Origin of the sequence: Pseudomonas sp. Irchel s3h9 (genome assembly GCF_900187475.1) — a bacterium.
In the GTDB taxonomy this organism is placed as follows: Bacteria; Pseudomonadota; Gammaproteobacteria; order Pseudomonadales; family Pseudomonadaceae; genus Aquipseudomonas; species Aquipseudomonas neuropathica.
The window spans coordinates 115,343-173,013 of record NZ_FYDH01000015.1; the positions used below are offsets into that span (position 1 = coordinate 115,343).

46 protein-coding genes, 1 tRNA gene and 1 pseudogene are annotated in these 57,671 nt (G+C 59.5%); 16 read left to right on the forward strand and 32 right to left on the reverse strand.

Features of this window, described 5'->3' with window-relative positions; all coding sequences use genetic code 11:
* Nucleotides 1-19: 19 nt before the first annotated feature.
* The 18 genes and pseudogenes from CKW26_RS23115 to rpsU all read right to left on the reverse strand — a co-directional run bounded on the left by CKW26_RS23115 (nt 20) and on the right by rpsU (nt 21,931).
* Nucleotides 20-1,831, reverse strand: coding sequence for a S9 family peptidase (locus tag CKW26_RS23115; protein ID WP_095050300.1), 1,812 nt, complete (start codon nt 1,829-1,831; stop codon nt 20-22).
* Entirely contained in the window at nt 1,797-2,936 is a 1,140-nt protein-coding gene (gene pqqE, locus CKW26_RS23120; protein WP_016983158.1) for a pyrroloquinoline quinone biosynthesis protein PqqE, read from the reverse strand. The genes CKW26_RS23115 and pqqE overlap by 35 nt, the downstream gene beginning before the upstream one ends.
* Nucleotides 2,929-3,204 (reverse strand): pyrroloquinoline quinone biosynthesis peptide chaperone PqqD, encoded by a 276-nt coding sequence (gene pqqD, locus CKW26_RS23125; protein WP_095050301.1) that lies wholly within the window; start codon nt 3,202-3,204, stop codon nt 2,929-2,931. The genes pqqE and pqqD overlap by 8 nt, the downstream gene beginning before the upstream one ends.
* Complete coding sequence (pqqC, locus tag CKW26_RS23130; protein ID WP_095050302.1) at nt 3,201-3,953, reverse strand: pyrroloquinoline-quinone synthase PqqC; 753 nt, start codon at nt 3,951-3,953, stop codon at nt 3,201-3,203. Before pqqC ends, pqqD begins: the two co-directional genes overlap by 4 nt.
* Nucleotides 3,954-4,093: 140 nt before the next feature.
* A complete protein-coding gene (pqqB, locus tag CKW26_RS23135) occupies nt 4,094-5,005 on the reverse strand; it encodes a pyrroloquinoline quinone biosynthesis protein PqqB (RefSeq protein WP_064388219.1) in 912 nt (303 codons plus the stop codon).
* An 81-nt stretch (nt 5,006-5,086) separates the two neighbouring features.
* Nucleotides 5,087-5,161: a pyrroloquinoline quinone precursor peptide PqqA gene (gene pqqA / locus CKW26_RS23140; RefSeq protein ID WP_003422658.1), complete on the reverse strand. Its 75-nt coding sequence runs from the start codon at nt 5,159-5,161 to the stop codon at nt 5,087-5,089.
* A 156-nt stretch (nt 5,162-5,317) separates the two neighbouring features.
* A complete protein-coding gene (gene pqqF, locus CKW26_RS23145) occupies nt 5,318-7,732 on the reverse strand; it encodes a pyrroloquinoline quinone biosynthesis protein PqqF (protein WP_095050303.1) in 2,415 nt (804 codons plus the stop codon).
* A 38-nt stretch (nt 7,733-7,770) separates the two neighbouring features.
* On the reverse strand, nt 7,771-8,565 hold the full coding sequence (locus tag CKW26_RS23150) for a carbon-nitrogen hydrolase family protein (protein ID WP_095050304.1): 795 nt from the start codon (nt 8,563-8,565) through the stop codon (nt 7,771-7,773).
* 12 nt (nt 8,566-8,577) lie between these two features.
* Nucleotides 8,578-10,260, reverse strand: coding sequence for an NAD(P)/FAD-dependent oxidoreductase (locus CKW26_RS23155; protein ID WP_095050305.1), 1,683 nt, complete (start codon nt 10,258-10,260; stop codon nt 8,578-8,580).
* Between the two features lie 223 nt (nt 10,261-10,483).
* A complete protein-coding gene (locus tag CKW26_RS23160) occupies nt 10,484-10,945 on the reverse strand; it encodes an Lrp/AsnC family transcriptional regulator (protein WP_095050336.1) in 462 nt (153 codons plus the stop codon).
* A 147-nt stretch (nt 10,946-11,092) separates the two neighbouring features.
* On the reverse strand, nt 11,093-12,187 hold the full coding sequence (locus tag CKW26_RS23165; RefSeq protein ID WP_095050306.1) for a pyridoxal phosphate-dependent aminotransferase: 1,095 nt from the start codon (nt 12,185-12,187) through the stop codon (nt 11,093-11,095).
* Nucleotides 12,188-12,375: 188 nt separating this feature from the next.
* Nucleotides 12,376-12,600, reverse strand: coding sequence for a hypothetical protein (locus tag CKW26_RS30095; protein WP_176471330.1), 225 nt, complete (start codon nt 12,598-12,600; stop codon nt 12,376-12,378).
* A pseudogene (locus CKW26_RS23175) lies at nt 12,593-13,106 on the reverse strand (PAAR domain-containing protein). Before CKW26_RS23175 ends, CKW26_RS30095 begins: the two are co-directional and overlap by 8 nt.
* 282 nt (nt 13,107-13,388) lie before the next feature.
* Nucleotides 13,389-13,465 (reverse strand) — tRNA-Ile (locus CKW26_RS23180).
* Between the two features lie 15 nt (nt 13,466-13,480).
* Complete coding sequence (locus CKW26_RS23185; protein ID WP_095050307.1) at nt 13,481-17,227, reverse strand: bifunctional diguanylate cyclase/phosphodiesterase; 3,747 nt, start codon at nt 17,225-17,227, stop codon at nt 13,481-13,483.
* 126 nt (nt 17,228-17,353) lie between these two features.
* On the reverse strand, nt 17,354-19,198 hold the full coding sequence (rpoD, locus tag CKW26_RS23190; RefSeq protein WP_093441990.1) for an RNA polymerase sigma factor RpoD: 1,845 nt from the start codon (nt 19,196-19,198) through the stop codon (nt 17,354-17,356).
* Nucleotides 19,199-19,265: 67 nt separating this feature from the next.
* Nucleotides 19,266-21,230: a DNA primase gene (gene dnaG, locus CKW26_RS23200; RefSeq protein ID WP_093441982.1), complete on the reverse strand. Its 1,965-nt coding sequence runs from the start codon at nt 21,228-21,230 to the stop codon at nt 19,266-19,268.
* Between the two features lie 485 nt (nt 21,231-21,715).
* Nucleotides 21,716-21,931: a 30S ribosomal protein S21 gene (rpsU, locus tag CKW26_RS23205; RefSeq protein ID WP_002551877.1), complete on the reverse strand. Its 216-nt coding sequence runs from the start codon at nt 21,929-21,931 to the stop codon at nt 21,716-21,718.
* A 199-nt stretch (nt 21,932-22,130) separates the two neighbouring features.
* Between rpsU and tsaD the strand changes: the two genes are divergently transcribed.
* A complete protein-coding gene (gene tsaD, locus CKW26_RS23210) occupies nt 22,131-23,156 on the forward strand; it encodes a tRNA (adenosine(37)-N6)-threonylcarbamoyltransferase complex transferase subunit TsaD (protein WP_093441977.1) in 1,026 nt (341 codons plus the stop codon).
* A gap of 23 nt (nt 23,157-23,179) precedes the next feature.
* Here tsaD and plsY read toward each other — a convergent pair whose 3' ends face one another.
* Nucleotides 23,180-23,749: a glycerol-3-phosphate 1-O-acyltransferase PlsY gene (gene plsY / locus CKW26_RS23215; RefSeq protein WP_095050308.1), complete on the reverse strand. Its 570-nt coding sequence runs from the start codon at nt 23,747-23,749 to the stop codon at nt 23,180-23,182.
* Nucleotides 23,750-23,823: 74 nt separating this feature from the next.
* On the opposite strand from plsY, the gene folB reads away from it, so the two are divergent.
* A complete protein-coding gene (gene folB / locus CKW26_RS23220) occupies nt 23,824-24,180 on the forward strand; it encodes a dihydroneopterin aldolase (protein WP_064390789.1) in 357 nt (118 codons plus the stop codon).
* Nucleotides 24,171-24,686 (forward strand): 2-amino-4-hydroxy-6-hydroxymethyldihydropteridine diphosphokinase, encoded by a 516-nt coding sequence (folK, locus tag CKW26_RS23225; protein ID WP_095050309.1) that lies wholly within the window; start codon nt 24,171-24,173, stop codon nt 24,684-24,686. Before folB ends, folK begins: the two co-directional genes overlap by 10 nt.
* Nucleotides 24,687-24,777: 91 nt before the next feature.
* Here the strand turns inward: folK and CKW26_RS23230 are convergent, their stop codons facing one another.
* From CKW26_RS23230 to CKW26_RS23280, 11 genes are all read right to left on the reverse strand, one after another.
* Complete coding sequence (locus tag CKW26_RS23230; protein ID WP_095050310.1) at nt 24,778-26,001, reverse strand: multifunctional CCA addition/repair protein; 1,224 nt, start codon at nt 25,999-26,001, stop codon at nt 24,778-24,780.
* A 63-nt stretch (nt 26,002-26,064) separates the two neighbouring features.
* On the reverse strand, nt 26,065-27,627 hold the full coding sequence (locus tag CKW26_RS23235; RefSeq protein ID WP_093441957.1) for a SpoVR family protein: 1,563 nt from the start codon (nt 27,625-27,627) through the stop codon (nt 26,065-26,067).
* Nucleotides 27,624-28,895, reverse strand: coding sequence for a YeaH/YhbH family protein (locus CKW26_RS23240; RefSeq protein ID WP_095050311.1), 1,272 nt, complete (start codon nt 28,893-28,895; stop codon nt 27,624-27,626). Before CKW26_RS23240 ends, CKW26_RS23235 begins: the two co-directional genes overlap by 4 nt.
* Before the next feature lie 121 nt (nt 28,896-29,016).
* Nucleotides 29,017-30,939 (reverse strand): PrkA family serine protein kinase, encoded by a 1,923-nt coding sequence (locus CKW26_RS23245; protein WP_007910115.1) that lies wholly within the window; start codon nt 30,937-30,939, stop codon nt 29,017-29,019.
* Nucleotides 30,940-31,236: 297 nt separating this feature from the next.
* Nucleotides 31,237-31,566 (reverse strand): thiosulfate sulfurtransferase GlpE, encoded by a 330-nt coding sequence (gene glpE / locus CKW26_RS23250; RefSeq protein ID WP_016983139.1) that lies wholly within the window; start codon nt 31,564-31,566, stop codon nt 31,237-31,239.
* 33 nt (nt 31,567-31,599) lie between these two features.
* Complete coding sequence (locus tag CKW26_RS23255; protein WP_095050312.1) at nt 31,600-32,481, reverse strand: symmetrical bis(5'-nucleosyl)-tetraphosphatase; 882 nt, start codon at nt 32,479-32,481, stop codon at nt 31,600-31,602.
* Nucleotides 32,481-32,861, reverse strand: coding sequence for a Co2+/Mg2+ efflux protein ApaG (gene apaG, locus CKW26_RS23260; protein ID WP_095050313.1), 381 nt, complete (start codon nt 32,859-32,861; stop codon nt 32,481-32,483). Before apaG ends, CKW26_RS23255 begins: the two co-directional genes overlap by 1 nt.
* Before the next feature lie 113 nt (nt 32,862-32,974).
* Entirely contained in the window at nt 32,975-33,793 is an 819-nt protein-coding gene (gene rsmA, locus CKW26_RS23265; RefSeq protein ID WP_095050314.1) for a 16S rRNA (adenine(1518)-N(6)/adenine(1519)-N(6))-dimethyltransferase RsmA, read from the reverse strand.
* A complete protein-coding gene (gene pdxA / locus CKW26_RS23270) occupies nt 33,790-34,779 on the reverse strand; it encodes a 4-hydroxythreonine-4-phosphate dehydrogenase PdxA (protein ID WP_095050315.1) in 990 nt (329 codons plus the stop codon). Before pdxA ends, rsmA begins: the two co-directional genes overlap by 4 nt.
* Nucleotides 34,776-36,098, reverse strand: coding sequence for a peptidylprolyl isomerase SurA (surA, locus tag CKW26_RS23275; protein WP_176471329.1), 1,323 nt, complete (start codon nt 36,096-36,098; stop codon nt 34,776-34,778). Before surA ends, pdxA begins: the two co-directional genes overlap by 4 nt.
* Nucleotides 36,073-38,886, reverse strand: coding sequence for an LPS-assembly protein LptD (locus CKW26_RS23280; protein ID WP_095050316.1), 2,814 nt, complete (start codon nt 38,884-38,886; stop codon nt 36,073-36,075). Before CKW26_RS23280 ends, surA begins: the two co-directional genes overlap by 26 nt.
* 130 nt (nt 38,887-39,016) lie before the next feature.
* Between CKW26_RS23280 and CKW26_RS23285 the strand changes: the two genes are divergently transcribed.
* The 3 genes from CKW26_RS23285 to CKW26_RS23295 are packed head-to-tail and all read left to right on the forward strand — an operon-like array spanning nt 39,017 to nt 41,473.
* Complete coding sequence (locus tag CKW26_RS23285; RefSeq protein ID WP_095050317.1) at nt 39,017-40,036, forward strand: aminoglycoside phosphotransferase family protein; 1,020 nt, start codon at nt 39,017-39,019, stop codon at nt 40,034-40,036.
* Nucleotides 40,033-40,704 (forward strand): N-acetylmuramate alpha-1-phosphate uridylyltransferase MurU, encoded by a 672-nt coding sequence (gene murU, locus CKW26_RS23290; RefSeq protein WP_095050318.1) that lies wholly within the window; start codon nt 40,033-40,035, stop codon nt 40,702-40,704. Before CKW26_RS23285 ends, murU begins: the two co-directional genes overlap by 4 nt.
* 1 nt (nt 40,705) lies before the next feature.
* Nucleotides 40,706-41,473 carry a TerB family tellurite resistance protein gene (locus CKW26_RS23295; protein ID WP_093441918.1) on the forward strand — a complete coding sequence of 256 codons (768 nt, stop codon included), beginning with the start codon at nt 40,706-40,708 and terminating at the stop codon, nt 41,471-41,473.
* Nucleotides 41,474-41,596: 123 nt separating this feature from the next.
* On the opposite strand, the gene CKW26_RS23300 is transcribed toward CKW26_RS23295, so the two are convergent.
* Nucleotides 41,597-42,580: an alpha/beta hydrolase family protein gene (locus CKW26_RS23300; RefSeq protein WP_095050319.1), complete on the reverse strand. Its 984-nt coding sequence runs from the start codon at nt 42,578-42,580 to the stop codon at nt 41,597-41,599.
* 73 nt (nt 42,581-42,653) lie between these two features.
* On the opposite strand from CKW26_RS23300, the gene CKW26_RS23305 reads away from it, so the two are divergent.
* The 10 genes from CKW26_RS23305 to trpE all read left to right on the forward strand — a co-directional run bounded on the left by CKW26_RS23305 (nt 42,654) and on the right by trpE (nt 55,314).
* Nucleotides 42,654-45,050, forward strand: a complete 2,397-nt coding sequence (locus CKW26_RS23305) for a PAS domain S-box protein (RefSeq protein ID WP_095050320.1) — start codon at nt 42,654-42,656, stop codon at nt 45,048-45,050.
* Between the two features lie 85 nt (nt 45,051-45,135).
* Entirely contained in the window at nt 45,136-45,765 is a 630-nt protein-coding gene (locus tag CKW26_RS23310) for a response regulator transcription factor (protein WP_093441901.1), read from the forward strand.
* Nucleotides 45,766-46,117: 352 nt separating this feature from the next.
* Nucleotides 46,118-47,242: an ABC transporter ATP-binding protein gene (locus CKW26_RS23315; RefSeq protein ID WP_095050321.1), complete on the forward strand. Its 1,125-nt coding sequence runs from the start codon at nt 46,118-46,120 to the stop codon at nt 47,240-47,242.
* Between the two features lie 48 nt (nt 47,243-47,290).
* The gene (locus CKW26_RS23320) at nt 47,291-48,334 is read left to right on the forward strand and encodes an ABC transporter substrate-binding protein (RefSeq protein WP_038363355.1); all 1,044 of its coding nucleotides are present in this window, start codon (nt 47,291-47,293) and stop codon (nt 48,332-48,334) included.
* A gap of 198 nt (nt 48,335-48,532) precedes the next feature.
* Nucleotides 48,533-49,780 (forward strand): ABC transporter permease, encoded by a 1,248-nt coding sequence (locus tag CKW26_RS23325; protein ID WP_093441896.1) that lies wholly within the window; start codon nt 48,533-48,535, stop codon nt 49,778-49,780.
* A 12-nt stretch (nt 49,781-49,792) separates the two neighbouring features.
* On the forward strand, nt 49,793-50,617 hold the full coding sequence (locus CKW26_RS23330; RefSeq protein WP_008084123.1) for an ABC transporter permease: 825 nt from the start codon (nt 49,793-49,795) through the stop codon (nt 50,615-50,617).
* 391 nt (nt 50,618-51,008) lie between these two features.
* Nucleotides 51,009-52,157, forward strand: a complete 1,149-nt coding sequence (locus CKW26_RS23335; RefSeq protein WP_095050322.1) for an iron-containing alcohol dehydrogenase — start codon at nt 51,009-51,011, stop codon at nt 52,155-52,157.
* A 114-nt stretch (nt 52,158-52,271) separates the two neighbouring features.
* Entirely contained in the window at nt 52,272-52,946 is a 675-nt protein-coding gene (rpe, locus tag CKW26_RS23340; protein ID WP_007918813.1) for a ribulose-phosphate 3-epimerase, read from the forward strand.
* Nucleotides 52,943-53,761 carry a phosphoglycolate phosphatase gene (locus CKW26_RS23345; protein WP_038363360.1) on the forward strand — a complete coding sequence of 273 codons (819 nt, stop codon included), beginning with the start codon at nt 52,943-52,945 and terminating at the stop codon, nt 53,759-53,761. The genes rpe and CKW26_RS23345 overlap by 4 nt, the downstream gene beginning before the upstream one ends.
* Nucleotides 53,762-53,832: 71 nt before the next feature.
* A complete protein-coding gene (gene trpE, locus CKW26_RS23350; protein ID WP_007918809.1) occupies nt 53,833-55,314 on the forward strand; it encodes an anthranilate synthase component I in 1,482 nt (493 codons plus the stop codon).
* Nucleotides 55,315-55,486: 172 nt separating this feature from the next.
* On the opposite strand, the gene estP is transcribed toward trpE, so the two are convergent.
* Nucleotides 55,487-57,394: an esterase EstP gene (gene estP / locus CKW26_RS23355; protein WP_095050323.1), complete on the reverse strand. Its 1,908-nt coding sequence runs from the start codon at nt 57,392-57,394 to the stop codon at nt 55,487-55,489.
* Nucleotides 57,395-57,671: the final 277 nt, after the last annotated feature.

The following is a 57,671-nucleotide window of genomic DNA, read 5'->3' on the forward strand; positions in this document are numbered from 1 at the left end:
TTTGAACAGGGCGCGGTGATCAGTCCGTCAATCCCATTACCTGGCGATAGAACTTCCACTCCTGCTCCAGCGCATGCGCTTGATTGGCCGCGCGGCGGAATCCGTGGCGTTCGTCGGGGTAGTAATGCGCTTCGACCGGGACGCCGTTGTGCTCCAGCGCCGTGACCATGTCGCGGGTCTGTTGTGGCACGACCACGGCGTCCAGTTCACCCTGAAAGAAAATCACCGGTACGCGGATGTTGTTTGCGTGCAACAACGGCGTGCGTGCGGCGTAGCGTTCGGCGTCTTGCTCGGGATCGCCGATCAGCCAGTCCAGATAATCACCTTCAAATTTGTGCGTAGCTCGAGCCAACGCAACCGGGTCGCTGACGCCGTACAAGCTCGCTCCAGCGCGGAAGACTTGCTTGAACGCCAGCGCACATAACGTGGTGTAGCCACCTGCGCTACCGCCACGAATGAATGCGCGATCACCGTCGATCAAACCCTGGCCGGCGAGATGACTCACCACCGCACAAGCATCCTCGACATCCACCTCACCCCAGCTCAGATGCAAGGCCTGCCGATATTCGCGGCCATAACCACTGCTGCCGCGATAGTTGAGATCGGCCACGGCGAAGCCGCGTTGCGTCCAGTATTGAATGCGCGGGTCGAGCATCGGGTAGCAGGCCGATGTCGGGCCGCCGTGGATGAACACCACCAGCGGCGGGTTTGTCTCGCCGCTCATGGCCGGATAAAAGAACCCATGCGCTTCGCCCGAACCGCTTGGGTAACACAGGGTTTGCGGACGGCTGATGCGCTCTGCGGGTAAAGGCGCTACGCCGCCGGCCAGCATGTTCACTTTGCGCGTCGCCCGATCAATGGCGATGACCGCAGAAGGACTGATCGGCGAGGCGGCGATGCAGTAGATAAATTGCGCATCCAAAGCCAAATGCCGGAAACGACTGTAGTCACCGGTGAAGTCGTCATCGCCTAATGTCAGACGGCCGAAACCGCCTTCACTCCAACTGGCTAAAACCGAATTTTCAACAGGCAACCAAGTGCAGCCGCCCAGTTGCCACGGTGCTGGCGCGTGATCGGCTTGCGCAGCAGGTAATGGCTCCAAACCGTTGGAAGTCTCAGCCCACGGCTGCCAGAATCCACCACGATCGGTCAGGCAATAAAGGCGATTGTCGGCATCGAATCGCGGTTGCTGAATGGACTCTTCAACCTCGGTGCCGGCAATGCATTGCGGCGAACCAAATGCACCGTCAGTCGAACGCTCAGCCACCATCAACCGGGTCGACGTCCACGGCTGATGCGGCCGACTCCACTCGATCCAGGCCAAGCGCTGGCCATCCACACTAAGGATTGGCGCCGCATAAAAATCCGCGCCTTCAGCCAATAAATGCCGCCCACCGTCAGCCAGATCGATTGCTACCAGCCGATGCTGATCTTGCTGTTCTTCGACCGCCAGCACTTGGCCGAAAGCAAAATGCAGATCGCCATAACGGCACTCGCCCGAGGTCAATGCTTCCGGCTCGCCACCGAGCTTCTGGCGATACAACTGCTGATCCGCCTCAGCGACGAAAACCACCCCATCCGGCGTCAGACAAAACGCGCCACCGCCATATTCGTACACGCGACTGCGCACGCTAAAACCATTCGGCGTCAGACATTTCGTCACGCCATCGCGCCAATGCCAGATCCGGCACGCGGCATCTTCCGGACGATATTCATTCCAGAACAGCCCGTTGGCGCCGAGCTGAAGTTCGGCGAAGTCCATGCCGGCAGCGACGGCTTGCGAAGCGCTGAATGGCTCAGCCCTTGGCGATGAGGCGCGAGTTTCGTTCATTGCGGAAGGCCAGTTGTTCGATGGTTTGAGTGGCAGTCTCGGCTTCTTCGCGGGCCTTGAGAATCACGCCGTGATGTTCGGACTTGCTGCACACCGGGTCGGCATTGCTCGCATCACCGGTGAGCATGAACGCCTGACAGCGGCAGCCGCCGAAGTCTTTTTCTTTCTCGTCGCACGAGCGGCACGGCTCGGGCATCCAGTCGTAACCACGGAAGCGGTTGAAGCCGAACGAGTCGTACCAGATGTGCTGCATGCTGTGATCGCGCACATTGGGAAATTGCACCGGCAACTGTCGGGCGCCATGACAAGGCAGGGCGGTGCCGTCCGGTGTGACTGTCAGAAAAATACTGCCCCAGCCGTTCATGCAGGCCTTCGGGCGTTCTTCGTAGTAATCCGGGGTGACGAAAATCAGCTTGCACGGATGCCCTTCGGCTTCCAGCTTCGCGCGGTATTCGTTGGTGATGCGCTCGGCGCGCACCAGTTGCTCTTTGGTCGGCAACAGGCCGACACGATTGAGCTGCGCCCAACCGTAAAACTGGCAGGTGGCGAGTTCAACGAAGTCGGCTTCCAGCGCAATGCACAGCTCGATGATGCGGTCGATCTTGTCGATGTTGTGCCGATGGGTGACGAAGTTCAGCACCATCGGATAGCCGTGGGCCTTCACTGCGCGAGCCATTTCCAGCTTTTGCGCGAAAGCCTTTTTCGAGCCGGCCAGCAGGTTGTTCACTTGCTCATCGCTGGCCTGAAAACTGATCTGGATGTGATCGAGCCCGGCCTTCTTGAAGTCGCTGATTTTCTGCTCGGTCAGGCCGATGCCAGAGGTGATCAGGTTGGTGTAGAAACCCAACTGCCGCGCTTCATGAATCAGCTCGGCGAGATCCTGACGCACCAGCGGCTCGCCACCGGAAAAGCCCAGTTGCGCCGCGCCCATCTCCCGCGCTTCGCGGAACACCTTGATCCACTGCTCGGTGCTCAGCTCTTTGCCCTGCTCGGCGAAATCCAGCGGATTGGAGCAGTACGGGCATTGCAGCGGGCAGCGGTAGGTCAGCTCGGCGAGCAGCCACAGCGGCAGGCCGACTTCAGGCTTGGGCGGCAGATCAGGCAAGTTCGATCCAGTGCTGCGCACGGGCAACCTCCATGAATTGCTCGATGTCGTCACCGAGCTCAGGCACGCCCGGGAACTGCTCATCAAGTTTGGCAATGATTGCCGCGACATCGCGTTCGCCGTCGATTAAACCGCCGATCAACGCAGCGGTTTCGTTGAGTTTGATCATGCCTTCGGGGTAGAGCAGCACATGGCCTTTCTGCGCCGGTTCGTACTGGAAGCGGTAGCCGGGACGCCAGGTCGGGACTTTGCTGCGGTCGAAACTCATAAGGTGATTCCTTTGTGCCAGACGCGTTGTTCGGTGACGCTGTGATACGGCGGGCGGTTCAGTTCGTAGGCCATGCTCATGGAATCGAGCATGCTCCAAAGAATGTCCAGTTTGAACTGGAGAATTTCCAGCATGCGCTCCTGGCCTTCACGCGTCTTGTAGTGCTCAAGCGTGATCGCCAGACCGTGCTCGACATCGCGTCGCGCCTGACCGAGACGGGTGCGGAAGTATTCGTAACCGGCCGGGTCGATCCACGGATAATGCTGCGGCCAACTGTCGAGGCGCGACTGGTGGATCTGTGGTGCAAACAGTTCGGTCAACGAGCTGCTGGCGGCTTCCTGCCAACTGGCGCGGCGGGCGAAGTTGACGTAGGCGTCGACGGCGAAACGCACGCCGGGCAGCACCAGTTCCTGGGAGCGCAGTTGATCAGGGTCGAGGCCGACCGCTTGGCCGAGACGCAGCCAGGCTTCGATGCCGCCGTCCTCGCCGGGGGCGCCGTCGTGGTCGAGCAGGCGTTGAATCCACTCGCGGCGGATTTCCCGATCGGGGCAGTTGGCGAGGATCGCCGCGTCCTTCAGGGGGATGTTCACCTGATAGTAGAAGCGGTTGGCGACCCAGCCCTGAATCTGTTCGCGGGTGGCGCGGCCTTCGTACATCGCCACATGGTACGGGTGGTAGATGTGGTAATAGGCGCCTTTGGCGCGCAGGGCCGCTTCGAATTCGGCCGGGGAAAGCGGGGTGTCGGTCATTGCGGTTCTCCGGGGAACAACCCTAGAAATATCTGGTGTCTGTACCGGCCTTATCGCGAGCAGGCTCACTCCTACAAGTGATCGCATTCCAATGTAGGAGTGAGCCTGCTCGCGATAGACCGCGCAGCGGTCTCAAATGCTTACAGCACAATACTCATGCCATCGAACGCCACTTCAACATTACGCCGGGCCAACTCAGCACGCTCCGGCGAATCTTCATCGAGAATCGGATTGGTGTTGTTGATGTGGATAAGCACTTTGCGCTGCTCAGGCAACTGCTCCAGCACTTCGAGCATGCCGCCAGGGCCGTTCTGCGCCAGATGGCCCATCTCGCGACCGGTGCGGGTGCCGACGCCACGGCGCTGCATTTCATCGTCATCCCACATCGTGCCGTCCACCAGCAGGCAATCGCTGCCGGCCATGATCTCCAGCAACGGCGCATCGACCTTGCCCAGGCCCGGCGCATAGAACAATTTGCCGCCGGTCTTCAAGTCTTCAACGATCAAACCGATGTTGTCGCCCGGGTGAGGATCGAAGCGGTGCGGCGAGTACGGCGGCGCGGCGCTACGCAACGGCAGCGGGGTGAAGCGCAGGTTCGGGCATGCGGCCACGGTGAAGCTCTGGTCGAGTTCGATGCGGTTCCAGTCCAGCCCGCCGTTCCAGTGGGTGAGCATCTTGAACAGCGGGAAACCAGTGCTCAGATCTTCATGAACCATGTCCGTGCACCAGACCTGATGCGGGCAGCCTTCGCGCAGGCTGAGCAGGCCGGTGGTGTGGTCGATCTGGCTGTCCATCAGAATGATCGCGCTGATGCCGGTGTCACGCAGGGCGCGGCCCGGTTGCATCGGGGCGAAGCTTTGCAGCTGTGCGCGGATGTCCGGCGAGGCGTTGCACAGTACCCAGTTCACGCCGTCATCGGAAATCGCGATGGACGATTGGGTGCGGGCCTTGGCATTCAGGCTGCCGTCGCGAAAGCCTGCGCAATTGACGCAGTTGCAGTTCCACTGCGGAAAACCGCCACCGGCGGCCGAACCCAGAATCTGGACGAACATGAACGCTCCATCATTTCTACGCGGAAAATAAAACGCCCCGGCGAGCCGAGGCGTTGCACTGCAATTCTACGTAAGCAGAACTCAGCGGCTGGCGAAGTACATGGTGACTTCGAAGCCGATACGCAGGTCGGTGTAAGCCGGTTTTGTCCAGGACATAGGGTGTCTCCTCAGGTTGGGTGGGATAGCGCTGTCCATAGGTATAGTCCACGGCAGCGCAAAGATGTTCCAAATAGTTAGGCGGCTATGTTACTCAAAATTTCACCGGGTTTGCCCGTGAATATTCGAGAAAGCTCCTTGCAGCCTCGGTAATGATCAATTTGTCGTTTGCCATGGGTTACCGGGTGCGGGGTCGCTGGCGAGACAGAGCCAGCCGCCTTCGGCGTTGATCAAGCGCTGTGCTGCGTTAAACAACGCCTGGCGATCCAGTTGGCCAATGGCGGCGAGTAATTGCCCAAGATAATCCGACGAGTGGCCTGCGAGTCTGGCCTGCCAGAGCAGCTCAGCAGCGTCTTTGCTGGATAGATTGGCTGCGTCGAATTGATCCGCGAGGTTATGCCGCTGCTGGTTGAGGCTGGCCTCATCAAACTGTTCGATCAGCGCGGGCATACCTTTGAGGAACTGTTGAATGTGTTTGAGCAACTCCGCAGGTCTGGCGCTCGGGGATTGCACGCCAAACAGCAGGGCGGTTTGGCCATTCATCTGACGAAGCGCACTGAACACCGCATAGCCCAATTGCAATTCGACGCGCAGGCGCTGGTAGAACGGCGTCTGGCACACGTGCGCCAACAGTCGCCACGCGGCGTCCTCGACGATGTCGCGGCTGGTGGCGGGGCAGAACAACAGCACGGCGTGTTCGCTGGAGGCGGTATCGACATGGCGCCAGTGTTTTTGCGCGGTGATTGCCGCCGGCGCTGCCAGTTGGTTGTCCGGGATGCCGGGAACCCGGCTCAGGGCCAGGCCCAAGGCGGACTGGGTCTGTTGGCTCAGTCCCAACGCGAGGCCGTCCCAATGCGAAGTTGTCCACAGCTGTTGGGCGTCGTCGCCGGTTTTAGCTGATTCCAGCGCCTGTTCCGGCAGCGCTTTCAGCAACTGGCGAATGGGGATCAGCGGCGTTTCCGCCTCACTACGCAACGAATCGGCGTCAACTTGCGTCAGACATTTCAGCGCATGCTCCAGGACGCTGGGCATTGGCTCCTGCAGGCCGGTGAGCTTGAGCAACCATTGATGCCCTGTGGTGCTGAAAGACAACTCGACTCCAGCCTCGCGCGCGTCTTGCTGAGTTTCCCGAAGACTGCGTTGCAATCTCGAGTGCAGATCAGGGCTGGCGGCAGACTCAACCTGCCAACGCAGATAAATCGCGCCTTCATTGCCGCTGTCCGGCAAGACCTGGCTGAACTGCATCGGCGAGCGTTCGCGACGGCCGCGCGAGCGATCCTGAGCAAATGTACGAAGGCCACGGTGGGCGCTGGTTTGGCCGCGAATCAGGCCTGCATTGGCGAGCGGTTCGCCGGTGCGCAGGAATGGATTGGCAGCAGGTAATCGCCAGTGAGCGCTGAAGTTATCCACAACACCGATTTCACGGAGCAGATGTTTGAGGGCGCTGATGCCGCTGTCGGACAGACCACTCTCTTGTCGCTCGCTGTCGAGTCGTGCCAGTTGCAGCGCGCCGCTGACTTGTTGCTGGCGCTGAACCAGGGCCGTGTATTCCGCCCGCAGCGGCGTCCAATCCTGTTGCGCGAAGAAGCTCAGCCAATCCTTTGCGCGTTCGCTAATGGCGTTCATCGATTCGGCTGGTGCGATGAATGCCAGATGTAGCAAGGCTTGCCCCGCAAAGCAGTACAGTCGTGCGGCTTTCAGATCATCCGCCAGATTCTGTTCCTGCAGATGCGCCAGCAACCCCCCGGGCTTGGCACTGTTCAGCCAGTGGCAGAGGAATGCCATTGCCTCGGCGGAAGTCTCCGGCAAATCATCGAACGCAAACAGCAGATTGCCGCGTCGCTCAGCGGCCTGTTGATAACTTTTCACCGCCAGCGGCAGGGGCGCCACCTGTGCAACTTTATCCCCAACCGGCAAAGCCGCTGCGAACTGCTCGGCCAGCGCGCGCAGCTCTTCAAGGCTCTGCGGCCCCACCAGGCTCAAGCTCATTTGTCCGGTGCGATAGAACTGCTGGTGGAAATCCTTCAACGCCTGTTGAAACGCTGGCAATTCCACTTTCAGGCTGTCCCGATTCCCCGCATGAAATCCGCGCAACGGATGCTCTGCCGGTAAACCCTCATACAACGCAAACTGCTGCTGAGCCGCAGGATCTTGCGACCAGGCGACAAATTCCGCCTGCAACACTTCCCGTTCCCGCAGTTGATCGTCCAGATTCATACGCGGCTTGGCTAGCATGTCTGACAGACGCTCCAACCCCTTGCTGAACGAGCGCGTCGGCAGCTCAAAGAAAAAGTCAGTGGTGCGTTCGCGAGTGCTGGCATTCACTTGGCCACCGTGGCGCTGCACGTAGGCCATCAACCCTTCGTCCGCCGGAAAACGCTCAGTGCCGAGAAACAGCAAATGCTCGAGGAAATGCGCCAGCCCCGGCCACGCCAATGGCACGTCATGACTACCGGCAGCCACCCGCAGGGCAGCGGCACTGCGCTTGAGGCCTGGCACATGACGCAGGGTCACGCGCAAGCCGTTGGCCAGGGTTTCGGTGTGGGGGCGGGGGTGAGTCGGCGCAGGCATGGGCACTTCCAGAACAGTGGAGTGCCCATGCTAGCGGATTAGCGCTTGTTCAGCGCGCCGTAAAGCTCCGGGCGGCGGTCGCTGAGGTAGCGATTGGCCGCGCGTGAATCGATCATCAACTGCCGATCCAGTTCGCCGACGATCAATGCTTCGTCCAGACCGGCCTGAGCAATACGGCTGCCGTCAGGCGCGGCGATGCTGCTTTGCCCGCAATAGTGGATATCGCCTTCATGGCCGCAGTAGTTGGCGTAGGCCACGTAGCATTGGTTTTCGAAGGCGCGGGAGCGTACGGAGACATCGGCGATAAAATCGAACGGAATCATGTTCGCCGTCGGCACCAGAATCAGCTCGGCGCCGTCGAGGGCCAGGCGTCGGGCGTTTTCCGGGAATTCCAGGTCGTAGCAGATCAGGAAACCGAGTTTCCAGCCGTTCAGTTCAACCAGCGGAAAATCGCCTTCACCGGGGCTGAACATCGAGCGATCAAGGTCACCGAACAGGTGCGTCTTGCGGTAATTGCACAGGTGCTCACCGTTGGCGTCTATCAACTGCACGGCGTTGTAGATCTGCCCGTCCGCCGTGCGCTCGGGGTAACCGTAGAGAATCGCCAAACCGGCCGACTTGGCAATGCGGCCGATCTGCTGCGCCCATTCCCCGTTGTAGACCTCAGCCAGGGTGCTGACCGCTTCGGCGCCAATGTTGTAGCCGGTCATGAACATCTCCGGCAGCACCAGCAGATCGGCGCCTTTGGCCTCCATCGCCACTTGATGCAGGCGTTGCAGGTTGGCGGCAGGGTCCAGAGGCAGCGGTGGACATTGGTAAAGGGCTACACGCATCAGGGATTCCTCTTACTCGGGCAGGGCGATAGGGCCGATGTCTTTGAACACATCACCCGGGCCCGGGTTCGCTTTATGTGTCGAACCGCCGAAATGCTTCATGATCCCCCACACCGCGTTGAGCGACGTCTGCACCGCGCCTTCAACCCATGCCGGTGTCCACGAAACGTCGTCGCCAGCGATGAAGATCCCGCGCTGCTCGGCGGGCATCTCGTCCTGCATGAAGTGCGCGTACATGCGCTGGTTGTAGCGATAGTGGCCGGGCAGGGCGCCCTTGAACGCACCGAGAAAGTAAGGGTCGGCTTCCCACGACACGGTGATCGGATCGCCGATGATGCGCGCGGCGATGTCGACTTTCGGGTAGATCTTTTTCAGCGCGTTCAACGCCAGCTCAACGCGTTTTTCCACCGGGTGCGGAAGCATCTTCAAGGCGTCGCTCATCCACGAGTACGACAGGCAGATCACCCCCGGTTTGTCGTCGCCGTTGTCGAACAGATAAGTGCCGCGGGTCAGGCGATCGGTGAGGGTCATGCTCATCAGGTCGCGGCCGGTTTCCGGGTCTTTGTCTTTCCAGAATGGCCGGTCGACCATCACGAAAGTCTTCGACGATTGCATATAGCGGGTGCGGTCGAGGGCCATCCACATCTTCTGCGAGAACAGGGTTTCGTCGCATTCGATCTGGGTGGTCAGCAGCCAGCTCTGGCAAGTGGTCAGCACTGCGGCGTATTCGCGAGTGTCGCCATTATTGTCGGTGACCGCGAAACGGCCATCGGCCGCGTGAGCGATTTTCTTCACCCCCGAGCGTGGCGCACCACGGTGCAGGGATTTCAGGCTGGTGCCTTCCGGCCAGTGCACGCAACGCTCCGGCACATGCCGCCAGATGCCTTGTGGGACTTGCTCGACGCCACCGACCACCAGGTGCTGGTGATCGTCGCAGTTGGTCATCACCACGCGGAAGATTTCCAGCATCGAGTTGGGGAAGTCGGAATCCCAGCCGCCGGTGCCGAAACCGACCTGCCCGAACACTTCGCGGTGATGGAACGACAGTTTGGCGAAGGCTTCGGAGGTGGCGACGAAGTCGTAGAACGTTCGGTCGTCCCACAACGGCACCAGGGTATTCCAAAGTTCTTTCAGGCGCGGCACATCGCGATCGCGGATGGCTTGCTGGATATCGGCGAACTGCGAGCCGGCTTCCAGTGCGTCCGCCCAGGCGTCAGCCACTTCCTGAAACAGTGCAGGAAGATCCGCCAGCTTTTGTGCGTAATGGGTTTTGCCTTCCAGGTCGATCACGGTGCTGCCGGAGGCCGGCGTCAGCGGGTTCGGGAAAGGTTTGGTTTCCAGGCCGAGCTTGTCGACGTAGTGATAGAACGCGGTGGAGGACACCGGAAAACGCATGCCACCCAGTTCCGCGACGATGCCGTCAGTGCCGTTGAACGCTTGAGAGCGCAGACGCCCGCCGAGCTTCGAAGCCTCGTAGACCACCGGTTTCAGGCCGAGCTTCATCAGCTCGTAAGCCGCTACCAGGCCGGCGATGCCAGCGCCGACGATCGCCACTTCAGCGCCATGATGATGTTCAGGAATAGTGCCGAGACCGGCCGGGTGCTCGATCCAGTCGTCGAACGCGAACGGAAAGTCCGGGCCGAAAATGGTGACTGGTTTCTTACCGTCTGCAGGATGGCGATTGTTCTTGTTCATGGCTGACCTTGCTGGCGACCCGACGCAGGATGCGCGTCTGAGTATAGGAAAAGATGCCAGCCATTCTAGGGAGCGTAGAACACGTTAATAAGACGCAAAATGTCGTCGTTTTGCCAATTAACATATCAATATGACGATCAGAGACTGCACATCGACCAACGTGTAGAAGCGAGCCTGCTCGCGAAGAGGCCCTCTGATCCAGCCGAGAAGCCCGATCAAAACCTCAAACTGGCTGCCCCCGATCAATCTTGCTACTCAGAATGATCGACGTCGTCGTCTTCTCCACCCCGTCCACACTGCCAATCTGATCCAACAACTGATCCAGTTGCTCCGGCGAATCGGTGCGCAACCACGCCACATAATCAAACTCGCCACTCACGGCACACAGCTGCTGCACCTGCGCCATCGCACTCAACCGGCGCAACACCTCTTTGCCTGAGCGCGGCTGCACCTTGATCCCGACATACGCCTGCAACCCGCCATCGACCACTCGCTGGCCGAGACGCACGCCATAACCGGTGATCACTTTGGCTTTTTCCAGCCGCGCCAGACGCGACGTCACAGTGGTGCGCGCGATGTCCAATTGCCGCGCGAGCATGGCTACGCTTTCACGGGCATTGATCTGCAGGGCGGCGATCAGCTGACGGTCGATTTCATCAAGCACGGGCGGGCGGATGTCTGGCAAGGGGGCGGCTCCATTGGCGCGAATCGGTGGCTTGCGCATGTTACAGGCTCAATAGAGCGGACGCTTGCAGGCGATGATCGGGTTTTCATCTGCGTGCCGACGATATTGAACTGCTGAAAACTGACCGTTACTTCACGCCCGTGTTGCTTAGGCCATAACCTCGGCAAACGCCTCCCGGAACCGGTGCATGTCATCGTCCGTGCCGACACTCACCCGAACCCAGGTCGGCCATTCTTTCCAGACGCGACCGACATGCACGCGACGCTCGGCCAAAGCCTTGACTATGTCACTCGCCGGGCGTCTGACGTCTATCATGAAGCAGTTGGCTTGGGACGCCGTGCAGCGAAAACCGCGCGTATTCAGCCACGCGACGGTTTCCTCGCGCAGGCGCGTATTGTTGTGTTTCCTTTGGCTCAACAACGACGCGTCTTCAAGGCTGGCGATTGCTCCCAGCAGGGACGATGCGGCTGGGACGTTGTAGTTGCCGAACACCTCCAGTTGTTCCAGCAACACCGGATTGCCCACCGCGATACCGAGCCTTGCGCCGGCCATGCCGTAAATTTTCGAAAAGGTACGCAGCACCAGCAGGTCGGGGTGTTCCTTGACCAGGGGAATGCACGTCGTGGCCTGCGAGAAATCAATGTAGGCCTCATCGACCAACAGAATCGAGCCTTTGGGTTTGTCCTTCAGGGCACGTTCGATATCGCTGCGAGCCGTGAGAGTGCCAGTCGGATTGTTCGGGTTGCAGATATAGATCAAACCGGGCCGAGGGTCGGCAACCAGCATGCGCGGCAGGTCGTGGGCATGCTCGGCGTTCAGGGGAATCTCGTGGACAGTGACTTTCCTGCCACGAGCCGCCTGGGCGGGATCTTCGTAGGAGGGGGCGGCGACTACCAGACTGCCCTGCTGGGTGAAGGCATGCACGGCATGCTGCAAGGCCTGTTTGGAGCCGCAATACGTCTGGACGAAATCCTCGGGAATGCCTTGCTGGCGGGCAAACAGTGCATTGAGTCGGTACTGGATCTTGTAGGGATAACGTCCCGACAGGGCGATACCTTCCTGCATCGCGTGCCGGGCTGCCGCTGAGGGTCCCCAAGGACTTTCGTTGAAGTTGATCAGCACGTCATCGGAAGTTGCTGCTGTCGAGGCGGTTTCAATGTGAGCCTGTGCCCAGGGGTTGTGGGCCAGTAACGGCAGCGTCGCAGCAAATCCAACGAATGAGCGTCGAGTGACATCAACCATGAAAACTCCCTTTTCGGATCATCAGATGCGCCACGGCTGTGGGGCCTGGATACTGAAGTAACGAACTGGTTAATGGTTGATTTACAGGAGGGTGATCTCATGAGTAGAAAAGCACACGCAAAAAAAACGCCCATCATGGGCGGTTCAGCATGTGCAGCGAGCATCGGTTTTTCTCTGCGCGCAGACCGCTACAAGCGTTCTGCCAGCGAATTTGTAGAGTCCAGATGCGGTTCGTCGCGCAGCAACTTGAGGCTCTTGCCGTCCTTGCTGATGTTCGGCGTAGCGCTGCAGTGACGCATCGCCGAGCAAAGTACTTCCCGGTCCTGCGGGTCGAGTTTGGGTTCCAGGACGCTGACAGGGTTCATCTGACCCTCTGGTTTCATGCCACCTTGGGATACGGACGGTTCAGTCATTGCTTTCACCCTGCACAAGGTCGATATGAAGGGTTTGCGGCGATTTATCCTTGACCCAACGGGTCATACCCTCGGCATCCGTGGTGTCGAAGAAGCTGGTGCCGGAGGAGGACCAGACCTTGACCTTGCGGCCAGCCATGGGCTTGCCGGTTTCCTGGTTGATCAATTGAAAGCGCCCGGAGAATGGCGCGGGTAGAGACGGGATCGGGATGAAGGGCGCGAGAGTGTGCGTGTCGCCGATGATGATCGTGCTCGCGCCCTGAATGACCGGTGCACCGTGGTCGGTGACGCATGCCAAGCATGGCGGCGGGTTGGCCGTTGATGAAAACGGTGGAGGATACTCCTGAAGCAATGTGGCCTCCGCAAGCGGTGGCGTCGTTCAGTCGTGCGGCCTGCAGGCCTTCGAACATTACATCGGGGGAACCCGAAACGATCGGGTTGGTTGCATGTCCGGGCAATGGACAGGCGGTCGGATCTGTAACGCGTGCAGCAGGTTTACCACTCATTTTGCGAATCCTTGCAAAAGGGCGATAGCGGCGCAACGCTCGGCAGGCCTCAAGTCCGGGTGCTGCTGGTGAGCCAGTACCAAGTGTCGCGAAGCAACTGCCGGTGCCGCGCGCTGGTTAAAGGCCTTGACGGTGGGAGTGCGAAAGGTGATGTGTCTGTTGCAGCATCAGTGCACACGAGTGGACAGATTATGGACGGAATAAGCTATTCCGCGATTTTGAGGAGCCGCATTTTTTCGCTTCAGATACGCAAAAGCCGCGCATTTGCGCGGCTTTCAGGTTTGGTGGGCCCACACGGACTTGAACCGTGGACCAAAGGATTATGAGTCCTCTGCTCTAACCAACTGAGCTATAGGCCCTCAGTAGGTCGCGGATTATAGCGACGGTTTCTCGGCTGTGCTATCCGAATAATCCGATACGGTTACACGAAGAAACGTCGCGGCGAACTCTTCTGGTGGTAACGGCAGGCTGACGATGTAGCCCTGGATCTGTTCACAGCCTTCGGCGGCGAGAAATTGTTGTTGTGCCTGGGTTTCCACACCTTCGGCGATAACCGTGAATTGCATGCTCCGGCCCAGCGCAATGATGGCCCGGACAATGGCCGCATCATGGGGATCGTCGGGCAGTCCGCGGACAAACGACTGGTCGATTTTGAGGATGTCCAGCGGCAGCCGTTTGAGGTAACTGAGCGAAGAATATCCGGTGCCGAAGTCATCAATCGCCAATTGAACGCCGAGGTGTTTGAGTTGGTGTAACACCGCCAACGCCTCTTCAGCCTGACTCATGATGAAATTCTCGGTAATTTCCAGTTGCAGTAAATCCGGCTGCAGGCGGTTGTCGTTGAGTAGCTGTTCGATGCGTCCGAGCAGATTTGGCTGACGCAGTTGCGCACCGGCGAGGTTCACCGACAGCGGGCCGAGGCTGTCGTAGACCTGCCCCCATTCGAACATTTGACGGCACGCCGTCTCGAGCACCCAGTCACCAATCTGCAGGATCATGCCGTTCTCTTCGGCCAGCGGAATGAAGTGCTCTGGCGGCACGTCGCCGAAGGTCGGGTGACGCCAGCGGATCAGCGCCTCGGCACCGACCAGGCGATGATCGTCGAGGCTGATTTTCGGTTGGTAGTAGAGGAACAGTTCATCACGTTCAATGGCCCGACGCAGTTCATGCTCCAGCGCGATGCGCTCGCTGGCCTGGGCAGTGAGGTCGCGGGTGTAGCTCTCGACGCGGTTGCGACCCTTGGCCTTGGAGCGGTACATCGCCGCGTCGGCGTTTTTCACCAGTGTGGCGACGTCACAACCGTCCCGTGGGTAGAGGCTGGTGCCAATGCTGGCGCTGATGAAGAACTCATGTTCGCCAGCCTGGAACGGCGCACCAAAGCAGTTGAGCAGTTTGGTGGCGATGTTATCGGCGTCGCTGGCCTGTTGCAGGCCGGGTAGCAGAATGATGAATTCGTCACCGCCCAGACGCGCCACGGTATCGATGTCTCGCAATTGCTCCTTCAGGCGCACGGCGATACCCTTGAGCAGCAGATCGCCGACCGGGTGGCCGAGGCTGTCATTGATGTGTTTGAAGCGGTCGAGATCGAGAAACAGCACGGCGCCCTGACTGCCGTTTTCCTGCTGGCTGTTCAGTGCCATCAGCAAGCGGTTTTCGAACAGCGTGCGGTTCGGCAGGCCGGTAAGCGGGTCGTGATGCGCCTGATAGTCGAGTTTGGCTTGTGCATGTTTGAGGCTGGAGATGTCGGCAAACACGGCAACAAAGTGGGTAATGAACTTGTCGCGATTGCGCACAGCACTGATGGTCAGCCAACTGGGGTACAGCTCGCCGTTCTTGCGTCGGTTGGAGATCTCGCCTTGCCAGTGACCTTCGTCGGTCAACTGGTGCCACATTGCCGCGTAGAATGCGCTGTCGTGCAGACCGGATGCGAGCAGACGCGGGGTATGCCCGAGCGCTTCGCTTTCGCTGTAGCCGGTGATTTCGGTGAAAGCGCGATTGACCGCACTGATGTGTTGTTGGGTGTCGGTGATCAATACGCCTTCAGCGGTACTTTCGAACACGGTGGCGGCCTGCTGCAGTTTTTCCTGCATCAGATGCCGCTCGGTAATGTCGCGGGCGATGGTCAGCATGCAGTCATCTTCGCCAATCGGCAGCGGACGGCTGGATACTTCACAGAGGCGGATCTGCCCGTCACTGCGGCGGATATGGCAGGTGAAGTCACGGACGAAGCCGTCGCGATGCAACAGATCGAGCATCTGTTTGCGTTCGTTGAGGTTGACCCAGATTCCCAGATCCAGTGCCGAGCGATCCACCGACATGGCGCTATTGAAACCGGTGATACGGCTGAATCCTTCGTTGACCTCCAGCAGCAGGCCGTCGCTCTGGCGTGACAATAACAAACCGTCCGGCGAGGCGTGGAAGGCTTTGGCGAACTTCTCTTCGGAGGTTTGCAGTTGCTGTTGGGTTTCCTTGAGCTGGGTGATGTCGCGCACTACGACAACCAGCGCGGGGGTGGTATCGAGGTCGAACGGCTCGGCGGAAATCAGGCCAGTGAACAACTGGCCATTGTTGCGGCGAAACGGCATCTCCAGATTGCGAATGCTGCCCGCCTGCAAGCGCTGCAGCAATCCGGGACCGACGCCGGGTATCCCCCAGATATTCAGGTCAGTTGCGGTTTGCCCCAGCACTTCTTCGGCTTTCAAGCCGATTTGTTCTTCAAACGCTTCGTTGACCTCCAGCAGGCAGCCATCGGACAGCCGTGCAATCACTAGAATGTCCGGGCACTGCTGGAAGACCGAAGCGAACTTTTGTTCCGAAAGCCGCAGCGCTTCTTCAGTGCGCTTGATTTCGCTGATGTCGATCATCAAACCGCGCATCACCGGCTCGTGGCCATGTTCGATCAGGCTGACGATGTCGCGTACCCACAAACAGCGGCCATCAGCGGTGATAACGCGGTAATCGACGATGTGATCGCGACCCTGGCGAAGCGCTTCTTTGCAGTAATTCTGCGTACGGGTCAGGTCGGCCGGGTGAATAATGTTGTGCCAGAACCCGGGAATCAGCCAGTGCGATTGTGGATAGCCAAGCAAGTCTTCGGCGTGGGGCGACACATAGCTGTAGGTGAAGTCGCTCATCCGCGCTTCCCAGGCGATGGCCGACAGGCTCTCGACCAGGCCACGATAGTGGTATTCGCTGCTGCGCAGTTCCTGTTCGAGGTCGATACGTCGGGCGATTTCCGAACTCAGGCGGCGGTTGATGCGGATCACCACGGCGAGAATCGTCACCAACAGCAACAGACCTGGTAAACCGTAGATCAGCAGATCCGACCAGAATGTCCGATGATCAAGGACGTTGCCGACCCAGTGCTCCTGAATGCTGCTGATTTCATCAGAGCTCATGTCAGCAAGGACTTTGTCGAGAATTCCCACCAGTATCTTGTTGTCGCGGGGGACGGCCATTGCCAGTTGGTAGCGATATGGGGTTTCGCCGCTGACGTACAGACCGTCGAGCTTGAGCTGGCGCAGGCTCCAGACGCTGGAGGCGAGGTCGCCGACGACGGCGTCCACTTCGTCGGTCGCCAACGCTTGTAATGCCGAACTGACATTGGGCATGGCCACCAGATTCAGATCGGGGTGGTGGGTGCGCAGCAGTTCGTGGGGCGCGTAGTTTTCCACCACGGCGATCTTCAAGCCGTACAGGTCGTCAAGTTTGCGCGGTTGTGCACCGCCGATGTGCGAGAGGATGACGATAGGGAAGTCGAGATAAGGGCGGGTAAACGACAGGTAAGTCTGGCGCTCCGGTGTGGACATGATGCCGGGCAGGAGGTCGATCTTGCCTGATTTGACCTGTTCGAGCACCACCGTCCAGCTCACCGGTTCGATGGGCGTCAATTTGATTGCAAGGCGTTGGCGAATTACGTCGATATAGTCCGCCGCCAGGCCCTGATAGCGGCTCTGGTCGTCGCGAAACTCAAAGGGCGGCCACGACGCATCGACACCCAGGCGCAAGTCCGGGTGAGCCGCCAGCCAGCTACGTTCTTCATCGGTCAGAGTCAGCGCGTCAGCCGTTGCGGTCCAGATCATCAGTGACAGCAAAAAAAGCACGGACGCCAATCTGGGCATAACGCTCTCGTTATGGCTCGGGGATGATTGTTTCGAGTGTAGACGGGGTATGCGGGGGAGGGGCGTTGCGAAGGACTTAATCTGCCATATAAACAAAACCCCCGGCCTGGGCCGGGGGTTCTGGTATCACTCGTCGAGGAAGGAGCGCAGATGCTCGCTTCGCGTCGGGTGGCGTAGCTTGCGCAGCGCCTTGGCTTCGATCTGACGGATCCGCTCACGCGTTACGTCAAACTGTTTGCCCACTTCTTCGAGTGTGTGGTCGGTGTTCATGTCGATACCGAAACGCATGCGCAGTACTTTGGCTTCACGGGCAGTGAGGCCGGACAGCACTTCGCGAGTCGCTTCTTTTAGGCTCTCAACAGTGGCGACATCGATTGGCGACTGCATGGTCGAGTCTTCGATGAAGTCACCCAGATGGGAGTCTTCGTCATCACCGATCGGGGTTTCCATGGAGATCGGCTCTTTAGCGATCTTCAATACCTTGCGGATCTTGTCCTCAGGCATTTCCATGCGTTCGCCCAGCTCTTCCGGGGTCGGTTCGCGACCCATTTCCTGCAACATCTGCCGGGAAATGCGGTTGAGCTTGTTGATCGTCTCGATCATGTGCACCGGAATACGGATGGTGCGGGCCTGGTCGGCGATCGAGCGAGTGATCGCCTGACGGATCCACCAGGTGGCATAAGTCGAGAACTTGTAACCACGACGGTATTCGAACTTGTCTACCGCTTTCATCAGACCGATGTTGCCTTCCTGGATCAGATCGAGGAATTGCAGGCCACGGTTGGTGTACTTCTTGGCGATCGAGATCACCAGACGCAGGTTGGCTTCAACCATCTCTTTCTTCGCGCGGCGGGCCTTGGCCTCACCGATCGACATGCGACGGTTGATATCCTTGATTTCTGCGATGGTCAGACCGGTTTCGGTTTCCAGCGCGATCAGTTTCTGCTGGCAACGAATGATGTCCGGTTGCACGCGACCAATGGCTTCGGCGTATTTGCTCTTGCCTTTGGCCAGGGCGTCGGACCAGCTTTCGTCGACTTCGTTGCTCGGGAACTGACGCAGGAAATCGGCGCGTGGCATACGTGCATCACGTACGCACAGTTGCATGATCGCGCGCTCTTGCTGACGCAGACGATCCAGGGCACTGCGGACACGCTCGACCAGGCCTTCGAATTGCTTCGGCACCAGTTTGATCGGCATGAACAGCTCGGCCAGTGCGAGCAACTCGGCAATCGCTGCCTTGTTGTTGCGACCGTGCTTTTTCAGGGCCTTGCGGGTGATTTCCATCTGGTCAGCCACGGCGCCGAAACGCTGGGCAGCGATGACCGGATCCGGACCGCTTTCGGCTTCTTCTTCGTCATCGGAAGATTCGGCTTCATCGTCGTCGGTGTCGTCGTCGGCTTTCGCCACTTTGGCTTCGACAGGCGGCGGCACTTCGGCAGGCGGCGCAATGCCGTCGTCCGGGTCGATATAACCGCTCAGAACGTCGGACAGGCGACCACCTTCGGTGGTGACGCGGGTGTACTCGGAGAGAATGTGGTCAACCGTGCCAGGGAAGTGCGCGATTGCGCTCATCACTTCACGGATGCCCTCTTCGATACGCTTGGCGATTTCGATTTCGCCTTCACGAGTCAGAAGCTCGACCGTACCCATTTCACGCATGTACATGCGCACAGGGTCAGTGGTGCGACCGATATCGGTCTCCACCGCTGCCAACGCGGCGGCTGCTTCTTCCGCAGCGGCCTCGTCGGTATCGGCGTCGGCCAACATAAGGGCGTCCGCATCCGGAGCACTCTCGTGTACGGGGATCCCCATGTCGTTAATCATGCGGATGATGTCTTCCACCTGCTCAGGATCTGAAATATCCTCGGGCAGGTGGTCGTTGACCTCGGCGTAAGTCAGATACTTCTGCTCACGACCCAGTTTGATCAACTCAATAATACGAGACTGCTGTTGCGCTTTTCCGGACATAACACCCTATCCACTGAAGGTCTTGGCGGGCAAAAAACAAGCCGAGGATTATACCTGAGCTATGACCTCACGCGCCAGTTGAGGTCGGGTTTGATGCGGAAACATTGCGACTTAGTAGGTCGCGCAGTTGGTTTTTCTCTTCAACGCTCAGTTCGCTTTGACGCGCTTTCCTGAGCAACTGTTCCAGATTTCGCTCGCGTTGGCGGGCTGACAAGCTAGTAATGGTGTCGAAAAACTGTTGTTCAAGGTTATCGCCGTCAATCAGCCACTCCTTTTCTGCCAAAGCCTTGAGCAAGCGTCCCTGTTCAGTGCCGTGCCATCGCGCGATCAACTGAAATGAGTTTAGCTTGGGATTCTTCTGTACAGCTTCGAGCAGGGCCACAAGTAACTGGGCGTTGGTCTGATTCTCGTCCGCAATGTGCCCGGCATCTTCGACGCGCTTGGCCAATTGCGGGTGATGAAGCAGTGTGCGCAGGGCGGTCAGGGTTGGCGACTCGACGCCAATCGGTGTGCGCGGGCGCTGCTGATCGCGATCACCGCCACGTTTGCCGTTCTTGTCCCAGGGCTTTTTGTCCCACTTCTTGCCGCCAGCACCGGGCTTTTTCGGCGTCCACTCCTGCTGCGGCACATACATGTCCTGTGCCTGCGGCTGATGGTAGTCGCTGTAGTCCGGCATCGCATCGTAATCGATGCCCGGATCGTAGGCAGGAGGCGCTTCCTGCGGTGCGCTTTGTGCCAGCTGACTGACGGTTTCGCTGCTCAGGCCGGTAATTTCGGTCAGGCGCTGACGCATCAGAATACGCAGGTTGGCGCCCGGCACTTTGTCGATCAGCGGTGCGGCGAGAGTGGCCATGTGGGCCTTGCCTTCGAGCGAGCGCGGATCGGCTTCTTCGGTCAGTTGCTGGAAGAAGTAATCCGCCAGTGGCTGAGCGTGCTGATTGATCCGGGCCTTGAAGGCGTCAGTGCCTTCGGCGCGCACCAGGGTATCCGGGTCTTCGCCTTCGGGCAGAAACAAAAAGCGCGCCCGGCGGCCGTCTTGCAGGCTTGAAAGCGTTGCTTCCAGGGCGCGCCACGCGGCGTTGCGGCCGGCCTGGTCGCCGTCGAAACAGAACAACACGTTCGGTACGACGCGGAACAGGCGCTTCAAATGTTCTTCGCTGGTCGCGGTGCCCAGCGTCGCGACGGCATTCTTCAGCCCCTGCTGTGCGAGGGCGATGACGTCCATGTAGCCTTCGACGACGATGATTTCGTCGAGGTTGCGGTTGTTCTTGCGTGCTTCATAGAGGCCGTAGAGTTCCTGGCCTTTATGGAATACCGGGGTTTCCGGTGAGTTCAGGTATTTCGGCTTGTCGTCGCCGAGTACGCGGCCACCGAAAGCGATGATCCGCCCGCGGGTGTCGCGAATCGGGAACATTACGCGATCGCGGAAGCGGTCATAGCGTTTGCCGGTTTCGGCGTTCTCGATCAGCAGGCCAGCGTCGATCATGGCCTTCTGCTGCAATGTATCGCTGCTCAAGTGCTTGAACAGATTGTCCCAGCCCGGCGGCGCGAAACCGAGGCCGAAATCCCGGGCGATCTCGCCAGTCAGGCCGCGTCCTTTTAGGTAATCCACCGCAGCTTTGCGTGCTGGATGGCTCTTAAGCGCCTGCCGGTAAAAGTCGGCGGCGGCGGTGAGCAGCGGATACAGCGGCGAATCGGTCGGCTGCCGTGGCTTGCGCTCGCGGCCGCTTTCTTCGCGGGGGATTTCCATACCGGCGGCTTTGGCCAGATCTTCGACAGCCTGGGGGAAATCCAGGTTGTCGTGATCCATGAGAAAGCCGAGGGCATTGCCGCCGGCGCCGCAGCCGAAACAGTAATAGAACTGCTTGTCGGGGCTGACGCTGAAAGACGGGGTTTTCTCTTTGTGAAACGGGCAACAGGCGGTGTAGTTCTTGCCGGCCTTCTTCAATTGCACGCGCGAACTGACCACGTCGACGATGTCGGTGCGGTTCAGCAGGTCGTCAATGAAGCTCTGGGGAATCAGCCCGGCCATGGCGTTCTCGTCGTCTGCGCTGTAATAAGTCCGATGCGAAATGCTGCCGGACGCGGGTCATTGTTTGAAGCACGCAAAATATGCGGCTCGACCGGTGTCGTCTGCGTAATCGCTGTCGGGAAGTGTATCTGCCGAAAATCCACTGACGTTAGTACTCATCAGTCGTCGACTATTTGAAAGTGTTGCGCTGAATCCGCTGACGGCCGGTTCAGGGCCTCGGATCGCTCAATAAAGCGGGCACGCATGCAGGTGCCTTGGGCTGATCGTCGTAAGAGGAATCAGTGGGTGTGCTCGTCAGTAGCCTTGAAAGGCTCGTCAGAAAAGACGTGCACCGCTGGCAAAAGAGCCAGGTCTGACGCGTGAAGCAGATTTGTCTCGGTCGCGTGTGCGGCTTCGACGGTGAAGCATCAAGCGTTTTACGCAAATGCCATTAGCCCGGCTGAGAGCCGGGCTTAGGCAAGAAGCTTGCTACGAACGTCTGTGTATTAGTACAGACGAACGGCGCGGCGCTGTTCGCGCTGAACTTTCTTGGCGTGACGCTTAACAGCGGCTGCTGCTTTGCGCTTACGCTCAGAAGTTGGCTTCTCGTAAAATTCGCGGCTACGAACTTCAGCCAGTACACCGGCTTTTTCGCAGGAGCGCTTGAAACGACGCAGAGCTACGTCGAAGGGTTCGTTCTCTTTAACTTTGACGGCTGGCATCCAGAGCTACCTTCATTCATTACCGGGGTCAACATCCTCGCGGCAAAAGAGCACTTGAAGACGTCGGTTTTTAAGGGTTGCGGATGTTAACCCCTCATCGCTCGGAATGCAAAGCCTCTGATCGAAAACCGCTGGTCGGGGCATCACGCGGCGACTATTATGCGCGCCTTCGAATTCAGCCTAAACAAGGCGCAAACCCATGCTAGTACTGGGATTAGAAACCTCCTGCGACGAAACCGGTGTCGCATTATATGACAGCGAACGCGGCCTGCTGGCCGACGCACTGTTCAGCCAGATCGACCTGCACCGCGCTTATGGCGGTGTGGTACCGGAGCTGGCCTCGCGTGACCACGTCAAGCGCATGCTGCCCTTGATTCGTCAGGTGTTGGCAGAAGCCGACTGCGTGCCGACCGAGATCGATGCGATCGCCTACACCGCGGGTCCTGGCCTGGTTGGCGCGTTGCTGGTCGGCGCTTCCTGCGCTCAGGCGCTGGCGTTTGCCTGGGGCATTCCTGCGCTCGGCGTGCACCACATGGAAGGCCACTTGCTGGCGCCGATGCTGGAGCCGAAACCGCCCGAATTCCCGTTCGTCGCTTTGTTGGTCTCCGGCGGTCATACGCAACTGGTTCAGGTCGATGGCATCGGCCAATACAGTCTGCTCGGCGAGACGCTGGATGATGCCGCTGGTGAGGCATTCGACAAAACCGCGAAGATGATGGGTCTCAATTATCCGGGGGGGCCGGAAATCGCCAAACTGGCCGAGAAGGGCGTCGCAGGACGTTTTACCTTCCCGCGTCCGATGTGTGATCGCCCGGGTCTGCAATTCAGCTTCAGTGGTCTGAAAACCTCTGCGCTCAACGCCTGGCAGCAGTGCGTCAACGCCGGGGACGACAGCGAGCAAGCCCGTTGCGACATCGCGCTGGCGTTCCAGCAGGCCGTGGTGGAGACTTTGACCATCAAGTGCAAGCGTGCCCTGAAGCAGGCCGGTATGAAGCGTCTGGTGATTGCGGGCGGCGTCAGCGCCAATAAGGCGTTACGTGTTTCGCTGGAAAAGATGCTCGGCGACATGAAGGGCGATGTGTTTTATGCGCGCCCGGAGTTCTGTACCGACAATGGCGCGATGATCGCGTTTGCCGGTTGCCAGCGTTTGCAGGCCGGTCAGCAGGAAAGTCTGGCAATCAGCGTGCAGGCGCGCTGGCCGATGGAGCAATTGTCGGCGTTGTGATGAGTGGCGCTCATGGCCGGTATTTAAAAATGCCGTTCGCGCCCGGCAAACAGGTCGCGTAGATTGCCGCGGTGGCGCCAGACGATCAGCAGTGTCAGCGCGCTCATCGGCAGCAGCGCTTCCGGTTCCTGCCAGGCCAGCAAAGGCAAGGTCAGGGGCGTAGCGATAAGGGCCGCCAGCGAGCTGGTGCGGGTCAGGTAGAACGTCAGCAGCCAGGCGCAGATGGCCAGCAGCGCGGCGGGCGGATACAGGCCCAGCAGCATGCCGGCGGCGGTGGCAACACCTTTGCCACCACGGAAGCGGAAATACAGCGGGAACAGGTGACCGATCACGGCGCACACGCCGATCCACGCCTGATCCTGCAGCGAAAGGCCGGCAGTCGAAGCGATCAGCACCGGCACCAGGCCTTTGCACAGATCACCCAGCAAGGTCAGGATCGCCAGTTTGCGACCGGCCAGGCGCAGCATGTTGGTGGCACCGGCATTACCCGAGCCACTCATTCGCGGATCCGGGTTTCCGGTCAGGCGGCTGAGCAAAATGGCGAAGGACAGCGAGCCGAGCAGGTAGGCGAGAGTCGCCAGTAACCAAAACATGCTAACTATTCCGGGCGAGGACGCCCTGATTCTAACGGCGCATTGCGCCCTTGTCGTGCAGCGGAGAGAAGTGCTTGGACAGAGTGTTTATCGAAGGCCTGGAAGTCGACACCGTGATTGGTGCCTACGACTGGGAGCGCGGCATCCGCCAGTGCCTGCGGCTTGATCTGAGCTTCGCCTGGGATAATCGCCCGGCCGCGGCCGGTGATGACCTGACCCTGGCGCTCGACTACGCCAGCGTGTCCACGCGAATTCAGGCGTTTGCCGAGCAAGCGCAGTTTCAACTGGTCGAGACCTTTGCCGAACGTCTGGTTGAAGTGCTGATGAGCGAATTCAAGATCACTTGGGTACGCCTGAAGCTGACCAAGCCCGGCGCCGTTCCGGCTGCCAAGGGCGGCGTGGGTGTGGAGATCGAGCGCGGATGTCGCTGACTCAGGTCTACCTCGGGCTCGGTAGCAATATCGAGCGCGAAACCCATTTGCGCGCAGGGCTTGAAGCGTTGGCGACGTTTCTGGTGGATATCCGCTGTTCGGCGGTGTTCGAGAGCCAACCGGTGGGGATCAAAAGCGGGCCGTTCTTCAACTTCGTGGTGTCGGCGTATACCGATCTGCCGTTGATGGAGCTGGACCGACGCTTGAAATTCATTGAGGCGGATAACGGACGTTACGCGCCGGATCGCAAGGGCTTGCCGCTGGATATCGACGTGCTGTTGTATGGTGATCTGGCGGGGAATTTCGACGGACTGGTTCTACCGCGCGCGGAGATTCTGAAGAATGCTTTTGTGCTGTGGCCGCTGTCGCTGATTGCGCCGGATCGCGTGCATCCGGGTGTGGGAAAGAGCTTCGCGACTTTGTGGGCTGAAGCGCAGATTGATCAGGTGCTGGCGCCAGTGCCGTTCGAATGGCGGGGTGAGCAGTTAACCCCGCCGAATCTTTAAAAGCAAAAGATCGCAGCCTGCGGCAGGTCCTGCAGAGAAACGCATATTCCCGTGTGGGAGCTGCCGCAGGCTGCGATCTTCTGATCTTGCTTCAGGCGTTCTCTTTGTAGGCCTTCAACGCCTTGAGCCGTTCACGCTTTAGCGCTTCGCCAAGCTCCGGCCCTTTGAATCCCTTCTCCAGCAACGACTGCACCGCAACCTCTCGCGCAGCCTTCGCCGCACCGCGCAAATAATCCGCCTGTGGATAACTTCTCTGCTCCAGCCCTTTACGGCCTCGGGCGTCCATTTCGCATGCGGCGATAAACTCTTCAAACCGCTGCGGTCGGCGATACACGTCAAAACTCTGCAGCAGGTCAAGCAGCGTCGAGGCCTTCAACTCCAGCGCCCGGTGGCTGTGGGTGTGGTACTTGCCGACCAACAAGGCCAACTCCTGACAATCCTTTGGTGCCTTAAAGCGTTCGTTGACCGCTTTGATCAGCTTCAACCCCGTGTGCTCATGGGCGATGTGTCGCGGCCACTCTTCTTCCGGGGTCAGACCTTTGCCGAGATCGTGCAGCAGGCAAGCCCAGCGAACCGTCAGCGGTTGTTTGTGCCGCGCCGATTGCTCCAGGACGCTAAGGGTGTGCAGGCCGGTATCGATTTCCGGGTGATGCGCTTCAGGTTGTGGCACACCGAAAAGCGCGTCGACTTCCGGCATCAGTACTTTCAGCGCGCCGCAGTCGCGAAGCACCTGAATGAACACTTGCGGCTGATCTTCCATCAGTGCCCGGGAGATTTCTTTCCAGCTACGTTCGGCGGTCAACGCCTCCAGCTCACCGGACTCGCTGAGCTCATGCATCAATTCCAGCGTCTCCGGTGCGACGGTAAAACCCAGCCCGGCATAGCGCGCTGCGAAACGGGCAACCCGCAATACACGGAGGGGATCTTCGGCGAACGCCGGAGAAACGTGGCGCAGAATCCGGGCTTCCAGATCGCGCTGGCCATGGTAGGGATCGGTCAGATTGTGCTCATTGTCCTCGGCCATGGCGTTGATGGTCAGGTCGCGACGAATCAGGTCTTCTTCAAGCGTCACTTCGGGGCTGGCGTGAAAAGTGAAACCGCCATAACCGCGCCCGCTCTTGCGTTCGGTGCGAGCGAGGGCGTACTCCTCGCCGCTTTTGGGATGAAGAAACACCGGGAAATCCGCGCCGACCGGGCGATAACCCTGGGCGAGCATTTCTTCCGTGGTGGCACCGACTACGACCCAATCGATGTCAGTGACTGGTTTGCCCAGCAAGCGATCACGTACGGCACCGCCAACCTTGAAAATCTGCATAAAAAACCTCCGTTAGCCCGACAGAATAACCCTTGCGTCAGACTTTCGGAGGCCGGAACCGGATCAAAGATGAATGACGGCAAGGTCAAGTCGACCGTAATCCCCTTCGCTGTGTTCACTGCGGGGGGGAACGTGGTGGGTTTTCATGATCTGGTCGCCTTGCAGGGTTTCCAGATGGATATCGAAGCCCCACAGGCGATGCAGATGTTTAAGCACTTCGTCAGTGGAGTCTCCCAGCGGTTTGCGATCGTGCTGTTGGTGACGCAAGGTCAGTGAGCGGTCGCCGCGCCGATCGATGCTGTAGATCTGCACGTTCGGTTCACGATTGCCGAGGTTGTATTGCGCGGCCAGGGTTTCGCGGATGATCCGGTAGCCGGGTTCGTCATGAATCGCAGGCACCAACAAGTCGTCCTTCTGATCGTCATCCATGATGCTGAACAGTTTCAGGTCACGGATCACCTTTGGCGACAGATACTGCAGGATGAAACTTTCATCCTTGAAGCTACTCATGGCGAATTTGATGGTCGACAGCCAGTCGCTCCCGGCAATTTCCGGGAACCAGTGACGATCCTCTTCGGTAGGTTCTTCACACATGCGCCGGATGTCGCGATACATTGCGAAACCCAGCGCGTAGGGGTTGATGCCGTTGTAGTAAGGGCTATCGAAACCTGGCTGGAACACCACACTAGTGTGCGAGGTGAGGAACTCCATCATGAAGCCGTCGGTGACCAGCCCTTCGTCGTACAAGTCGTTCATCAGCGTGTAGTGCCAGAACGTTGCCCAGCCTTCGTTCATCACTTGGGTCTGGCGTTGCGGGTAGAAGTACTGGGCGATCTTGCGCACGATCCGCACGATCTCGCGCTGCCACGGTTCCAGTAACGGCGCGTGTTTTTCGATGAAGTACAGGATGTTTTCCTGCGGCTCGGCGGGGAAGCGGGCGTTATCCTTGTCGCTGTATTTATCCGCGCCTTTGGGAATGGTGCGCCACAGATCGTTGATCTGCTTCTGCATGTGCTCTTCACGATCCTTCTGCCGACGCCGTTCTTCTTCGGCGGAAATCGGATAAGGACGTTTGTAGCGGTCGACGCCGTAGTTCATCAACGCATGGCAGGAGTCGAGCAGGTCTTCTACTGCATCGATGCCGTGACGCTCCTCGCACTGCATGATGTACTGCTTGGCAAATACCAGGTAGTCGATGATCGAGCTGGCGTCGGTCCAGGTGCGGAACAGGTAATTGCCCTTGAAGAAACTGTTATGCCCGTAACAGGCATGGGCCACTACCAGCGCCTGCATGCAGATGGTGTTTTCCTCCATCAGATAGGCGATGCACGGGTCAGAGTTGATCACGATTTCGTAGGCGAGGCCCATCTGCCCACGGCTGTACGACTTTTCCGTGCTGAGGAAGTGTTTGCCGTAGGACCAGTGGTGGTAGCCCAGTGGCATGCCCACCGAGGCATACGCATCCATCATCTGCTCGGCGGTGATCACTTCAATCTGGTTGGGGTAGGTATCCAGCGCATAGCGGGCCGCGATCCGGGCGATTTCGCGGTCATAGGTCTGGATCAGCTCGAACGTCCATTCGGAGCCGGTGGAAATGGGTTGGCGCTTCTGCTCTTTGGCGGTCATGTCACTAACCTGCGCTGGAAGAGTTCACGGAAGACCGGATAGATATCCCCGGCCGAGACCAGTTGCTGCTGGGCAAAAGTGTCAGAAAAGGCTTCGGCGATGCGTTCGTACTCGTACCACAAGGCCTGATGTTCGCGCGGGGTAATCTCCACATAAGTGTAGTACTGCACAAACGGCATGATCTGGTTGATCAGGATGTCGCGGCAGATTGGCGAGTCGTCGTTCCAGTTATCACCATCGGAAGCCTGCGCCGCGTAGATATTCCACTCGTTGCTCGGGTAACGCTCGGCCATGATCTCCTGCATCAGTTTCAGGGCGCTGGAAACGATGGTGCCGCCGGTTTCCCGTGAATAGAAAAACTCTTCTTCGTCGACTTCCCGGGCACTGGTGTGGTGGCGGATGAACACGACCTCGATCTTGTCGTAGTTCCGTTTCAGGAACAGGTACAACAGGATGAAAAAGCGTTTGGCGATGTCCTTGGTCGCCTGGGTCATGGAGCCGGAGACGTCCATCAGGCAGAACATCACGGCTTTCGAGCTGGGGTTGGGCTGTTTGATCAGCAAGTTGTATTTCAAGTCGAAGGTGTCGAGGAACGGCACACGATGGATGCGCGCGCTGAGTTTCTCGATTTCTGCCTCGAGCTCCTGAATATCGCCGAAGTTATCTGGCTCTTCGCGTCTTAGACGTTCAAGTTCTTCTTTCACTTCACGCAGTTTTGCCCTGCTGCTGCCGGACAAGGCAATGCGCCGAGCATGGGCCGAACGCAGCGTGCGGATGATATTTATCCGCGACGGGTTGCCTTCGTTGCTGATCCCGGCCCGCACGGTTTTGAAGGTGTCGGTACCGCTCAGGTTGCGTTTGACCAGGTTTGGCAGTTCGAGGTCTTCGAACATGAATTCGAGGAATTCTTCCTGAGTGATCTGGAAGACGAATTCGTCCATGCCCTCGCCGGAGTTGCCGGCCTTGCCCGGGCCGCGTCCGCCACCGCCTCCCGGCGGGCGGGCGATGTGTTCGCCGGCGGTGAACTCCTTGTTGCCAGGATGCACCACGGTCTGCTTGCCGCCACGGCCGTGGTGAAGCACCGGTTCGTCGATGTCGCGACCGGGAATACTGATCTGTTCGCCGTGCTCCATATCGGTAATGGAGCGCCGGCTGACCGCCTCTTCGACAGCCTTCTTAATGTGGTCACGGTAACGCCGCAGGAAGCGCTGACGGTTTACCGTGCTCTTGTTCTTGCCATTGAGACGTCGGTCGATCACATAACTCATAGGAAGCCCTCCGGGCAGCTTCAAGTTGTGAGCTTCAAGCTGCAAGTAAAAGCAGGTTCCCGGGCATCAGTGGGTTACGCGCTTTGTTCTTGCAGCTCGTAGCTAGAAGCTTGCAGCTGCTTCACTGCGACTTCCGTACCCGTAGGTACCATTCGGAAAGAAGCCGTACCTGTTTGTCGGTGTAGCCGCGTTCGACCATTCGAGTGACGAAGTCGTTGTGCTTTTGCTGATCCTCTTTGCTGGCCTTGGCATTGAAGCTGATGACTGGCAGCAGGTCCTCGGTGTTCGAGAACATTTTCTTCTCGATGACCACCCGCAGTTTCTCGTAGCTGAGCCAGGTCGGGTTCTTGCCGTTGTTGTTGGCCCGTGCGCGCAGTACGAAGTTGACGATCTCGTTGCGGAAATCCTTCGGATTGCTGATGCCGGCCGGTTTTTCGATTTTCTCCAGTTCTTCGTTCAGCGCGACGCGGTTGAGAATCTCGCCGGTTTCCGGATCGCGGTATTCCTGATCCTGAATCCAGAAGTCCGCGTACAGCACGTAGCGGTCGAAGATGTTCTGGCCGTACTCGCTGTAAGACTCGAGGTACGCGGTCTGGATCTCCTTGCCGATGAATTCGATATAACGCGGCGCCAGGTATTCCTTCAGGTAGCGCAGGTAGCGCTCGCGGGTTTCGGCCTGGAATTGCTCCTGTTCGATCTGCTGTTCCAGCACATAGAGCAGATGCACCGGGTTGGCGGCGATTTCATGCGGGTCGAAGTTGAAGACCTTGGAGAGGATCTTGAACGCGAAGCGGGTCGACAGCCCGTTCATGCCCTCGTCGACGCCTGCCGAGTCGCGGTATTCCTGGATCGACTTGGCCTTTGGATCGGTGTCCTTGAGGTTTTCGCCGTCGTAGACGCGCATCTTCGAATAGATGTTGGAGTTTTCCGGCTCCTTGAGGCGCGACAGCACAGTGAACTGTGCGAGCATCTTCAAGGTGTCCGGCGCGCAATGCGCTTTGGCCAGGGAGCTGTTGAACAGCAGTTTGTCGTAGATCTTCACTTCGTCACTGACGCGCAGGCAGTACGGCACTTTGACGATATAGATCCGGTCGATGAACGCTTCGTTGTTCTTGTTGTTGCGGAAGGTGTGCCATTCCGATTCGTTGGAGTGGGCGAGCAGGATCCCGGTGAACGGAATCGCGCCGAGGCCTTCGGTACTGTTGTAGTTGCCTTCCTGCGTCGCGGTCAGCAATGGGTGCAGCACCTTGATGGGTGCCTTGAACATTTCGACGAATTCCATCAGGCCCTGGTTGGCCCGGCACAGCGCACCGGAGTAGCTGTAGGCGTCGGCGTCGTTCTGTGGGTATTCCTCGAGTTTGCGGATGTCGACCTTGCCGACCAGTGCGGAGATGTCCTGGTTGTTCTCGTCCCCCGGTTCGGTCTTGGCCACGGCGATCTGGTTGAGGATCGACGGGTACAGTTTGACCACGCGGAACTGGCTGATGTCACCGCCGAACTCGGCCAGGCGTTTGGTCGCCCATGGCGACATGATGGTGTTCAGGTAGCGCCGTGGAATGCCGAAGTCTTCCTCGAGAATCGCGCCATCTTCGGTGGCGTTGAACAGACCCAGAGGCGATTCGAATACCGGTGAGCCCTTGATCGCATAGAAAGGCACTTTTTCAATCAGTTGTTTCAGCTTCTCGGCCAGGGACGATTTACCGCCACCGACGGGACCGAGCAGATAAAGGATCTGTTTCTTCTCTTCCAGGCCTTGGGCGGCATGGCGGAAATACGAGACGATCTGGTCGATGCATTCTTCCATCCCGTGGAAGTCTTCAAAGGCCGGATAGCGACGGATCACCTTGTTGGAGAAGATGCGTGACAGCCTCGAATTGGTCGAGGTGTCGAGCAGTTCCGGTTCACCGATGGCCAGTAATAGTCGCTCGGCGGCAGAAACGTAGGCGCTACGGTCTTTCTTGCACAGCTCCAGGTACTCTTGCAGCGAGAGTTCTTCCTGGCGTGTGGACTCGAAGCGTTGTTGGAAGTGGCTAAAGATACTCATGACGTCACCTCGCTCGATACGTGGAGCCGACGCCGGATCACTCAGTCGATGCTGGCAAACAACCGTTTTGGCAGCTGTTTGTTTACCCCCCAGAACACTTCCACGATCGACAATCGTGAAAGTCACTCCCGATGACCCGTGCGCCGGTGTACCGGCTCTCCCCTGATTTGGATGGCCTGGGCTTAAGGATAGTTGGGAATTCGGGAGGTAAAGGCGAGATACGTAATTAGTTGTGGCAAGACCGTTCGTCTGCCCGCGCAGGCCCACGGCAGCCGGGGCCTGCGCGTGACAAAAAAATTATTCGGCGGTGCCTTGCGCAGTTTCCGCAGGATAAGTCGTACGCCACAACTCGAAGCCGCCGTCCATGCTGTAGACGTCGGAGAAGCCTTGGCTGATCAGGTAGGCCGCAGCACCCTGGCTGGAGTTGCCGTGGTAGCAGACGACCACGGTCGGTGCATCAAGGTCAGCGCCTTGAATGAAAGCGTGCAGGGAATGATTGTCCAGATGCTTCGAGCCGCTGATGTGCAGGGCGGCGAAAGTCGCCGGGTCGCGTACGTCGACGACGACGGCGCCTTGTTCACGCAGGGCCTGGGCCTGTTCCGGGGGGATTCGTTTGAATTCGCTCATGGCGGGTTCCTGTTGCTCGGCTGAAAGCGCAGTCTAACGCGGTGCGCTGACTGGCGAAGTTTGGGGGATAAGTGGTGCGACAGTTGGCGCGAGTCCACCGTGTTCGTCGCATTTGCACGACAGCCGTTCGCCGCTGTCGACATTCATCAGGGTCAGGCTGCCGCCCCAGACACAACCGGTGTCGAGCGCCGAGATACCTGGCTCATGGATATTGCCTTCGAGTGCCGCCCAGTGGCCGAAGATGATGCGCAGGCCTTTGGTCTTGCGATCCTTGTGCTGAAACCACGGTTTATATCCGGCGGGTGCTGTGTCGAGGCCTTCCTTGCTCTTGAGGTCGAGTTTGCCTTCGGCGGTGCAGAAGCGCATGCGGGTGAAGTAGTTGGTGATGACGCGCAAGCGTGTCACGCCTTTGAGATCGTTGTCCCATTTCGCCGGATCGTTGCCGTACATGCCGTCGAGGTAGGCGAGCAGCATGTTGTCGTCTCGCAGGGCCGTTTCGACTTCGGCGGCGCACTTCAGTGCGCGGCTCAGCGACCATTGCGGTGGAATGCCAGCGTGAACCATGGCGACATCGCGCTGCTCGTCGTAGTGCATGAGCTTTTGTTGGCGTACCCACTCCAGCAGTTCCGCGCTGTCCGGGGCATCGAGAATCTCGCGCAGGGTGTCGGACTTCTTCAAGCGCTCGATATTTCTAGCCGCTGCCAGCAAATGCAGGTCGTGGTTACCGAGCACGCAGACCAGCGATTCACGCATGCGATATAGAAAACGCAGGGTTTCCAGTGATTGCGGGCCACGGTTGACCAGGTCACCGACCAGCCACAGTCGATCAAGCTGTGGGTCGAACGCCACTTGCTTGAGCAGGCATTTCAGCGGTTCGAGGCAGCCCTGCAGGTCGCCGACGGCATACGTCGCCATCAGTGCAAAGACCCGGGCACGGCGAGGCGGAACGGCTTGATGATGGCGTCGAAATGTTTACCGTCGTCGGCGACCATTTGGTAAGTGCCTTGCATGGTGCCGACCTTGGTGGTCATCACTGTGCCGCTGCTGTAGGTGTGGCTTTTGCCGGCATCGATCAACGGTTGCTGGCCGACCACGCCAGCGCCGCGTACTTCCTCTACATGACCATCACCGTCGGTGATCACCCAGTGCCGCGAAAGTAGCTTGGCAGGGATTGCGCCATTGTTCTGCACAGTGATGGTGTAGGCGAAGGCGAAGCGGTCGTGCTCGGGTTGCGATTGGTCTGCCAGATAGCGGGTGACGACGCTGACATCGACCTGGTAACGGGAATCGGACATGCAAGAGGCCTTAAACGAAGCGGAACGCGGGGCGTAGCTGATGGGGATTCAGTCTAGGCAAGTATCGGGCAGTAAACCAGAGTGGCGTCCTGCCCGATAGCGTTCATCGTTTATCAGTCGGCGGCGGGGGAGGCCGGGACTTGTACCGCGAGCTGGTCGGCCAGACGTACGAACGCGGCCAGATCCAGTTGCTCCGGACGCAAGCTGCCATCGACGCCGGCGGCTTCGATCTCGGCATTGCTGAGCAGTTGCTTGAGAGTGTTGCGCAAGGTCTTGCGGCGTTGGTTGAACGCTTCGCGCACAACGCGCTCCAGCAGCTTGTGATCCTTGGCCGGGTGCGGCAGTACGGCGTGCGGCACCAAGCGGACGATGGCCGAGTCGACCTTCGGCGGCGGGTTGAACGCACCCGGACCAACGTCGAACAGGTGTTCCACACGGCAATGGTACTGAACCATGATCGACAGGCGACCCCAGTCACCACCGCCAGGGCCTGCGGCCAGACGCTCAACCACTTCTTTCTGCAGCATGAAGTGCATGTCGCGAATGATGCCGGCATTGTTCAGCAGGTGAAAAATCAGCGGCGTGGAGATGTTGTACGGCAGGTTGCCAACCACACGCAGGCTGTTTGGCGCGGCGTTGAGCGTGTTGAAGTCGAACTTCAGTGCATCGCCCTGATGCAGGTTGAAGTTGCTCTTTCCGGCAAACTGCTGGTTGAGGATCGGGATCAGATCCTTGTCCAGTTCCACCACGTCGAGTTGTGCGCCGGAGTTGAGCAGGCCGGCGGTCAGTGCGCCCTGGCCCGGGCCGATTTCCAGCAGGCGATCTTCAGACTTGGCGCTGATGGAGCGCAGGATGCGGTCGATGACGCCGGCATCGTGCAGGAAGTTCTGGCCAAAGCGTTTGCGCGCCTTGTGTTGGTATTGCTCGGTCATAAACGGGTCTCGGCCATCTGGTAGGCGGTTTCCAGGGCGACTTGCAGGCTGCCGGTATCGATCTTGCCGCTGCCGGCCAGATCCAGGGCGGTGCCGTGATCGACCGACGTGCGGATGATCGGCAGACCAAGGGTCACGTTGACGGCAGCGCCGAAGCCTTTGTACTTAAGCACAGGCAAACCCTGGTCGTGGTACATCGCCAGCACTGCGTCGCAGTGCTCCAGATATTTGGGGGTAAACAGAGTGTCGGCAGGCAGCGGGCCACGAAGGTCCATGCCCTCGCCGCGCAGGCGCTCTAATGTCGGTTCAATGATGTCGATTTCTTCATGGCCCAGGTGGCCGCCTTCACCGGCGTGCGGGTTGAGTCCGCAGACGAGGATGCGTGGCTGGGCGATGCCGAATTTGTTTTGCAGGTCGCTGTGCAGAATCCGTGTGACCCGCTCCAGCCGTTCTGGTGTGATCGCATCGGCAATCTCGCGCAGGGGCAGGTGAGTGGTGACCAGTGCCACGCGCAAACCGCGGGTGGCGAGCATCATCACCACTTGGGCGGTGTGGGTCAGGTCAGCGAGGAATTCGGTGTGTCCGGAGAACGCGATGCCCGACTCGTTGATCACGCCTTTGTGTACAGGGGCGGTAATCATCCCGGCGAAGTCGCCGTTGAGGCAGCCGTTGCCGGCGCGGGTCAGGGTTTCGAGGACGAACGCAGCGTTGGCCTTATCCAGTTGCCCGGCAACCACGGGGGCGCTCAGCGGCGTATCCCAGACATACAGGCTGCCTGCGGGTGCCGGGGCGTCCGGCCAGTGATTCGGGCCGATATCCAGCAAGTTGACGGCCAGCCCCAGCTGCGCGGCCCGCTCGGAGAGCAGGTCGCGGCTGGTGATGGCAATCAGGGGATGTGGCTGGGCTTGCGAGGCGAGCAGCAGGCACAGGTCGGGACCGATGCCGGCTGGTTCGCCGGGTGTCAGCGCGAAACGCTGGGGTTTCACTGCGCTGCCTGGTCTGCACCAGGGAGTTTGATCTCTACGTACGCTTCGTCACGGATCTGACGCAGCCAGGTTTGCAGCTCTTCGTCGTATTTGCGGTTACGCAGTACGGTCATGGCTTGCTGCTCGCGGGCCTGTTCAGTGCTGTCGGTGGCGCGACGGCCAAGGACTTCCAGAACGTGCCAGCCATATTGAGTCTGGAATGGCTTGGACAGCTGACCTTGTGGGGTCTTGGCCATCACTTCGCGGAATTCCGGTACCAGTGCGTTCGGGTCGATCCAGTTCAGGTCGCCGCCGTTGAGCGCCGAACCCGGGTCTTCGGAATAGCTTTTCGCCAGAGTGGCAAAATCTTCACCGGCCAGAATGCGCTCGTACAAGGATTGAACCAGTGCCTTGGTCTTCGCTTCATCGCGAATCGGGCTCGGCTTAACCAGAATGTGACGTACATGCACTTCGTCGCGCATCTGCGCTTCGCCACCACGTTTTGCCAGCAGCTTGAGGATGATGAAACCACCCGGCGTGCGTGCAGGTTGAGTGATGTCGCCGACGGCCATGCTGCTCAGCTCGCGGTCGAACGGCGGTGGCAGTTGCGCGGCTTTACGCCAGCCCATGTCGCCGCCTTCCAGAGCGTTGTCGCTGCCGGATTTGGCAACGGCCATCTGGCCGAAGTCAGCGCCTTGCTTGAGCTGCTGGTAAACCTCCATGGCCTGACGGGCAGCACTCTGAATCGCTTCAGAGTTGGCGCTTTCCGGCGTCGGGATCAGGATGTTGGCCAGGTGCAGCTCTTCGGACAGTTGCATTTTGCCCAGGTCGGAAGCGAGGAAGTTCTTCACTTCCTGCTCGGAAACCTGAATGCGTTCTGCCACGCGACGCTGACGCACGCGGCTGATGATCATCTCGCGTTTGATCTGATCGCGGGCGTCGTCATAGTTCAGGCCGTCGCGAGCCAGAGCAGCACGGAACTGCTCAACCGACATGTTATTGCGCTGGGCAATGGTGCCGACCGCCTGGTTCAGTTCTTCATCGGTGATGCGGATGCCGGAACGTTCGCCGATCTGCAGTTGCAGGTTTTCGACGATCAGGCGCTCAAGCACCTGTTGATCCAGTACGCCAGGAGGCGGCAAGCCGCCGCCACGCTTGGCGATGGTCTGCTGTACTTCGTGGACGCGTTGATCCAGTTGGCTCTGCATGACCACATCGTTGTCGACGATCGCTACCACTTTGTCGATGGATTGAACTGCGGCGTTCGCCGCAGTACCCAGGAACAGCGCGCCCAGCATCAGCGGGCGCAGACAATCAGAAAGCTTGGTCTTCACGTTCACGATAACCTTGAATGCCTTTGTCGAGGAAGCTCTCTACCTTGGCGCCAGTGAGGCCGCCGAGTCCCTTCAGAACAATTTGGAGGAAGACGCCATGGTCGCCTTTTTCGTTTTGCGGAGCTTCCTGGCTGAACTCGTCATAGGAAACCCAGTAACGGTTGATCAGGCGCAGTTTCCAGCAGCAGTTGTCGTACTCGAAACCACCGAAGGCTTCCAAGGTACGGTTACGGTTGTAGTCATACTGCCAGCGGCTGATCGCGTTCCACTGTGGAACGATCGGCCAGATAACCGAGAAGTCATGCTGCTGGATCTTGTAGTAGTCCTTCACGTAGCCAGGTGTGCCCGGAGTGCCGTAGTCACCACCACCCACCGACCATTTGCCGGTGTTTTGGTCATAACGGACCTGGTCATTGCGATAGCGGTAGCCGGCGTTGATAACCTTGTTCGGGTTGTCTTCAGGCTGATAGTGGAACATCGCGCTGCCGGAACGTGGGCTGCGGCTGTCCGGATCCCAGTTGTAGTCGGCCGTGGTGCGCCAATCGCGGTTCCAGCGGTATTCGTATTCCAGTGCATATGGCGAAACGTTAGATTTCGCGTCGTCACGGGTTTTGGCATCGATACCTGGCAGTTGAACTTCGCGATCCTTGAAGTACAGAGCCTGGCCGACACTGATGCGTTGACGTTCGAAACCGTCGTCTTCAATCCAGCGGCTGGTCACGCCCAGCGACAGTTTGTTCTCGTCGCCGACGCGGTCGGAGCCGGAGAAGCGGTTGTCACGGAACAGCGACGAGTAGTTGAAGGAGTACTCGCTGGTGTCGAATACAGGAATGTCTTCCTGATTCTCCTCGGGCACGTAGAGGTAGAACAGTCGCGGTTCCAGCGTCTGACGGTAGTTCTTGCCGAAGAAAGACGTGTTGCGGTCGAAGTAGAGGCCGCTGTCGATGCTGGCGATTGGCACGCCACGGTTCTGATTGCTACCGAACTTGCCACCTACGTAGTCGGTGCCTGCCGCAGCTGCAGCATTCTGCTGAGCAACGATCTGCGACTTACCGGTACCGTCCAGATCCAGCTGATACTGGGTGTACTGATACTTCAGCGATGGCTTCAAGAAGCCATAGGTCCAGTTCATCGGCAGGCTGACACCCGGCTTCAAGTTCAGACGGTCGCCGTTGGCACGGGCCAGGCCTTGAACGTTGGTATCCAGACGCGGTGACGCGTTACCGTTTTCATCGATGAAGTTGCCAGTTTTCAAATCACGATCAAACCGCACAATCTCGGTCTCGTAATCGAAATTCAAACCTTCCGGATGATACGGCAGCTGACCATTGAAGGTGATCTGCGGCAGACGACCATACGGCGTGATGTTCGAAACAGTAGCCAATTGGTACTGCTGAGCATTCAAGCGAGCGGTATAGCTGTCGCCACGATAAGTAACCGCGCCCTGCTGGTTCACGAAGTCGCTGGATTTCACGCCAATCTGGTCAGTCTGCAGATCCTGGAAGTAATAAGGATCGCTGATCTTGGTGTAGTCGACTTCGGTGAGCACACGGGAGTCGAGACCACCCTTGTGCTGCCAGTTGTACATGTAGCGGGTTTTTTCGTAGTCGGTCTGCTTGCTGCGCTCGGTATCGTCATCGTTCAGATACGCCGCACCAAACTGACCTTCACTCGACTTGGTCAGGTAACGGAACTCACCCTCCACCAACATGCCACGCTTGCTCATGTAGCGCGGGTACAACGTGGCGTCATAGTTCGGCGCCAGGTTGAAGTAGTACGGGGTCACCAGCATGAAGCCGGTATCGCTGCCGCTGCCGATGGTCGGCGGCAGGAAGCCCGACTGACGACGGTCGTCGATCGGGAAGTAGATGTACGGCGTGTACAGAATCGGAATGTCTTTTACGCGCAGCGTCACGTTGGTCGCGGTACCGAAACCGGTGGCCGGGTTCAAGGTGATGTTGTTGCCCTTGAGCTGCCAGGCGTTGCTGTTCGGTTCGCACGTGGTGTACGTGCCGTCCTTCAGGCGGATGATCGCGTTTTCGGCACGCTTGGCGTACAGCGCGTTACCGCGGATGCGCGATTTGTGCATCACGTATTCGGCGTTGTCGACCTTGGCTTCACCGGTGTCGAGCTGCACATCGGCGTGGTCGCCGACAATCAGCGCGCCGTTGTCGCGGATACGTACATCGCCATTGAGTTCGGCGCGGCTCTCGGCCTGATACAGGCTGGCCTCGTCGGATTCGACCTGCATGCTGCCCTGACGCAGGACAACATCACCGGCCAGCGTACCGACTTGATCATCGGTGTTATAGCGCGAGGCTTTTGCGCCGATAAAGGTCGGAGCATCGCTTTTGTTCGTCTTGTCATTCATGCCAGGACGAATCGGTTCGATATAGGCACCAGAGCAGTAAGGCCCGGTCTCGGCCAATTGGGCGGCGGTGAGCTTCTCGCGCGGAACCCAGTCGAGGTGACTGAAGTCTTCGCTACGGGATTTCAAACCGCGGCCCTTGGCTTCGGTGACCAGCGCCGTTTTTGGCGCTGTGTCGGCAGCCGAACCGTTCTCGGTCGCCGCTTCGCCGGTAGCACTGACGGCACTGCCGTCATGCACCGGACGCGGCGGCAACGCAGCAGCGGTTGATTTGGGCGCACAGGCCCAACCACCCGAAGCCGAGACGGAGCAGTCATACTGCTCGGCGGCAACAACGAATTGACTGGCCAGAGGTTGCATAGCCAGCAGACTGCCGGTTACCAACAACGGAAATTTTTTACGAAACGCGGGGGATTTCAATGCCATCTTATTAGTCCGGGCTTCCTGCGTGCCATCTGCCCGCGGTGTGGGCCGCACGCCTCTCGATGGTCTGAAAAAGATGCTGGATAATAAAGCATGACCCGCTTGACGGCTAGCGCCGTCGGAGACCCTTGCAATGCCTGACCAAGATGTACGCTTGCAACACCTGAAAGTTTGGCTCGATGAGCAGTTGGCAATCCTGTTTGCAGATCAGGGCTGGGGCACCGTGCCCCCGGCCACGTTGACTGCGGCCAGCAGCGACGCGAGTTTCCGCCGTTACTTCCGCTGGGAAGGCGAGGGGCGCAGCTTCGTCGTGATGGACGCGCCGCCCCCCCAGGAAAACTGCAAACCGTTCGTGGATATCGCTTTTTTGCTGGCGAAATCCGGAATAAATGTGCCGAAAATTTATGCCGAGGACCTCGAGCGCGGATTTCTTTTGCTCAATGACCTGGGCAACCAGACCTATCTCGACGTGATCGATGGCGAAAATGCCGACGCATTGTTCGCCGATGCCTTGCAAGCGCTGCTGGCTTTTCAGCAGTTGCCGATGGTTGCACCGTTGCCGAGCTACGACGTTGCCTTGCTGCGCCGTGAGCTGGAACTGTTCCCTGAGTGGTATGTGAAGCGTGAACTCGGTGTCGAATTCGATTCGACTCAGCAACAGCAGTGGCAGCAGGTTAGTGATCTGCTGATCGACAGCGCACTCGCTCAACCCAAAGTGCTGGTACACCGCGACTACATGCCCCGCAACCTGATGCTCAGCGAACCGAATCCCGGCGTGCTGGACTTCCAGGATGCGGTTTATGGCCCGGTGACCTACGACGTGACCTGCCTGTTCAAGGACGCCTTCCTCAGCTGGCCCGAAGAGCGCGTGCACGGCTGGCTGGAAAATTACTGGCAGCAAGCTTCGGCGCTGAACATTCCAGTGCAGCCGGACTTCGAAGACTTCCTGCGCGCCAGCGATCTGATGGGCGTGCAGCGCCATTTGAAAGTCATCGGCATCTTCGCGCGCATCTGCCACCGTGACGGCAAGCCGCGTTACCTGGCCGACGTGCCACGTTTCTTCTCCTATATAGAAGCGGTGATTGCGCGACGTCCGGAATTGGCCGAACTGCAAGCGCTGTTCACCAGCCTGCGGGGTGGAGCAACAGCATGAAGGCAATGATTCTGGCGGCAGGCAAAGGCGAGCGCATGCGTCCGCTGACCCTGACCACGCCGAAACCACTGGTGCGTGCCGGCGGTGTTCCCCTGATCGAATATCACCTGCGCGCCCTCGCGGCCGCAGGATTCAACGAGATCGTGATCAACCACGCCTGGCTCGGTCAGCAGATCGAGGATTATCTGGGTGACGGCTCGCGATTTGGTGTGAGCATTCAGTACTCGCCCGAAGGCGAGCCACTGGAAACCGGCGGCGGGATTTTCCGGGCGCTGCCGATGCTTGGCGATGATGCGTTCCTGGTGGTCAACGGTGATATCTGGACCGATTATGACTTCAGCGTCCTGCACCAGCCGATCAACGGACTCGCGCATCTGGTCCTTGCGGACAACCCGACGCATCACCCGAACGGTGATTTCACGTTGGCCGACGGCCAGGTGATCGATGGCCAGCCCGACGCTGCAACCCTGACCTACAGCGGCATCGCTGTGCTGCATCCGCAACTGTTCGATGGCTGCACCGACGGCGCGTTCAAGCTGGCACCGCTGCTGCGCAAAGCCATGGCGGCTGGCGAAGTGAGTGGCGAACGCCTGAAAGGGCACTGGGTCGATGTCGGTACGCATGAGCGTCTGGCCGAAGCTGAAACATTGATAGAAGCGAGTCGCTGACATGTTGTGGCCAGGGACTCTGATTGGAGCCGGAGCGGGTTTTGCAATCGCCAGCATTCCGGGGGCCATGCTTGGGGCATTGTTGGGGCAGGCGCTGGATCGGCGTCTGCACTTGCAGAGCTGGGGACACTTGCGGGAAAAACTCGGCGGTCGGCCGATGCTGCGCAACGACGAACTGTTGTTTGTGTTGCTCGGGCGTCTGGCCAAGAGTGATGGTCGGGTTACCGACGGGCATATCCAGCAGGCGCGCAACGAGATGCGTGCGCTGGAGATGAGTGAGCCGGCAACGCGCCGCGCCATCGCGGCATTCAACCGTGGCAAGTCTGAAAATGACAATCTGCGCGGTTATCTGCGGCGCTTGAGCGCGCAGCCCCATGCGGCCGAGGGTGTCTTGCGTGCGTGCTGGCGGATGGTCTGGGCCGATGGTCGTGCCGGCGTCAGCGAGCGTGAATTGTTGGCGCAGTGGGGCAAATGGCTGGGCTGGACAACGCATCAGGTGCAGGCGCTGGCCAGTGATTACGAACCGGGCAAGCGTCCGATCGTCAGTGCTGCAGTGAGCTATCAGGAGGCGATGCGTTTATTGGGCGTGTCGGCGTCCAGTGAACCGGCGCAGATCAAGCGGGCCTATCGGCGCCTGCTCAGTCGTCATCATCCGGACAAGATTGCCGGAACGGGGGCGACGCCAGCGCAGGTGCGTGAGGCGACTGATAGAACCCGGGAGCTGCACAATGCTTATACGTTGATTCGTGAGCGGCGGGATTTTCGCTAAACGTTAGATGTGTATCGTCTGCGCTGGCCTCTTCGCGAGCAGGCTCGCTCCCACAATGGATTGTGTACGCAGATCCAATGTGGGAGCGAGCTTGCTCGCGAAGGGAGCGACGCGGTTTGTCGGTCAGTCTGTGTTCTGCGGATTCAGCCAGCCACGCACCCGGCGGAACAACTGTTCCTGCTCAGCCTTGTTGTCTGGCAAGGCTCTGAGCGCCACTTGGCTGAACGCCGAAGTCTTCAAGCGCTTGCTCGCCTGCATGCGCTCCAGCGCGGCGTTGCGATCCAGCGGCTTGTCCATGTAGAAAATATCTGCGGTCGGCAGCTTCAGGGTTGGCGTCAGCTCGGCCAGTGGCGGTTTGGCCTTGGCTGGCATCTGTGCATCGACCATGACGAATTTCTCTACCTGCGCCGTTTGTTTCTCGCTCAGGTATCGCGCGGCCCAATAGGCACCAGTGCCGTGTCCGAGCACGACAATGCTGCGTGCGCTCTGCTGTTCGGCGTAGGCAATCGCGGCGTCGATGCGCGCGAAGATGCGTTCGGCGTCAGCCTTGGATTGTTCTTCAGTGGTTTCGGCGACCACTTGATCCGCCACTTCGGCTTCACCGCCAGCGGCTTGTTCAATTGGCTGCGCGGTGGTGGAGTCCTTGCTACCTGACTCCGGTGCTTTCGGCGCAACCGGCGCTTCAACCACGCGCGGTGCGATGGCGTCGCTTTGCAGGTCGGGCAGGGTGATACTCAGGCTGCTCCATTGTGCATCCGGCAGTTTGCGCCGCAATGGGCCGATTGCCTGCGGCCAGTCAGCGGTTTCGCCGGCGCCAGGGATGATGATCACCGCGCCTTTGGGCTCGGCGGTGTTGGCCGGTTTCCACAGGGCGAGGAAGCTGTCGCTGCCGGCCTGCAATTGTTGCTGTTCTTGCGCCGGGACTTTACGTTCCAGTGCGGCGGCCTCTTCCTGACTACGCTCTAGCAGTGGCTGGCGTTCGGCCGGTTTTTCTTCTGCCGGTTTTTCCGCCGCAGGAGTGGGGTCGGCGGCGTTGACGGAAAACGCACAGGGCAGGATCAGCGACAGGCACAATGCTGGCATTGCCAGGCGGTAAACAGAGGGCATCGGTTATTCCAGGCCAGAAAGTATCCCGGCAGCCTAATGGGTTGGTCAGAATTTGTCAGTGTATGAGACTTCAATGAAGCGATTTTGCTGCCTGTGGGTTATCGGCTGTTTGTGGTTTCCCTTGATGGGCTGGGCGGCGCCTGCGCCCCCGGCCCACGTTGCGCAATTGTCGGCGGGCCAGCAGCAATGGCTGGCGCAGCACAATGAACTGCGCGTCGGTCTGGTCCTGCAAGCACCGTATGCGCAATACGACCGGCGTTTGCAGCGGCTGTCCGGGGCTAACGTCGAACTGATGAAGTTGTTGGCCAAGACGCTCAATGTCGAACTGAGCTGGCGTAACTTTCAGGATCTCGCACAACTGGAAACCGCCGTGCGCGAGGGCGAGATCGATATCGCTCCGGGCCTGAGTCAAACCCCGAGTGCGTTGCGTCTGTGGCAGTTTTCCGATCCCTACATGCGCGTGCCGCAACTGGTGGTCAGTGAGCAGAAGGCCAGTGGCGTGGTCGATCTGGAGAAACTCGACAGCCAGGTCCGCGTCGCCGTGCGCATGCCCAGCAGCACCGCGGACTATCTGCGCAGCAACTATCCACACCTGAACCTGCAAGGCGTGCCGCTAGAGCGTCAAGCCTTGCAGTTGCTGTTGACGCAGCAGGCCGCCTACGCCGTGGTCGACGAGGCACAACTCGGGCGGTTGTCGGTAGAGCCGGAGTTCGCCGAACTGGTGGTGGTGGGCGATATCGGCCTGCCGCAACTGCTGCGAGTCGGCTCGCGCCGCGATTGGCCGGAGCTGGCCGGCATTGTGCAAAGTGCTTTGCGCGCGATCCCGGCCAAAGATCTGGAGCAACTGCACAACCAATGGCTGCAACCGAAATACCCGCGACTGTCGGAGTCGCCCGGCTTCTGGCAGAACCTCAGTCTGTTGTTTGCGGTGATCCTGCTCAGTTGTGTCGCGATCGTGCTCTGGCAGCGCCGCCAACAGCACAGCCTTGAGCAGCGATTGCTGGCCGCCCGGGAAGACATCGCCTTGCGCGCAGCCAGCGAAGAAGCGCTGCGGTTGACGCAGTTCTCCATCGATCAAAGCACCGTCGGCATCCTCTGGGTCAATTGGGACAGCCATGTGCGCTACGCCAATCGTGCGGCGGAAAACATGCTCGGTTACCCCTCAGGCGGATTGATCGAGCGTCCCCTGATCGACTTCGAGCCGGGACTGCACATGGATCGCTGGCTCAATCTGTGGAAGCGCGCGCGGGCCAGCGAAGAAGGGCCGCTGAGTTTCGAAACCAGTTGCGTGCGCGCCGATGGCAGTGTTTTGCCTGCGGACGTGTCGCTGAGTTTCCTGCGCTTTCGCGACAGCGAATACCTGGTGGTTTACCTCACGGATGTCACCGAGCGCCGCCGTGCACTGGCGGCGTTGCAGGAAAGCGAGGCGCGTCTGCAAGGCATTGCGGCGAATGTGCCGGGGCTGGTGTTCCGTCTGGAGCGGGCGCCAGTGACCGGGCAGATCGACTTTGCCTACATCAGCGAGGGCAGCGAAAGTCTGGTCGGTTATGCCCCGGCCACCATTGCCCATCGCGACATGGGCCTGCGCAGCCTGGTGCATCCCGAAGATAAGGCGAGTTATCACCGCACTCAGGATCAGGCGCTGGACACCGACAGTGACTGGTCATGGCAAGGCCGGATCCTCACGCGTCAGGGCGAGCAGCGCTGGGCCGAGATCAAAGCGATCACTCGCCAACTGGAGGACGGCGCGTACGTGTGGGACGGCATCGTCTGGGACATCAGCGAGAGCAAGCGTATCGAGCTGGAACTGGCGGCCTCCCGCGAGCAACTGCGCGAACTGTCGGCGCACCTTGAAAGCGTGCGTGAAGAAGAGAAGGCGCGAATTGCCCGCGAGGTTCACGATGAGTTGGGGCAGATGTTGACGGTGCTGAAACTGGAAACATCGATGTGCGAACTGGCCTACGCGCAACTCGATCCCGGTCTGAACGAACGGTTGAACAGCATGAAGCGCCTGATCGCGCAGTTATTTCAATTGGTGCGTGATGTGGCGACGGCGCTGCGACCACCGATTCTCGATGCCGGGATTGCGTCGGCAATCGAGTGGCAGGCGCGGCGGTTCGAGGCGCGTACGCAGATTCCATGCCTGGTGCAGGTGCCGGACAATCTGCCGGCGCTCAGTGATGCCAAGGCGATTGGCCTGTTCCGGATCCTGCAGGAGGCGCTGACCAATGTGATGCGCCATGCCCAGGCGCATACTGTGGAACTGACGCTGGCGCTGGAAGGCGACGAATTGTGTCTGACGGTCGCCGATGATGGCGTAGGATTCGTCGCTGCTGCCGGTCGGCCGACTTCGTTTGGGCTGGTGGGCATGCGTGAGCGGGTGCTGATCATGGGCGGGCGGCTGACGCTGGAAAGTGAGCCGGGGGAGGGCACCAGTCTGGTGGTGCGGGTGCCGGTGAGTGAGGTTTGAAGGTTTGTGGTGTTTGGGCTGACGCTATCGCGAGCAGGCTCGCTCCCACAGGGATTGGTGTGTACCTGAAATCTGGAGAAAAGATTTGATCCGAGTACTGGTAGCCGAAGACCACACCATTGTCCGCGAAGGCATCAAGCAATTGATTGGCCTGGCCAAGGATCTGCAAGTGGTGGGCGAGGCGAGCAATGGTGAGCAACTGCTCGAAACCCTGCGCAATGTGCCGTGCGAAGTGGTGCTGCTCGACATCTCCATGCCCGGCGTCAATGGCCTCGAAGCGATCCCGCGCATCCGTGCTCTGAACAATCCGCCAGCGATTCTGGTGCTGTCGATGCATGACGAAGCGCAGATGGCTGCTCGGGCGCTGAAGGTTGGCGCTGCCGGGTATGCGACCAAGGACAGTGATCCGGCGTTGTTGCTCACCGCCATTCGCAAGGTCGCGGCCGGTGGGCGTTACATTGATCCGGATCTGGCGGATCGCATGGTCTTCGAAGTCGGCCTGACCGATGCGCGGCCGCTGCATTCGTTGCTGTCGGAGCGCGAATTCTCGGTGTTCGAGCGCCTGGCCCAAGGCGCCAACGTCAACGACATCGCCCAGCAACTGGCCCTGAGCAGCAAAACCATCAGCACCCACAAGGCGCGTTTGATGCAGAAACTCAATATCACCTCGCTGGCCGAACTGGTCAAATACGCGATGGAACACAAACTCCTCTAAAGATCACCGCGATCAAAACTGTAGGAGTGAGCCTGCTCGCGATAGCGGTGGATCATTCACTGCTGTGGTGGCTGATCCACCGCTATCGCGAGCAGGCTCACTCCTACAGGGGATCTCCATAGCGCCAGAAATTTTGAGCATATCTGTTAGCGACACGCGCTTTTGCTTGTTCTTGCAGCTTGCAGCTCAACCCTCGCCACTGCCTTATCCATTAGCGCCATCCTTGTAGGGCAATCCCTACCCCCAACCTTCCATCCGGCTGAGGCGATTCTCTCCTGCGCCCCGATTTGCGTGGCTGTCAGCAACCACTAGGCTTAATCCACAAGCAGTCATCAACAACAAAGGTGTGGGTATGAGCCAGGTCGAAACAAACGCAGGGGCCAGTGATGTGCTGGTCAGCTTTCGTGGAGTGCAGAAGAGCTACGACGGCGAGAACCTGATCGTCAAAGACCTCAACCTGGACATCCGCAAAGGCGAGTTTCTCACCCTGCTCGGGCCGTCCGGTTCCGGCAAGACCACCAGCCTGATGATGCTCGCCGGTTTCGAAACACCGACCGCTGGCGAGATTCTGCTGGCCGGGCGCTCGATCAACAACGTGCCGCCGCACAAGCGCGACATCGGCATGGTGTTCCAGAACTACGCGCTGTTCCCGCACATGACCGTTGCGGAAAACCTCGCGTTTCCACTGACCGTCCGTGGCCTGAACAAAAGCGATGTCAGTGACCGCGTGAAAAAAGTCCTCAGCATGGTTCAGCTCGACGCGTTCGCCTCGCGCTACCCGGCGCAGCTGTCCGGTGGTCAGCAGCAGCGTGTGGCGCTGGCCCGCGCGCTGGTGTTCGAACCGCAACTGGTGCTGATGGACGAACCCCTCGGCGCCCTCGACAAACAACTGCGTGAACACATGCAGATGGAAATCAAACACCTGCACCAGCGCCTCGGCGTGACCGTGGTTTACGTGACCCACGATCAGGGTGAAGCGCTGACCATGTCTGACCGCGTCGCGGTGTTCCATCAAGGCGAAATCCAGCAGATCGCCCCACCGCGCACGCTTTACGAAGAGCCGAAAAACACCTTTGTCGCCAACTTTATCGGCGAGAACAACCGCCTCAACGGTCGCCTGCTCAGCCAGAGCGGTGAGCGCTGCGTGGTCGAGTTGGGCCGTGGCGAAAAGGTCGAGGCGTTGGCGGTCAATGTCGGCCAGACCGGCGAACCGGTAACCCTGTCGATCCGTCCGGAGCGCGTCAGCCTCAACGGTTCGAGCGATCAATGCGTTAACCGCTTCTCAGGGAGGGTGGCGGAATTCATCTATCTGGGCGACCACGTCCGGGTGCGCCTGGAAGTCTGTGGCAAGACCGACTTCTTCGTGAAACAGCCGATTGCCGAGCTCGATCCTGCGCTCGCGGTCGGTGACGTGGTTCCGCTTGGCTGGCAGGTCGAGCACGTACGCGCACTCGATCCACTTCTAGAGGCGCATTAATCGCCCCGGCAATACCAACACCAACCCTGCACGTGGAGAGAACAATAAATGTTGAGATCCCTGAAGTTCACCGCCCTGACCCTGGGCCTGATGGGTGCGGCCAGCGCAATGGCCGCTGGCCCGGATTTGACCGTGGTGTCGTTTGGCGGGGCGAACAAGGCGGCGCAAGTCAAAGCCTTCTATGCACCGTGGGAAGCGGCGGGCAACGGCAAGATCGTCGCCGGCGAATACAACGGTGAAATGGCCAAGGTCAAAGCCATGGTCGACACCAAGAGCGTGTCGTGGGATCTGGTCGAAGTTGAATCGCCAGAGCTGTCCCGTGGCTGCGACGAAGACATGTTCGAACAACTCGACCCGGCACTGTTCGGCAAGACTGAAGACTACGTCAAAGGCGCGATTCAGCCATGCGGCGTGGGCTTCTTCGTGTGGTCGACCGTACTGGCTTACAACGCCGACAAGCTGAAAACCGCACCGACCAGTTGGGCGGATTTCTGGGACACCAAGAAATTCCCGGGCAAGCGTGGCCTGCGCAAAGGCGCCAAGTACACCCTCGAATTCGCGCTGATGGCCGACGGTGTGGCGCCGAAAGACGTCTACAAAGAGCTGGCGAGCAAGGGTGGCCAGGATCGTGCGTTCAAGAAGCTTGATGAGCTGAAGCCAAGCATCCAATGGTGGGAAGCGGGCGCACAACCGCCGCAATACCTCGCTTCCGGTGACGTAGTGATGAGTTCGGCCTACAACGGTCGCATCGCGGCGGTGCAGAAAGAATCCAACCTGAAAGTGGTGTGGAACGGCGGCATCTACGACTTCGACGCGTGGGCCATCCCGAAAGGTCTGGACGCCAAGCGCGCCGAAGCGGCGAAGAAATTCATCGCCTTCTCGGTACAGCCGCAGCAGCAGAAAACCTACTCGGAAAACATCGCCTACGGCCCGGCCAACACCCAGGCTGTGCCTCTGCTGGCCAAGGACGTCCTGAAAGACATGCCGACCACCCCGGAAAACATCGCCAACCAGGTGCAGATCGACGTCAGCTTCTGGGCTGACAACGGCGAGCAACTGGAGCAGCGCTTCAATTCCTGGGCTGCGAAGTAACCCGAGCATACGGACCGAGGGCTTTCCGGATGATCGTTCCCACGCTCTGCGTGGGAATGCCGCCCGGGATGCTCCGCGTCCCTGTGACGCAGAGCGTCACTGGATGCGTTACCACGCAGAGCGTGGGAACGATCAGTACCCAAAGTTCGAGGTAGCGTTCGCCACCTCTGTAACGATCAAAGATTTGCGGAGTACGTCATGGCCATCGCCGTTCCCCTGAACGAGGGCACCAGCCCCACCTTGAAGCAGAAGCTCAAGCGCGCCGAGCGGGTCAACCGCTGGAAGGCTCAAGCGCTGATTGCGCCGCTGGTGCTGTTTCTGTTGCTGGTGTTTCTGGTGCCGATCGTGGCGCTGCTCTACAAAAGCGTCGGCAACCCCGAAGTGGTCGGCGGCATGCCGCGCACCGTGGCGGCCATCGCCAGTTGGGACGGCCGTGGCCTGCCCGCTGAACCGGTCTACAAAGCCGCTGGCGAAGACCTCGCCGAAGCACGTAAAAACCAGACGCTGGGCGATTTGTCCAAGCGCTTGAACATGGAGTTGGCCGGCTATCGCAGCCTGCTGACCAAAACCGCCCGGGCGCTGCCGTTCGCCAGCGAACCGGCCTCCTATAAAGAAGCACTGGAAGGCCTCGACGAGCGTTGGGGCGACCCGGCCTACTGGCAAGCGGTCAAACGCAACACCAGCAGCATCACGCCTTACTACTTGCTGGCAGCGGTCGATCACCGTATCGACGACCTCGGCGAAATCGCCCCGGCCACCCCGGATCAGGCGATCTACCTCGACATCTTCGCCCGCACCTTCTGGATGGGTCTGGTCATCACCGTGATCTGCCTACTGCTGGCTTATCCACTGGCGTACCTGCTGGCCAACCTGCCGTCGCGGCAAAGCAACCTGCTGATGATCCTCGTGCTGCTGCCGTTCTGGACATCGATCCTGGTGCGCGTCGCCGCGTGGATCGTACTGCTGCAATCGGGCGGTCTGATCAACAGTGGGCTGATGGCCATGGGCATCATCGATAAACCGCTGGAACTGGTGTTCAACCGCACCGGCGTGTACATCTCGATGGTGCACATTCTGCTGCCGTTCATGATCCTGCCGATCTACAGCGTGATGAAAGGCATCTCGCCGACCTACATGCGCGCGGCGATTTCCCTCGGCTGCCACCCGTTCGCCAGTTTCTGGCGGGTGTACTTCCCGCAGACCTACGCCGGTGTTGGCGCCGGTTGCCTGTTGGTGTTCATCCTCGCTATCGGCTACTACATCACCCCGGCGCTGCTCGGCAGCCCGAACGATCAAATGGTCAGCTACTTCGTCGCTTTCTACACCAACACCAGCATCAACTGGGGCATGGCCACCGCGCTGGGCGGGCTGTTGCTGCTGGCGACCGTGGTGCTTTATCTGATTTACAGCTGGCTGGTCGGCGCCAGTCGCCTGCGCCTGAGCTAAGGGGAATTCGAAATGCTGAGTCCTTACATGTCGCCCATTGAACGGGTGTGGTTCTACAGCCTGCGGATCCTCTGCGGCCTGATTCTGTTGTTCCTGATTCTGCCGGTGCTGGTGATTATTCCGCTGTCATTTAACTCGGGGAGTTTTCTGGTCTATCCGCTGCAGGGTTTCTCGCTGCAGTGGTACCACGACTTCTTCGCCTCGGCGGAATGGATGCGCGCACTGAAGAACAGCATCATTGTTGCCCCAGCGGCGACGGTGCTGGCGATGATATTCGGTACGCTGGCGGCGATTGGTCTGACTCGCGGTGACTTCCCCGGCAAAGCGCTGGTGATGGCGCTGGTGATTTCGCCGATGGTGGTGCCGGTGGTGATCATCGGCGTGGCGAGTTATCTGTTCTTCGCGCCGTTGGGTTTGGGTAACAGCTTTTTCTCGCTGATTGTGGTGCATGCGGTGTTGGGTGTGCCGTTTGTGATCATCACCGTGTCGGCGACATTGCAGGGGTTTAACCACAACCTGGTGCGGGCGGCGGCGAGTCTCGGTGCATCGCCACTGACGGCGTTCCGCCGGGTGACCTTGCCGCTGATTGCGCCGGGGGTGATTTCCGGGGCGTTGTTTGCGTTTGCGACTTCGTTTGATGAGGTGGTGGTGACGTTGTTTCTCGCCGGGCCTGAGCAGGCGACGTTGCCTCGGCAGATGTTTAGCGGGATTCGTGAGAACCTGAGTCCGACGATTGCCGCTGCTGCCACGTTGCTGATCGCCTTCTCCGTCATTTTGCTGCTGACCCTGGAATGGCTGCGCGGGCGTAGCGAAAAACTGCGTACGGCTCAGGTTTAAGGGCCAGGTCAAAAGCCACCCCCTCACCCCAACCCTCTCCCCCATGGGGGCGAGGGGGAAGGGAGCAAATCTTCATGTTTTTCAAAACCTGAATCCGACTTGGTATCGCACGTCGGTGTATCTCCTCCATGCACCTCGGTCAGTCTTTTTACCTTCTGGGGAGAAGGGAGCAGATCGTTGTGCTTTTCAAAATCCGAGTTCGACTAGGTATCGCACGTCGGTGTACCTCTTACATTCACCTCGGTCAGTCCCCTCTCCCTTTGGGAGAGGGCTAGGGTGAGGGGCTCTTGCTCTTGCGCTCGATAGGTCATTCACCACCTGAATAGCAGACAACCCCAAATCCCCAGCTAATCTTGTGCCCAGCTCCCACATCTATAAGAGGCTGCGCACGATGAGTCTGTCCCAGTTCAAAATCGCTCATAAACTGATCACCGGCGCCGCCGCCATCGAACAACTGGCCGCTGAGCTCACGCGTCTGGACATCGACAATCCACTGATCGTCACCGACGCCGCGCTGGTCAAGTCCGGCACCGTCGAGCTAGCGTTGGTGCAACTCGGTGGGCGCGACTACGAAATATTCGACCGTGTGCTGCCAGACCCGGAAATTGCCATCGTCGAAGACTGCATGCGTGTCTACCGCGAAGGCGGGCATGACGGTTTGATCGGTCTAGGTGGCGGCAGCGCCATCGACATCGCCAAGAGTGTCGCTGCCTACGCTGGATATCACGGCGCGCTGGAAGATCTGTTCGGTGTTGACCAGGTACCACGCAAAGGTCCGCCGCTGATCGCGATTCCGACCACCGCTGGCACCGGCTCCGAAGTGACCAACGTCGCGATTCTCTCGGACAAAGTCGCACAGTTGAAGAAAGGCATCGTCAGCGACTTTCTATTGCCGGACGTGGCGCTGGTCAGCCCGCAGATGACCCTGACCTGCCCACGCAGTGTCACCGCCGCCAGTGGCATCGACGCGCTGGTGCACGCCATCGAGTCCTATCTGTCGGTGAATGCCTCGCCGATCACCGACTCTCTGGCCCTTGGCGCCATCAAGCTGATCGCCAAAGCGCTGCCCAAGGCCTACGCCAATGGCGCCAACCTGCAGGCCCGCGAAGACATGGCCACCGCCAGCCTGATGGCCGGCATGGCGTTCGGCAACGCCGGGGTCGGCGCGGTGCATGCGCTGGCGTATCCGCTGGGCGGGCGCTTCAACATCGCTCATGGCGTGAGCAATGCGTTGCTGCTGCCGTATGTCATGACCTGGAACAAGATGGCCTGCGTCGAACGCATGCAGGATATTGCCGAAGCCATGGGGGTGAAGACCGCTCATTTGAGTGCAGCCGAAGCGGCAGACAAAGCTGTGCAAGCGATGACCGATTTGTGCGCGGCCGTGGAAATCCCGGCCGGGCTGCGTAGTTTCGGCGTGCCGGAAGAGGCGATCCCGGCGATGGCCGTGGAAGCCGCGGGCATTGAGCGGCTGATGCGCAATAACCCGCGCAAACTCAGTGCTGTCGATATCGAGAAGATCTACCGCGCGGCGTATTGAGTCAGCGCCGGTCATCCGTCATGGCATAACCCAATCATCGCGGTCACGGTGCGCGCTTGGAAACTTGAGGTATACAATGCGCGCCATCGTGATTTAGCTCAGAAAAGGTGCGTCATGCAGCCCTTCGTAATTGCTCCGTCGATTCTCTCCGCCGACTTCGCCCGCCTCGGCGAGGAAGTAGACAACGTTCTCGCCGCTGGCGCCGACTTCGTCCACTTTGACGTCATGGACAACCACTACGTGCCAAACCTGACCATCGGTCCGATGGTCTGCGCGGCATTGCGCAAGTACGGCGTTACCGCGCCGATCGACGCGCATCTGATGGTCAGCCCGGTGGATCGCATTGTCGGCGACTTCATCGAAGCCGGCGCCACCTACATCACCTTCCACCCGGAAGCCACGCTGCACGTTGATCGTTCGCTGCAACTGATCCGCGAAGGTGGCTGCAAATCCGGTCTGGTATTCAACCCGGCGACCCCGCTGGATGTGCTCAAGTACGTGATCGACAAGGTCGACATGGTCTTGCTGATGAGCGTCAACCCGGGCTTCGGCGGGCAGAAGTTCATTCCTGGCACCCTCGATAAACTGCGCGAAGCGCGGGCGATCATCGATGCCTCGGGCCGTGACATCCGCTTGGAAATCGATGGCGGCGTCAACGTCAACAACATCCGCGAAATCGCCGCTGCTGGCGCTGACACCTTTGTTGCCGGCTCGGCAATCTTCAATGCGCCGAACTATCAGGAAGTCATCGACAAGATGCGTTCCGAACTGGCGCTGGCGCGCCCATGAGCGGTTTTGAGCAGCTGTTCCCGGGAAAACTGCCACGGCTGGTGATGTTCGATCTGGATGGCACACTGATCGACTCGGTTCCGGACCTGGCAGCCGCCGTGGACACCATGCTGCTCTCCCTCGGCCGTCAACCGGCGGGCATCGATTCGGTGCGCGAGTGGGTTGGCAACGGCGCGCCAGTACTGGTGCGCCGTGCGTTGGCCGGTGGTATCGATCATTCGGCGGTGGATGACGTCGAAGCCGAGCACGCGCTGGAAGTGTTCATGCAAGCCTACGGCGCCAGCCATGAGCTGACCGTGGTCTATCCCGGCGTGCGCGACACTCTCAAGTGGCTGCACAAGCAAGGCGTGGCCATGGCGCTGATTACCAACAAACCGGAGCGTTTCGTCGCGCCGCTGCTGGATCAGATGAAGATCGGCCGCTACTTCAAGTGGATCATCGGTGGCGATACCCTGCCGCAGAAAAAGCCTGATCCGGCAGCGCTGTTCTTTGTGATGAAAATGGCCAACATCCCGGCCTCGCAATCGCTCTTCGTCGGCGACTCGCGCAGCGATGTGCTGGCGGCGAAAGCGGCGGGGGTCAAATGCGTGGCGCTGAGCTATGGCTACAACCACGGTCGACCGATTGCCGAAGAATCACCGGCGCTGGTCATCGACGATCTGCGCAAGCTAATTCCCGGTTGCCTAGGTTCGGCCGCTGAGATAACGTTGCCCGACGCTGCTCAATCCCATTCTGGAAACGCCATCGTGGTGGTCACTCGCAAACTCTGGATGAAAGTCATCAAGGCCCTGGCCCGCTGGCGTTGGCGCGCCTGACTTGTTCCTGGCCGGCCTGCCGGCGCGTTTGCATACCTGACTGATTTGCCCCTCACACCACGAGGCACCTTATGATCCGCGAAGAATTCCTGCGCTTGGCCGCTGACGGCTACAACCGCATTCCGTTGGCCTGCGAAACCCTGGCCGACTTCGACACGCCGCTGTCGATCTACCTGAAACTGGCCGACCAGCCCAACTCCTACCTGCTCGAATCGGTGCAGGGTGGCGAGAAATGGGGCCGTTATTCGATCATCGGCCTGCCGTGCCGCACTGTGCTGCGCGTTCACGACCATCACGTGAGCATCACCGTTGATGGCGTCGAGACCGAAAGCCACGATGTTGAAGATCCGTTGGCCTTCGTCGAAACCTTCAAGGCGCGCTACAACGTGCCGACCATCGCCGGTCTGCCGCGCTTCAACGGTGGTCTGGTCGGTTACTTCGGTTACGACTGCGTGCGTTATGTCGAGAAGCGCCTGGGCAAGTGCCCGAACCCGGATCCACTTGGCGTGCCAGACATTCTGCTGATGGTTTCCGACGCCGTCGTGGTGTTCGACAACCTCGCCGGCAAGATGCACGCGATCGTGCTCGCCGACCCTGCGCAGGCGGATGCCTTCGAACAAGGTCAGGCGCAACTGCAGGCATTGTTGGAAAAGCTCCGTCAGCCGATCACCCCGCGCCGTGGCCTGGACTTCAGCAAGCAGCAATCGGCTGATCCGGTGTTCCGTTCGAGTTTTACTCAAGACGATTACGAAAAAGCCGTCGACACCATCAAGGAGTACATCCTTGCCGGTGACTGCATGCAGGTCGTGCCGTCGCAGCGCATGTCGATCGACTTCAAGGCTGCGCCGATCGATCTGTACCGCGCTTTGCGTTGCTTCAACCCGACGCCGTACATGTACTTCTTCAACTTCGGCGACTTCCACGTCGTTGGCAGTTCGCCGGAAGTGCTGGTGCGGGTCGAAGACAACCTGATCACCGTGCGCCCGATTGCCGGCACGCGCCCACGTGGCGCCACGGAAGAAGCGGATGTGGCGCTGGAAGAGGACTTGCTGTCGGACGACAAGGAGATCGCCGAGCACTTGATGCTGATCGATCTGGGTCGCAACGACACCGGGCGCGTGTCGGAAATCGGCTCGGTGAAGCTCACCGAGAAAATGGTTATCGAGCGCTATTCCAACGTGATGCACATCGTCTCCAACGTCACCGGCCAGTTGAAAGCCGGGCTGACGGCGATGGATGCACTTCGAGCGATTCTGCCGGCAGGCACCTTGTCGGGCGCGCCGAAGATTCGCGCGATGGAAATCATCGACGAACTGGAGCCGGTCAAGCGTGGAGTGTATGGCGGCGCGGTGGGTTACTTCGCCTGGAACGGCAACATGGACACCGCGATTGCGATTCGTACGGCGGTGATCAAGAACGGCGAACTGCACGTGCAGGCTGGTGGCGGTATCGTCGCCGACTCGGTGCCGGCACTGGAATGGGAAGAAACCCTGAACAAACGCCGCGCGATGTTCCGCGCCGTGGCCCTGGCCGAGCAAACCCCGGAAGCCTGAACTCACGCAAAACCCCCTGTAGGAGTGAACCTGTTCGCGATAGCGGATTAACATTCAACGGATATGTTGTTTGAACCACCGTAATCGCGAGCAGGCTCACTCCTACATTTGATCTGTGTTCGGTCATAAAAAAGCGGCGCCTGTGAGAGCGCCGCTTTTTTTTGCCTGCGATTTAGAAGTCCAGAACGACCCCGACGTTAACGCCCTGCTGGGTAAAGTCATCATCCTTACGCAGCGAGTAGCCGCCACGCAGCGCCAGATCCGCCGTGAGTTTGTGGCTGACGCCCAGGCTCAAACGGTTCAAATGACTCTGCGGCGTGTAGCCCTCAAGTTTGAAGTCATTCGCCGGCAAGGTGTTGAGCGCGATGTTGACCTTCTGCACGTCGTCTTCGTACTCACGCTCGTGAGCGTACTCGCCGAATACCTGGGTTTGCGGGGTGATGTTGTACTTGCCCTGCAAGCCCAGCCCCAGGCGTTTCGAGTCACGAGTCTGATCATCGAAAGTCAGCGCCGTGGCGCGGTTGCCCTTCTCTGAGTAGCCGTCGACATCGACGCTGGCGTAGTCGGCGCTGACGAATGGCGACAGGTGCCACTCGCTGCCCGGTTGGGCAATGTCGTAACCGACGCGGGCGCTGAAGGCCCAGAGGCTGCCGTCGGTGTCGCCTTTTTCAGCACCTTCGCTGACGCCCAGATCAAATTTGCGCTTGAGGTTGTCGTAGTCGAGTTTGCCACCGGTCAACGCCGCGTCAGCCCACCAGCGGTTCTGCTGGTACTGGGCAAATGCAGTGGCCATGTAGCTGTTGAGTTTGTAATCCGAGTCGTTGTGACCGGCCTCCAGATTCTGCCGGTAGAAACCTCCTGCCACACCGACACGCCAGGCTTCATTCAAGCGGTAGCTGCCGCCGACGTTAAGGTTGTAACCGCTGCCATCGGCGCTGGCGCCGCTGCTTTGGCTGTCGACATCAAGATGTTGGCCGCCCGCCGAAACAATGGCGCGCCATTGACCTACCGCTTGCCAGTTCTCCCAGTCCGCCTGCCATTGATTGCGCAGTTCATCCTGATGCGCACGCACGGTGGCGTGGGCCATTTCCGGTAGCAGCGTCAGCTCCCACGGCGCGGCGAGCAGGGAATAAGCGTAATCGGAGATCAGCTTTTGCCCGGCCTCGGTCGGGTGCACGCCGTCGTTGTAGATCAGCTTGGTCGGATCGGGCGTTGCACTGTTGATCCCGTATCGCGCGTTCTCGGTGCAACCGCTGCCACTGAAGCAGGTCGCGGTCAGGTTCTGGTCGGTCGCGAGGCCAAAGCGCCCAGGATCGGCAAACACTTCCGACAACAGGACCGGAATGTTCAGCGGAATGATTTCGGCGTTGATGCCTTGCAGGCGCGTGACCAACTGGCTGTTGAACTGAGTGGCGAGCTGGCTGCTGAAAGCTTGCAGCGGTGTACCGTTGATCGCTGGCGTCAGGCCAACATCAGGCAACAGCCAGACCATCACGTATTTGGCGCCGGCGGTTTGCAGGGTTTGCACGCTGTCGGCCAGTCGATCGGCGGCGGCGTTGGCTTGCGGCAGGCTGAGAATGCGACCTTGCAGGAAGTCGTTACCGCCGCCGGAAATGTAATACAGCGCCTTCGGGTCGGCGCGGAAGCCGTTCGATGGCAGGTAACCGGCGCGGGTGCGTTCGCCGGTAGCGGATTGCGTCGTGATCGAGTCGAGGATCTGGTCGGTGCGATAACCGCCGACCGCCCAGTTGTTACCGTCCGGCTGGCCGTTTTCGGCGCGCACGGCGGAGCTGGAGGAGGCTGTCTGGTCTGGCGAAAAGCCAAGGCGTCCGCCGAGCAACTGCGTGGAATTCAATGAATACAGTTCACCGCTGCCATCTTGATACACCGGCCCGGTCCGGTTGGTGTAACGCTCGGTGGAGCCGGCCGGTCCGCCAGTGTCGGTGAAGGTGCCTGCGTCGTTGAGGCTGTCGCCAAACACAATGAAACTGGAATAAGGATTGGGTGCAGCATTGGCCTGAGCGCAGGCCAGTGCGAGCAGGCAGCCGGCCAGCGGTACAAACAACGTCTGTTTGATCATGAGCAAGTCCGTTTAGTTATTGTTGTAGGTGAACGAAACGACAGTACCAAAAACTCCCGGCGTTTTGCCATCGGTCGCGAATCCTCCCCCGGTTTTATCTGCCGCAGCCCCGGCCATATTGCACGCTCCGCCCAGCTAAGTTACTGTGCCGGAACGTATGAACGAGACCTTCCCCGTGTTGATCACCAGCAAACTTCTGGATCAAGTCATCAAGGCACACGCCCGCTGGCGTTGGCGCGCCTGAATCTTTTCTGCCGGCCCCGCCGGATCTGTATCG

Bases quoted from the DNA above. Each gene is read 5' to 3' on its own strand.
- CKW26_RS23115 (WP_095050300.1), bottom strand. From the start codon at position 1,831: ATGAACGAAACTCGCGCCTCATCGCCAAGGGCTGAGCCATTCAGCGCT.
- pqqD (WP_095050301.1), bottom strand. From the start codon at position 3,204: ATGAGTTTCGACCGCAGCAAAGTCCCGACCTGGCGTCCCGGCTACCGC.
- pqqC (WP_095050302.1), bottom strand. From the start codon at position 3,953: ATGACCGACACCCCGCTTTCCCCGGCCGAATTCGAAGCGGCCCTGCGC.
- pqqB (WP_064388219.1), bottom strand. From the start codon at position 5,005: ATGTTCGTCCAGATTCTGGGTTCGGCCGCCGGTGGCGGTTTTCCGCAG.
- pqqF (WP_095050303.1), bottom strand. From the start codon at position 7,732: ATGCCTGCGCCGACTCACCCCCGCCCCCACACCGAAACCCTGGCCAAC.
- CKW26_RS23150 (WP_095050304.1), bottom strand. From the start codon at position 8,565: ATGCGTGTAGCCCTTTACCAATGTCCACCGCTGCCTCTGGACCCTGCC.
- CKW26_RS23155 (WP_095050305.1), bottom strand. From the start codon at position 10,260: ATGAACAAGAACAATCGCCATCCTGCAGACGGTAAGAAACCAGTCACC.
- CKW26_RS23165 (WP_095050306.1), bottom strand. From the start codon at position 12,187: ATGGTTGATGTCACTCGACGCTCATTCGTTGGATTTGCTGCGACGCTG.
- CKW26_RS30095 (WP_176471330.1), bottom strand. From the start codon at position 12,600: ATGACTGAACCGTCCGTATCCCAAGGTGGCATGAAACCAGAGGGTCAG.
- CKW26_RS23185 (WP_095050307.1), bottom strand. From the start codon at position 17,227: ATGCCCAGATTGGCGTCCGTGCTTTTTTTGCTGTCACTGATGATCTGG.
- rpoD (WP_093441990.1), bottom strand. From the start codon at position 19,198: ATGTCCGGAAAAGCGCAACAGCAGTCTCGTATTATTGAGTTGATCAAA.
- dnaG (WP_093441982.1), bottom strand. From the start codon at position 21,230: ATGGCCGGGCTGATTCCCCAGAGCTTCATTGACGACCTGCTGAACCGC.
- rpsU (WP_002551877.1), bottom strand. From the start codon at position 21,931: ATGCCAGCCGTCAAAGTTAAAGAGAACGAACCCTTCGACGTAGCTCTG.
- tsaD (WP_093441977.1), top strand. From the start codon at position 22,131: ATGCTAGTACTGGGATTAGAAACCTCCTGCGACGAAACCGGTGTCGCA.
- plsY (WP_095050308.1), bottom strand. From the start codon at position 23,749: ATGTTTTGGTTACTGGCGACTCTCGCCTACCTGCTCGGCTCGCTGTCC.
- folK (WP_095050309.1), top strand. From the start codon at position 24,171: ATGTCGCTGACTCAGGTCTACCTCGGGCTCGGTAGCAATATCGAGCGC.
- CKW26_RS23230 (WP_095050310.1), bottom strand. From the start codon at position 26,001: ATGCAGATTTTCAAGGTTGGCGGTGCCGTACGTGATCGCTTGCTGGGC.
- CKW26_RS23235 (WP_093441957.1), bottom strand. From the start codon at position 27,627: ATGACCGCCAAAGAGCAGAAGCGCCAACCCATTTCCACCGGCTCCGAA.
- CKW26_RS23240 (WP_095050311.1), bottom strand. From the start codon at position 28,895: ATGAGTTATGTGATCGACCGACGTCTCAATGGCAAGAACAAGAGCACG.
- CKW26_RS23245 (WP_007910115.1), bottom strand. From the start codon at position 30,939: ATGAGTATCTTTAGCCACTTCCAACAACGCTTCGAGTCCACACGCCAG.
- glpE (WP_016983139.1), bottom strand. From the start codon at position 31,566: ATGAGCGAATTCAAACGAATCCCCCCGGAACAGGCCCAGGCCCTGCGT.
- CKW26_RS23255 (WP_095050312.1), bottom strand. From the start codon at position 32,481: ATGGCGACGTATGCCGTCGGCGACCTGCAGGGCTGCCTCGAACCGCTG.
- apaG (WP_095050313.1), bottom strand. From the start codon at position 32,861: ATGTCCGATTCCCGTTACCAGGTCGATGTCAGCGTCGTCACCCGCTAT.
- rsmA (WP_095050314.1), bottom strand. From the start codon at position 33,793: ATGACCGAGCAATACCAACACAAGGCGCGCAAACGCTTTGGCCAGAAC.
- CKW26_RS23280 (WP_095050316.1), bottom strand. From the start codon at position 38,886: ATGGCATTGAAATCCCCCGCGTTTCGTAAAAAATTTCCGTTGTTGGTA.
- CKW26_RS23285 (WP_095050317.1), top strand. From the start codon at position 39,017: ATGCCTGACCAAGATGTACGCTTGCAACACCTGAAAGTTTGGCTCGAT.
- murU (WP_095050318.1), top strand. From the start codon at position 40,033: ATGAAGGCAATGATTCTGGCGGCAGGCAAAGGCGAGCGCATGCGTCCG.
- CKW26_RS23295 (WP_093441918.1), top strand. From the start codon at position 40,706: ATGTTGTGGCCAGGGACTCTGATTGGAGCCGGAGCGGGTTTTGCAATC.
- CKW26_RS23300 (WP_095050319.1), bottom strand. From the start codon at position 42,580: ATGCCCTCTGTTTACCGCCTGGCAATGCCAGCATTGTGCCTGTCGCTG.
- CKW26_RS23305 (WP_095050320.1), top strand. From the start codon at position 42,654: ATGAAGCGATTTTGCTGCCTGTGGGTTATCGGCTGTTTGTGGTTTCCC.
- CKW26_RS23315 (WP_095050321.1), top strand. From the start codon at position 46,118: ATGAGCCAGGTCGAAACAAACGCAGGGGCCAGTGATGTGCTGGTCAGC.
- CKW26_RS23320 (WP_038363355.1), top strand. From the start codon at position 47,291: ATGTTGAGATCCCTGAAGTTCACCGCCCTGACCCTGGGCCTGATGGGT.
- CKW26_RS23325 (WP_093441896.1), top strand. From the start codon at position 48,533: ATGGCCATCGCCGTTCCCCTGAACGAGGGCACCAGCCCCACCTTGAAG.
- CKW26_RS23330 (WP_008084123.1), top strand. From the start codon at position 49,793: ATGCTGAGTCCTTACATGTCGCCCATTGAACGGGTGTGGTTCTACAGC.
- CKW26_RS23335 (WP_095050322.1), top strand. From the start codon at position 51,009: ATGAGTCTGTCCCAGTTCAAAATCGCTCATAAACTGATCACCGGCGCC.
- rpe (WP_007918813.1), top strand. From the start codon at position 52,272: ATGCAGCCCTTCGTAATTGCTCCGTCGATTCTCTCCGCCGACTTCGCC.
- CKW26_RS23345 (WP_038363360.1), top strand. From the start codon at position 52,943: ATGAGCGGTTTTGAGCAGCTGTTCCCGGGAAAACTGCCACGGCTGGTG.
- trpE (WP_007918809.1), top strand. From the start codon at position 53,833: ATGATCCGCGAAGAATTCCTGCGCTTGGCCGCTGACGGCTACAACCGC.
- estP (WP_095050323.1), bottom strand. From the start codon at position 57,394: ATGATCAAACAGACGTTGTTTGTACCGCTGGCCGGCTGCCTGCTCGCA.